The organism is Kitasatospora sp. NPDC086009, assembly GCF_044540385.1.
Lineage (GTDB): Bacteria > Actinomycetota > Actinomycetes > Streptomycetales > Streptomycetaceae > Kitasatospora.
The window spans coordinates 345592-400520 of record NZ_JBITSA010000007.1; the positions used below are offsets into that span (position 1 = coordinate 345592).

General features: G+C 74.0%; 55 protein-coding genes and 1 pseudogene (1 of these 56 running past the window's edge). 29 read left to right on the plus strand and 27 right to left on the minus strand.

Going from position 1 to position 54929, the window contains the following annotated elements; all coding sequences use genetic code 11:
- Positions 1-148: 148 nt before the first annotated feature.
- Positions 149-1483: a M64 family metallopeptidase gene (locus ACIF6L_RS20275; protein WP_396486235.1), complete on the minus strand. Its 1335-nt coding sequence runs from the start codon at positions 1481-1483 to the stop codon at positions 149-151.
- 190 nt (positions 1484-1673) lie between these two features.
- Here ACIF6L_RS20275 and ACIF6L_RS20280 point away from each other — a divergent pair, with 190 nt between their 5' ends.
- Positions 1674-3110, plus strand: a complete 1437-nt coding sequence (locus tag ACIF6L_RS20280; RefSeq protein ID WP_396486234.1) for a tetratricopeptide repeat protein — start codon at positions 1674-1676, stop codon at positions 3108-3110.
- 69 nt (positions 3111-3179) lie between these two features.
- Here ACIF6L_RS20280 and ACIF6L_RS20285 read toward each other — a convergent pair whose 3' ends face one another.
- A complete protein-coding gene (locus ACIF6L_RS20285) occupies positions 3180-3713 on the minus strand; it encodes a GNAT family N-acetyltransferase (RefSeq protein WP_396486233.1) in 534 nt (177 codons plus the stop codon).
- A gap of 276 nt (positions 3714-3989) precedes the next feature.
- On the opposite strand from ACIF6L_RS20285, the gene ACIF6L_RS20290 reads away from it, so the two are divergent.
- Entirely contained in the window at positions 3990-4370 is a 381-nt protein-coding gene (locus ACIF6L_RS20290) for a CU044_2847 family protein (RefSeq protein ID WP_329485840.1), read from the plus strand.
- 62 nt (positions 4371-4432) lie between these two features.
- Positions 4433-8962 (plus strand): trypsin-like peptidase domain-containing protein, encoded by a 4530-nt coding sequence (locus tag ACIF6L_RS20295; protein ID WP_396486232.1) that lies wholly within the window; start codon positions 4433-4435, stop codon positions 8960-8962.
- Positions 8963-8988: 26 nt separating this feature from the next.
- Here ACIF6L_RS20295 and ACIF6L_RS20300 read toward each other — a convergent pair whose 3' ends face one another.
- On the minus strand, positions 8989-9687 hold the full coding sequence (locus ACIF6L_RS20300; RefSeq protein WP_396486231.1) for an NUDIX domain-containing protein: 699 nt from the start codon (positions 9685-9687) through the stop codon (positions 8989-8991).
- Positions 9684-9938 (minus strand): hypothetical protein, encoded by a 255-nt coding sequence (locus ACIF6L_RS20305; protein ID WP_396486230.1) that lies wholly within the window; start codon positions 9936-9938, stop codon positions 9684-9686. The genes ACIF6L_RS20300 and ACIF6L_RS20305 overlap by 4 nt, the downstream gene beginning before the upstream one ends.
- Positions 9939-10063: 125 nt before the next feature.
- Between ACIF6L_RS20305 and ACIF6L_RS20310 the strand changes: the two genes are divergently transcribed.
- From ACIF6L_RS20310 to ACIF6L_RS20325, 4 genes are all read left to right on the plus strand, one after another.
- Entirely contained in the window at positions 10064-10894 is an 831-nt protein-coding gene (locus ACIF6L_RS20310) for a helix-turn-helix domain-containing protein (RefSeq protein WP_396486229.1), read from the plus strand.
- On the plus strand, positions 10891-11097 hold the full coding sequence (locus ACIF6L_RS20315) for a DUF397 domain-containing protein (protein WP_396486228.1): 207 nt from the start codon (positions 10891-10893) through the stop codon (positions 11095-11097). The genes ACIF6L_RS20310 and ACIF6L_RS20315 overlap by 4 nt, the downstream gene beginning before the upstream one ends.
- 124 nt (positions 11098-11221) lie before the next feature.
- Positions 11222-11662: an ester cyclase gene (locus ACIF6L_RS20320; RefSeq protein ID WP_329485833.1), complete on the plus strand. Its 441-nt coding sequence runs from the start codon at positions 11222-11224 to the stop codon at positions 11660-11662.
- Positions 11663-11685: 23 nt separating this feature from the next.
- Positions 11686-12723: a LuxR C-terminal-related transcriptional regulator gene (locus ACIF6L_RS20325; protein ID WP_396486227.1), complete on the plus strand. Its 1038-nt coding sequence runs from the start codon at positions 11686-11688 to the stop codon at positions 12721-12723.
- Here ACIF6L_RS20325 and ACIF6L_RS20330 read toward each other — a convergent pair.
- Positions 12720-13634, minus strand: a complete 915-nt coding sequence (locus ACIF6L_RS20330; RefSeq protein WP_396486226.1) for a LysR substrate-binding domain-containing protein — start codon at positions 13632-13634, stop codon at positions 12720-12722. The genes ACIF6L_RS20325 and ACIF6L_RS20330 overlap by 4 nt on opposite strands.
- 143 nt (positions 13635-13777) lie before the next feature.
- Between ACIF6L_RS20330 and ACIF6L_RS20335 the strand changes: the two genes are divergently transcribed.
- Both ACIF6L_RS20335 and ACIF6L_RS20340 read left to right on the plus strand, forming a co-directional pair.
- On the plus strand, positions 13778-14311 hold the full coding sequence (locus ACIF6L_RS20335) for a cupin domain-containing protein (protein ID WP_396486225.1): 534 nt from the start codon (positions 13778-13780) through the stop codon (positions 14309-14311).
- A gap of 77 nt (positions 14312-14388) precedes the next feature.
- Entirely contained in the window at positions 14389-14745 is a 357-nt protein-coding gene (locus tag ACIF6L_RS20340) for an MmcQ/YjbR family DNA-binding protein (protein WP_396486224.1), read from the plus strand.
- A gap of 85 nt (positions 14746-14830) precedes the next feature.
- Here the strand turns inward: ACIF6L_RS20340 and ACIF6L_RS20345 are convergent.
- From ACIF6L_RS20345 to ACIF6L_RS20355, 3 genes and pseudogenes are all read right to left on the minus strand, one after another.
- Positions 14831-14920: pseudogene (locus ACIF6L_RS20345) on the minus strand (peptidylprolyl isomerase); the annotation flags it as partial.
- Positions 14921-15130: 210 nt separating this feature from the next.
- Entirely contained in the window at positions 15131-15409 is a 279-nt protein-coding gene (locus ACIF6L_RS20350; RefSeq protein WP_396486223.1) for a hypothetical protein, read from the minus strand.
- A 134-nt stretch (positions 15410-15543) separates the two neighbouring features.
- The gene (locus tag ACIF6L_RS20355) at positions 15544-16386 is read right to left on the minus strand and encodes a DUF4389 domain-containing protein (RefSeq protein WP_396486222.1); all 843 of its coding nucleotides are present in this window, start codon (positions 16384-16386) and stop codon (positions 15544-15546) included.
- A 365-nt stretch (positions 16387-16751) separates the two neighbouring features.
- Here ACIF6L_RS20355 and ACIF6L_RS20360 point away from each other — a divergent pair, with 365 nt between their 5' ends.
- The 4 genes from ACIF6L_RS20360 to ACIF6L_RS20375 all read left to right on the plus strand — a co-directional run bounded on the left by ACIF6L_RS20360 (position 16752) and on the right by ACIF6L_RS20375 (position 20419).
- Complete coding sequence (locus tag ACIF6L_RS20360) at positions 16752-17243, plus strand: hypothetical protein (protein ID WP_396486221.1); 492 nt, start codon at positions 16752-16754, stop codon at positions 17241-17243.
- Positions 17240-19102, plus strand: a complete 1863-nt coding sequence (locus tag ACIF6L_RS20365) for a GMC family oxidoreductase (protein ID WP_396486220.1) — start codon at positions 17240-17242, stop codon at positions 19100-19102. Before ACIF6L_RS20360 ends, ACIF6L_RS20365 begins: the two co-directional genes overlap by 4 nt.
- Complete coding sequence (locus tag ACIF6L_RS20370; RefSeq protein ID WP_396486219.1) at positions 19099-19968, plus strand: hypothetical protein; 870 nt, start codon at positions 19099-19101, stop codon at positions 19966-19968. Before ACIF6L_RS20365 ends, ACIF6L_RS20370 begins: the two co-directional genes overlap by 4 nt.
- Before the next feature lie 304 nt (positions 19969-20272).
- Positions 20273-20419, plus strand: a complete 147-nt coding sequence (locus ACIF6L_RS20375; RefSeq protein WP_396486218.1) for a hypothetical protein — start codon at positions 20273-20275, stop codon at positions 20417-20419.
- 154 nt (positions 20420-20573) lie between these two features.
- On the opposite strand, the gene fabV is transcribed toward ACIF6L_RS20375, so the two are convergent.
- The 8 genes from fabV to ACIF6L_RS20415 all read right to left on the minus strand — a co-directional run bounded on the left by fabV (position 20574) and on the right by ACIF6L_RS20415 (position 28581).
- Positions 20574-21788 carry an enoyl-[acyl-carrier-protein] reductase FabV gene (fabV, locus tag ACIF6L_RS20380; RefSeq protein WP_396486217.1) on the minus strand — a complete coding sequence of 405 codons (1215 nt, stop codon included), beginning with the start codon at positions 21786-21788 and terminating at the stop codon, positions 20574-20576.
- Positions 21789-22056: 268 nt separating this feature from the next.
- Positions 22057-23097 (minus strand): bile acid:sodium symporter family protein, encoded by a 1041-nt coding sequence (locus ACIF6L_RS20385; protein WP_396486730.1) that lies wholly within the window; start codon positions 23095-23097, stop codon positions 22057-22059.
- Positions 23098-23324: 227 nt separating this feature from the next.
- Entirely contained in the window at positions 23325-23516 is a 192-nt protein-coding gene (locus tag ACIF6L_RS20390; protein ID WP_329485823.1) for a hypothetical protein, read from the minus strand.
- A gap of 332 nt (positions 23517-23848) precedes the next feature.
- Positions 23849-24733: an oxaloacetate decarboxylase gene (locus ACIF6L_RS20395; protein ID WP_396486216.1), complete on the minus strand. Its 885-nt coding sequence runs from the start codon at positions 24731-24733 to the stop codon at positions 23849-23851.
- Positions 24734-25061: 328 nt separating this feature from the next.
- Entirely contained in the window at positions 25062-25994 is a 933-nt protein-coding gene (locus ACIF6L_RS20400; RefSeq protein ID WP_396486215.1) for an acyltransferase domain-containing protein, read from the minus strand.
- Between the two features lie 119 nt (positions 25995-26113).
- Positions 26114-26737 (minus strand): hypothetical protein, encoded by a 624-nt coding sequence (locus tag ACIF6L_RS20405; protein ID WP_396486214.1) that lies wholly within the window; start codon positions 26735-26737, stop codon positions 26114-26116.
- A 207-nt stretch (positions 26738-26944) separates the two neighbouring features.
- Positions 26945-27871, minus strand: coding sequence for a class I SAM-dependent methyltransferase (locus ACIF6L_RS20410; RefSeq protein WP_396492551.1), 927 nt, complete (start codon positions 27869-27871; stop codon positions 26945-26947).
- A gap of 170 nt (positions 27872-28041) precedes the next feature.
- Complete coding sequence (locus tag ACIF6L_RS20415) at positions 28042-28581, minus strand: PadR family transcriptional regulator (RefSeq protein WP_380382868.1); 540 nt, start codon at positions 28579-28581, stop codon at positions 28042-28044.
- Between the two features lie 195 nt (positions 28582-28776).
- Between ACIF6L_RS20415 and ACIF6L_RS20420 the strand changes: the two genes are divergently transcribed.
- Positions 28777-30117, plus strand: a complete 1341-nt coding sequence (locus tag ACIF6L_RS20420) for an MATE family efflux transporter (RefSeq protein WP_396486212.1) — start codon at positions 28777-28779, stop codon at positions 30115-30117.
- Between the two features lie 165 nt (positions 30118-30282).
- Here the strand turns inward: ACIF6L_RS20420 and ACIF6L_RS20425 are convergent, their stop codons facing one another.
- Together ACIF6L_RS20425 and ACIF6L_RS20430 are read right to left on the minus strand one after the other, a co-directional pair.
- On the minus strand, positions 30283-31677 hold the full coding sequence (locus ACIF6L_RS20425; RefSeq protein ID WP_396486211.1) for an MFS transporter: 1395 nt from the start codon (positions 31675-31677) through the stop codon (positions 30283-30285).
- The gene (locus ACIF6L_RS20430; RefSeq protein ID WP_396486210.1) at positions 31674-32258 is read right to left on the minus strand and encodes a TetR/AcrR family transcriptional regulator; all 585 of its coding nucleotides are present in this window, start codon (positions 32256-32258) and stop codon (positions 31674-31676) included. The genes ACIF6L_RS20425 and ACIF6L_RS20430 overlap by 4 nt, the downstream gene beginning before the upstream one ends.
- A 74-nt stretch (positions 32259-32332) precedes the next feature.
- Between ACIF6L_RS20430 and ACIF6L_RS20435 the strand changes: the two genes are divergently transcribed.
- Positions 32333-32512, plus strand: a complete 180-nt coding sequence (locus ACIF6L_RS20435; protein ID WP_329485814.1) for a hypothetical protein — start codon at positions 32333-32335, stop codon at positions 32510-32512.
- 20 nt (positions 32513-32532) lie between these two features.
- Here ACIF6L_RS20435 and ACIF6L_RS20440 read toward each other — a convergent pair whose 3' ends face one another.
- The 3 genes from ACIF6L_RS20440 to ACIF6L_RS20450 all read right to left on the minus strand — a co-directional run bounded on the left by ACIF6L_RS20440 (position 32533) and on the right by ACIF6L_RS20450 (position 34907).
- On the minus strand, positions 32533-33906 hold the full coding sequence (locus ACIF6L_RS20440) for a cation:proton antiporter (RefSeq protein WP_396486209.1): 1374 nt from the start codon (positions 33904-33906) through the stop codon (positions 32533-32535).
- Between the two features lie 4 nt (positions 33907-33910).
- Positions 33911-34396: a TrkA C-terminal domain-containing protein gene (locus ACIF6L_RS20445; RefSeq protein ID WP_359811203.1), complete on the minus strand. Its 486-nt coding sequence runs from the start codon at positions 34394-34396 to the stop codon at positions 33911-33913.
- Between the two features lie 334 nt (positions 34397-34730).
- A complete protein-coding gene (locus ACIF6L_RS20450) occupies positions 34731-34907 on the minus strand; it encodes an antitoxin (RefSeq protein WP_396486208.1) in 177 nt (58 codons plus the stop codon).
- 228 nt (positions 34908-35135) lie between these two features.
- Here ACIF6L_RS20450 and ACIF6L_RS20455 point away from each other — a divergent pair, with 228 nt between their 5' ends.
- From ACIF6L_RS20455 to thrS, 5 genes are all read left to right on the plus strand, one after another.
- Positions 35136-36641 (plus strand): M28 family metallopeptidase, encoded by a 1506-nt coding sequence (locus ACIF6L_RS20455; protein ID WP_396486729.1) that lies wholly within the window; start codon positions 35136-35138, stop codon positions 36639-36641.
- Between the two features lie 237 nt (positions 36642-36878).
- The gene (gene lpdA / locus ACIF6L_RS20460) at positions 36879-38285 is read left to right on the plus strand and encodes a dihydrolipoyl dehydrogenase (protein ID WP_352296740.1); all 1407 of its coding nucleotides are present in this window, start codon (positions 36879-36881) and stop codon (positions 38283-38285) included.
- 141 nt (positions 38286-38426) lie between these two features.
- Positions 38427-39263, plus strand: a complete 837-nt coding sequence (locus ACIF6L_RS20465) for a PhzF family phenazine biosynthesis protein (protein WP_396486207.1) — start codon at positions 38427-38429, stop codon at positions 39261-39263.
- Between the two features lie 46 nt (positions 39264-39309).
- Positions 39310-40032 (plus strand): leucine-rich repeat domain-containing protein, encoded by a 723-nt coding sequence (locus ACIF6L_RS20470; protein WP_396486206.1) that lies wholly within the window; start codon positions 39310-39312, stop codon positions 40030-40032.
- Positions 40033-40296: 264 nt separating this feature from the next.
- Positions 40297-41544, plus strand: a complete 1248-nt coding sequence (thrS, locus tag ACIF6L_RS20475) for a threonine--tRNA ligase (RefSeq protein WP_396486205.1) — start codon at positions 40297-40299, stop codon at positions 41542-41544.
- Positions 41545-41565: 21 nt separating this feature from the next.
- On the opposite strand, the gene ACIF6L_RS20480 is transcribed toward thrS, so the two are convergent.
- Entirely contained in the window at positions 41566-41973 is a 408-nt protein-coding gene (locus ACIF6L_RS20480; protein ID WP_396486204.1) for a VOC family protein, read from the minus strand.
- An 88-nt stretch (positions 41974-42061) separates the two neighbouring features.
- Here ACIF6L_RS20480 and ACIF6L_RS20485 point away from each other — a divergent pair, with 88 nt between their 5' ends.
- Complete coding sequence (locus ACIF6L_RS20485) at positions 42062-42514, plus strand: MarR family winged helix-turn-helix transcriptional regulator (RefSeq protein ID WP_329485803.1); 453 nt, start codon at positions 42062-42064, stop codon at positions 42512-42514.
- A 36-nt stretch (positions 42515-42550) separates the two neighbouring features.
- Here the strand turns inward: ACIF6L_RS20485 and ACIF6L_RS20490 are convergent, their stop codons facing one another.
- Positions 42551-43150, minus strand: a complete 600-nt coding sequence (locus tag ACIF6L_RS20490; protein ID WP_396486203.1) for a C40 family peptidase — start codon at positions 43148-43150, stop codon at positions 42551-42553.
- A 196-nt stretch (positions 43151-43346) separates the two neighbouring features.
- On the opposite strand from ACIF6L_RS20490, the gene ACIF6L_RS20495 reads away from it, so the two are divergent.
- Complete coding sequence (locus tag ACIF6L_RS20495; protein ID WP_359809103.1) at positions 43347-43751, plus strand: RidA family protein; 405 nt, start codon at positions 43347-43349, stop codon at positions 43749-43751.
- Positions 43752-43786: 35 nt separating this feature from the next.
- Here ACIF6L_RS20495 and ACIF6L_RS20500 read toward each other — a convergent pair whose 3' ends face one another.
- The 3 genes from ACIF6L_RS20500 to ACIF6L_RS20510 form a co-directional block, all read right to left on the minus strand.
- Complete coding sequence (locus ACIF6L_RS20500) at positions 43787-44287, minus strand: SRPBCC family protein (RefSeq protein ID WP_396486202.1); 501 nt, start codon at positions 44285-44287, stop codon at positions 43787-43789.
- Positions 44284-44700, minus strand: coding sequence for an ArsR/SmtB family transcription factor (locus ACIF6L_RS20505; protein WP_396486201.1), 417 nt, complete (start codon positions 44698-44700; stop codon positions 44284-44286). The genes ACIF6L_RS20500 and ACIF6L_RS20505 overlap by 4 nt, the downstream gene beginning before the upstream one ends.
- Before the next feature lie 165 nt (positions 44701-44865).
- Complete coding sequence (locus tag ACIF6L_RS20510) at positions 44866-45423, minus strand: YceI family protein (protein WP_329485798.1); 558 nt, start codon at positions 45421-45423, stop codon at positions 44866-44868.
- Positions 45424-45877: 454 nt separating this feature from the next.
- Between ACIF6L_RS20510 and ACIF6L_RS20515 the strand changes: the two genes are divergently transcribed.
- From ACIF6L_RS20515 to ligA, 4 genes are all read left to right on the plus strand, one after another.
- On the plus strand, positions 45878-47383 hold the full coding sequence (locus ACIF6L_RS20515; RefSeq protein WP_396486200.1) for a tetratricopeptide repeat protein: 1506 nt from the start codon (positions 45878-45880) through the stop codon (positions 47381-47383).
- Between the two features lie 232 nt (positions 47384-47615).
- A complete protein-coding gene (locus ACIF6L_RS20520; protein WP_396486199.1) occupies positions 47616-48251 on the plus strand; it encodes a ScbR family autoregulator-binding transcription factor in 636 nt (211 codons plus the stop codon).
- Between the two features lie 451 nt (positions 48252-48702).
- Entirely contained in the window at positions 48703-49341 is a 639-nt protein-coding gene (locus ACIF6L_RS20525) for a ScbR family autoregulator-binding transcription factor (protein WP_396486198.1), read from the plus strand.
- 168 nt (positions 49342-49509) lie between these two features.
- Positions 49510-51591, plus strand: a complete 2082-nt coding sequence (gene ligA, locus ACIF6L_RS20530) for an NAD-dependent DNA ligase LigA (protein WP_396486197.1) — start codon at positions 49510-49512, stop codon at positions 51589-51591.
- Between the two features lie 132 nt (positions 51592-51723).
- On the opposite strand, the gene ACIF6L_RS20535 is transcribed toward ligA, so the two are convergent.
- Positions 51724-51849, minus strand: a complete 126-nt coding sequence (locus tag ACIF6L_RS20535; RefSeq protein WP_396486196.1) for a hypothetical protein — start codon at positions 51847-51849, stop codon at positions 51724-51726.
- 295 nt (positions 51850-52144) lie between these two features.
- Here ACIF6L_RS20535 and ACIF6L_RS20540 point away from each other — a divergent pair, with 295 nt between their 5' ends.
- The 3 genes from ACIF6L_RS20540 to ACIF6L_RS20550 form a co-directional block, all read left to right on the plus strand.
- A complete protein-coding gene (locus ACIF6L_RS20540; protein ID WP_396486195.1) occupies positions 52145-52900 on the plus strand; it encodes a putative protein N(5)-glutamine methyltransferase in 756 nt (251 codons plus the stop codon).
- 133 nt (positions 52901-53033) lie between these two features.
- A complete protein-coding gene (locus ACIF6L_RS20545; RefSeq protein ID WP_396486194.1) occupies positions 53034-53849 on the plus strand; it encodes a GNAT family N-acetyltransferase in 816 nt (271 codons plus the stop codon).
- A gap of 139 nt (positions 53850-53988) precedes the next feature.
- On the plus strand, positions 53989-54929 hold the 5' portion of the coding sequence (locus ACIF6L_RS20550) for an MFS transporter (RefSeq protein WP_396486193.1). The gene runs 640 nt beyond the window's last position; only the first 941 of its 1581 coding nucleotides appear in the window; the start codon lies at positions 53989-53991; the stop codon falls past the right edge of the window.

A 54929-nucleotide genomic window follows, 5' to 3' on the forward strand; every position in this document is an offset into this window, starting at 1 on the left:
CCCTAAATCAGGGTTCTGCCCATCTCCCCCCCGGACCCCCCCCACAGGCGGCGGGCCCGGCGGGGGGGGGGGCCGGGGGGGGCCCCCCCCCGGGGGGGGGGGGGGGCGGGGCCCCCGCCCCCCGCCCCACTCCACGGCGTACGGCGCGTCAGCGGTGGACGCCCCAGGAGAGGGTGTCGGTCAGGGTGGCCCGGAGCTTGGGGTCGATCACGGCCGTCGTCGGGTCGGTGGCGACGGCGGAGAGCCGGTGGCGCAGGCCCTTCGGGCCGAAGAGGGGCAGGTCGGCGAGGGTGACCGCGGTGCGGTCGCGCCAGGTGATCAGCTCGAAGCCGTCGAGGTACCAGCGCAGCCGGGTGCCGGGGGCGGGCAGCTCGACGGCGAGCCGGTCGGCGGGGGTGAGCGGGGTGGTGGTGGGGGTGGGGCTGCTGAGGGTGGTCGCGTAGCGGTAGAACCCGGCGATCATGGCCTCGCGGCCGGGGAGGTTGAACTCGCGGCCGAGCGATCGCATGATCGAGTTGTCGGTGGGCCGGTAGAGGCCGGTCGGGTAGTAGCCGCCGCCCTCGTACGCGCCGACGGTGCCGCCGTCGGGGGAGGTCCGGCCGAGCCAGCGGTACCACTTGGCGCGGGTGCGGCGCAGCTGGTCGTCGGTCAGCGTGGTGATGTTGGCCTCGGTGGGTTCGTCGCCCTCGTAGCTGCCCTGGCCCTCGTAGGAGTACTCGTCGGCGAGGAGGCCCAGGGAGTGGCCGGTCTCGTGCACGGCCACCTGCCCGGAGCGGTCGTTGCCGCCCGAGACCGTGGCGATGCCGGAGTACCCGAGCGGGGAGACCACGTCGTTGTAGCCGGCGCCGCCGTACTTGGCGCTGTTGGCGACCACGAGGACGAGGTCCGCCTTCGGCGCCTTGGCGGCGTAGCGGTCGACTGCGGCCGTGTCGACGCAGAGCAGGCGTTCGACGTCCTCGCACCAGAAGTAGGAGCCGAGGGCGGTCTGCCGCACGGTGGCCCGGTCCGGGTCGCCCGTGATGCCGGACTCGGTGGAGACGGCCTGCACGGCCCAGACGTTGAAGAGTGAGCGGTAGGTCGTGTAGGGCTCGACGCCGGTGATCTCCTGCCACTTGGTGGCGGCGTCGGCGAGGAACTTCTGCTGTTCGGCGGCCGTGTAGCCGTCACCGATCACCACCACGTCGAGCTTGCTGTCGGTGCTGCCGTTGCTGACCAGCGGGGTGACGGTGCCGTCGCCCGCCGGGGGCCCGGCCAGCGACTGCGGGGCGACGAACGGCGAGGCGGCGGGCACCCGGGCGCGGCTGATGCTGCCGTCCTCGGCGAACGCCTCGACCTGGTGGGCGCCGGTTCGCGCGCCGGTCACGGGCGCGCCGGTCGCCGGCGGGGTGGCCGGGGCGGCGGTGGCCGGGACGGCCCAGGAGCAGAGGGCTGCCAGGGCCGTGACGCCGGCCAGGGCGGTGGTGGCGAGCCTGCGGTGACGCACGGGGACCTCCGGGAGGGGCGGGGGTGGGCGGGGCGGGGGCGGTGCTGGGGCAGGGTGCGGCGGAACGCCGGCGGGGGTGCTTAAGTGTCGAGATAATCGGACTGAAACAGGGAGTTAATCTAAGCCACTGTCACGTCCACGACAATAGAGCGGGACGAGAACGGGCCGACACCCGACGGAAGGGGCGCACATGACCTCGGAACAGGACCCGGCCGACATCGGCCGCCGCGTCCGACAACTGCGCAGGGAAAGGCACTTGACGCAGCGCATGCTCGCCGAGCCCGCCTACACCGCCGCCTACGTCTCCACCGTCGAGGCCGGCCGGGTACACCCCTCGGAGGCGGCGCTGCGCCACCTGGCCGAGCGCCTCGGCGTCACCTTCGACGAACTCGCCACCGGCCGGCCGGCCCACCTGGCCACCGAGCTGGGCATCGCCCTGGCGGACGCCCAGAGCGCCCTGGCCGACGGCGACACCGCCGAGGCGGCCCGCCGCTTCACCGCCGTCCAGGACCGCGCCGACCACTACGGCGTCGAGTCCGTCCGCCCCGCCGCCCTGCTCGGCCTCGGCGACTGCGCACTGGAGGCCGGCCGCCTCGACGACGCCCGGGAACATTTCGAGCAGGCCGAGCGCCTCCTGGCCGACGAGCCGCTGCCGCGCCGTGCCGCCGCGATCCGCGGCCGAGCCGTCGCCCACCTGCTGGCCGGCGAACTGCGGTACGCCTGCTACCTGCTGGAGACCGCCATCGACCGGCTCAACGCCGGCGGCCTGCACGACCCCGACGCGCTGCTCCTGCTGTACTCGGCCGCCATCGGCCCCTACATGGACATGGGCGCCCACGCCCGCGCCGCCCAGGCCGCCGAACTCGCCCTCGCGCTGGCCCCCGACGCCACCGACCCCGCACTGGTCGCGGGGCTGCACCGCAGCGTGGCCCGCACCCTGATCGCCGACGGCCGGGCGGCCGAGGCCGACGCCTCCCTCGCCAAGGCGCAGGCGCTCTACCAACGCCTGCGCCTCACCTCCGACCTGGCCAAGTGCCACTGGATGCGCGGCTACGTGCACGCCCAGGCCGGCGACCTGGCCCGCGCGGAGGACGAACTGCGCACCGCCCGCACCATGCTGGCCTCCCGGCAGGCGGAGCTGTTCACGCACCAGGTGGACGTCGAACTCGCCGACGTCCTGCGCCGCCGCGGCCGGCACGAGCAGGCCGACGACCTGCTGCGCAGCCTCCTCGACCGGATCGGCCCGGACCGCGGCACCGTCCACGCCGCCGGGGCGCGCCGGCTGCTCGGTCTCATCGCCGAGGACCGGGACGACCCGGGCACCGCCGAGCGGCACTACGTCGATGCCCTCGCCCTGCTCGAACGAGCGGGCGCGGCGGGCGACCTCGCCGACCTGTGCCGCCTCCTGGGCGACCTGCTGCGCCGCACCGGCCGGGTGGAGCGCGCCCTGGACGTCTACCGGACCGGCCTCGGCCACCGCGCCGCCCCGGGCACCACGACCCTCGGCCCGGCCCCGGCCGCGCCGCCGATCCCGACGACGCCCGGTCCGGCCACGCCCGGTCCGGCCACGGCGGGCCCGGCTACGACGGGCCCGGCTACGACGGGCCCGGCTACGACGGGCGGGTAGGCGGCCGAGGGGGCGGACGGGTAGGCAGACGGGCAGGCGGGCGATCCTCCGGGCGTCGGGTGCGCCCCGTCAGTCGTGGAAGTCGCTCGGGCGGACGCGGTAGACCTGGAGGTTCAGGCCGTAGTACTTACCGGTCTCGCCGACCCACTCCATGCCGAGCCGCTTCGCCATCGCGATGGCGCGGGTGTTGTTCGGCCGGGCGACGGCGAACAGTTCCTCGGCCTCCTGGGTGAACGCCCACGCGATCAGGGCGCGGCCGGCCTCGGTGGCGTAGCCCTTGCCCCAGGCGTCGGGGGCCAGCTGCCAGCTCATCTCCAGGTCGTCCTCGAACGGCGGCAGCAGCCGGATGCCGAGGCCGCCGACGACGGCCCCGTCCTCCTTGCGCTGCACGGCCCACCGGCCCCGAGGGGGCGGCAGGTTCGGCTGCGCCTCCTGCCAGGCCTGCAGCACCGACCGCATCGCCGCCACATCGGCGACGCGGTCCATCGCCGGGGTCAGCCAGTGGGCGACGTCCGGCGAGCCGTAGATCGCCAGAGCGGCCTCGGCGTCGTCCGGCGACCAGTCCCGGATGATCAGCCGGTCGGTGGTCAGCGAGATGTCCATGGGCCGGAACCTCCTCGCGCTTCCTGAAGCACATCATCCCCCCGCCCGCCGGTGTGTGCGCGAGGAGCCCGCGGTGGCCGGGACGAGGAGCCCGCGGCAGGGGTGCGGCGCCGGGTGAACCGCCCACCCGTGCCGTGCCGGGTGCCCGTGCCCGGACCCCCCGGACCGGTGCGGTTCGGGCGGATTTGGTGGATGCCGGGTCAGCGGGAGCGGGGCGGGGTAGACCGGGTGGGGGACAGCCACGCGTGGGGGCCGCCGAGGTCCCGAGGGGGAGACATGGCATATCTCGTCGAGCTGCCGGTCGGTGCGGCGGACGGCCGGTCGGACATCGTGAAGGTCGAGATCGAGCAGGCCGCGGAGGGCCTGGTGCAGGTCGCCCGGCCGGGGCAGGTGGTGGCCCGTGCCACCCGGTCCCTGGGTGAGCTGCTGGCCGGGGTGCGGCCGGTGGCGCAGGACTTCGTCGACGGGTTCCGGGGCATGGTCCACGCGCCGGACGAGATCGGCATCGAGTTCGGACTGTCGTTGTCCGCCGAGGCGGACGTGATCATCTCCAGTACCTCGGCCCAGGCCAATTTCAAGGTCTCGCTGACCTGGCACCGGTCCCCGGTCGACGAACCGGGCGGGGGTGTCGAGCCGGCGGCGGAGCCCGCGCCGTGACCGGGCCGGGCCCCGGACCGGGCACCGGCCCCGTCGGAGGAACGGGGCCGGGAACGGGACCGGTGCCGGGAACGGGAACGGGGAGCGGGGCGAAGGCGCTGGACGCGGCGGTGCTGCGGGTGCACGACGCGCTGGCCCGACCGGTCGGTGCGGGCTTCCTGGTCACCCCCGAGCTGGCGCTCACCTGCGCGCACGTGGTCTCGGCGGCGCTCGCCGGTCAGGGCGTGGAGGCGGGCGTCGGGTCCTGGGTCTTCGTGGACCTGCCGCTGCTGCCCAGGTCACCGGCGAGGCCCGCGCCGGACGGGTCGCACAGGGTGGACGGCTCGCCCGGGTCGCCCGGCCCGGACGGTTCCCCCGGCCCGGAGGGCCCCGACGGGCCCGCCGTGGCGGGAGCGATGGCGGTCGTCGTGCACTGGGTGCCGCGCGCCTCGGACGGTAGCGGGGACGTCGCGCTGCTGCGCCTGGCCGCCCCGTTGGCCGGCGCCCGTCCGGTCCGGCCGGTGGAGACCAGGTCCGAGGACGTCTGGGGCAACCCGGTGCGGGTGTTCGGGTTCCCGGTCGGGCGGTCGGACGGGGTCTGGCACTCGGGCGTGCTGCGGGACCGGCAGGGCGGCGGGTTGATGCAGGTCGACCTCGCCGCGGGCGGCTACCGGGTCTCCGGAGGGTTCAGCGGGAGCCCGGTGTGGGACGACCGGCTCGGCGGAGTGGTCGGCATGGTGGTGGTGGCCGAGGCGGGGGACCCCGCGGCGAGCTACCTGATCCCCACCGACGGCCTGATCGCGGCCTGGCCGGAACTGCGGGCCGTCGCGCTGGCGCCGTCGCCGTTCCGCAGCCTGACCTCGTTCAGGGAGTCGGACGCGCACGTGTTCCACGGCCGGCGGGCCGAGAGCGAGGAGGTGGCCCTCCTGTCGGCCCGCGAGCGCTGGGTCACCGTGGTCGGCCCGTCCGGCTCCGGGAAGTCGTCGCTGGCCATGGCCGGGGTGGTGCCCCGTCGTCGTGCCTCCGGCGCGCTGGCGGTGATCCTGCGGCCGGACTCCGGCAGCACCCCGCTGACGGCGCTCGCCGCCGCGCTGCTGCCGCTGCTGGAGCCGGAGCTGTCGGAGACGGAGCGTCTGCTGCGGATCCCCGACCTGGCCGCCGTGCTGGCCCGGCCCCAGGGCATCGCCGATCTCGCGCCCCGGCTCCTGGAACGGCACGGCGCCCGCCAACTGCTGCTGGTGCTCGACCAGTTCGAGGAACTGCTGGCGTTCGACCGGGCCGCCGTCGACGAACTGGCCGCAGCGCTGTTCACCGACACCCTGCCGGGCACCGTCCGGATCCTGACGACCCTGCGGGCCGACTTCCTGGAGGCGGCCCTCGCCCATCCGCGGCTCGGCCCGGTGATCAGCCGGCAGGTCTACGCACTGGGGCCGATGAGCCGCGAGCAGCTGTCCGAGGTCGTCACCGCCCCGGTCGAGGCCGTCGCGGGGGTCGGCTACGCGCCGAACCTGGCCGAGCGTCTGCTCGACGACACCGGAGCCGAGCCGGGCGCCCTCCCGCTGCTGGGCTTCACCCTGGACCTGCTCTGGCGCGACCAGAGCGCCGGCCTGCTGACCCACGAGGCGTACGAGGGGCTCGGCGGGGTGAAGGGCGCCCTGGGCGTCTACGCCGCCGGCGTCCTCCGGCGGGAGGTGCCGGCGGAGGACGAGCAGGTGGCCCGCCGCCTGTTCACCCAGCTCGTCCGGGTGCCGATGGGCGCGCTGTCGGCCACCCGGCGGACCGCGCTGCGCACCGACCTCGGCGAGGACGAGTGGCGCATCGCCCAGGCCCTCGCCGCCGACCGCCTGCTGGTCACCGGCCGCAGCGCCGAGGGCGTCGAGACGGTGGAACTCGCGCACGAGGCGTTGATCAACGCCTGGGACAAGCTCCGGGGCTGGGTCGAGGAGGACCGGGCCTTCCTCGCCTGGCGGGAGGTCCTGCGGCACGACCGGGACCGCTGGGAGCGCAGCGGGCGGCCCCGCGACCTGCTGCCGACCACGACGGCACTGGCGGGCGCCCAGCCCTGGCTGCGCGGCCGGCCCGGGTACCTGAACGAGGCCGAACGGGACTACCTGGAACGCGGGCGGGTCCACCGGCGGTCGCGCAAACGGCGGTGGCGGTGGACGGCCGCGCTGCTGTGCGTCCTGCTGGTGGCCGCCACGGCCGGGGGAGTGCTGGCCGAGCGGCAGTCGGACGCCGCCGCCCGGCAGGCCGCGATCGTCCATTCCAAGGGCCTGGCAGCACGCGCGCAGACGCTCGGCAGCACCGATCCCGGGCTGGCCGCCCAGCTCGCGGTCGCCGCCTACCGCGCCTCCCCCACCCCGGAGGCCTCCGCCCAGCTGTTCGACCTGAGCAGCACCCTGCTGAACAGCGTCGTCGGCGAGGCCGGGGGCCCGGTCCTCATCCTGGCGACCGCCCTGCACGGGACGCTGGCCGCCGCGCTGAACGAGGACGGAGCGGTGCGGATCTGGGACCTCGCCGATCCGTCCGCCCCGGCCGTCCGGTCGACCGTCGACACCGGCATGGTGGGCATCGCCCTCACCCCGGACGGGTCCCACCTGGCGGGCGGCTGCGGCGGCGAGGGCCTGTGCCTGTGGAGCCTCGCGGACCTCGGCAAGCCCGTGATCGCGGCCCGGCTGCCCAGGCTGTTCGACCCGTCGGACCAGCGGGTGACCGTCCCGGCCATGGCCACCAGCGCGGACGGCACTCTGCTGGCGGCGGCCGGCGGGAACGGCGACACCCTGCTCTGGTCGATCGCCGACCGCTCCGCCCCCAAGGGGCTCACCCGGCTGCGCAATCCCACCGAGGAGGGGCCGACCGCCCTCGCGGCCGTCGCCTTCGCACCGCAGGGCAACCTGCTCGCCTCCACCGTCCAGGGCGGCAAGACCCAGGTCTGGGGCCTCGCGGACCCGGCGGACCCGGTCGGCCTCTCCGCCCTGGAGACCGGGTACAAGTCGATCGCGTTCAGCCCCGACGGCACCCTGCTGGCCGCCGGCAGCCAGCGGGAGGTCGGTCTCTGGCGAGTAAAGGATCCGAGCGCTCCCGATCCGATCAGGGTCGGTATGGACGGCTCCGCGAACGTCAGCGGGGTGGCCTTCGGCCGGGACAGCGACCTCCTCGCCTACGGCGGGACGGACGTCAAGGATCCCAAGGGGGACCTCTGCTTCGCCTCCCTGTCCCCGCAGGACACGGACCTGGGTTCCACGAAGTCGAGTTGTACCAAGACCGCCTTCGGCGTCTACGCCATGGCCACCGGCGGGGCGGGCGGGCTGCTGACCGCCGGCGCCGACGGTGTGGTGCGCCGGTGGCGTTCACCGGGGCGGCAGGTCGACCAGGCCCGGCAGCCCGGCGGCCCCGCCTCCTGGTCGTTCAGTCCGGACGGACACCTGATGGCCGCGCCCCAGCAGCCCCCGATGCAGATGCCGCCCCTGCAGACGCAGTCCGTCGGGATCTGGGACATCTCCGAACCCGAGGGCCCCGTCCTCGTCGCGACCCTGCCGGTCTCGGTGCGGGGCACCGCGTTCATCCGTGAGCGCGGACTGTTGACCATCGGGTGGGAGGGCGAGGTCCAGCTCTGGAACGTGAGCGATCCGCACCATCCGGTCAAGGCCGGCTCCCTGGGTCCCGCCGAATTCCCCGCCACCTCCTTGGGAACGATCCTGACGGTCGGAGTCACCTGGTCCGCCCCGGGCGCCGTCATGGCGGTGATCGGCGGCGGGACACTCCACCTGTGGCGGGTCGGGGACGCGCTCGACGCGGTGGAGGTCGGTTCGATCCCCGCCCCCGACTCCGGGAGTTACGACGCCGGCGTCCTGGACCACGGACGCACGGCCTACCTGGCGAGCAAGAGCGGGTTCGAATGGTGGGACATCGGCGACCCGGCGAAGCCGAGGCGCGCCGGCTCCTCGACGATCAAGCCGCCGGACGCCGCGGGCGACTCCGGCGACGGGTGGAACATGGGTTCCGCGGTGTCCCGGGGCACCGCGGCCGGGGCGGTCATGGCCGTCACGAGCACCCCGGACCTCACCTGCAAGTGCTCGTCCCTGGAACTGTTCCGGTTCACCGGGGGAGGTGAACCGGCCTCACGGGTCACCCTGCCCGGGGCCTTCGGCAACGCGCTCGGCCTGAGCAGGGACAGCCGGTTGCTCGCCGCTGCGGGGAACAGCGGCAGCACGGTCACCCTCTGGGACATCACCGATCCGCAGCACCCTCGACCCCGGACCTCCGTCCAGACGCTGCAGGACGTCGAGGGCATCGAGTTCGCCGAGAACGGCGAGCTCATGACCGTCTGGAACAGCACGGCCCTCGAACTCTGGGACGTCCGAGACCCCACCGCTCCCGTCCTGACGGCTCCCGTCGCCAACCCGAGCGGCGGATCGATCCGCGCGGTCGCGCTGGTGGCGGCCGGCCCGACGCTCCTGGTCGCCTCCAACCAGCGCGTCTCGCTGCTCGACACCGACCCCGCCCACCTCGCCGCCCGACTGTGCTCCTACAGCACGGGTGCCATCAGCCGCTCGCAGTGGGAGAAGTACGTACCCGAAGTCGCCTACCGGGAGCCGTGCTCCGGTCGCTAGTCGCCGAGGCCTGACTCGGCGGGCTGCTATTCGGCGGGGATGCCGCGGAGGAGGAAGGGGAGGTGGGCGCCGCGGGTGAGGGCGTCGAGGGCTTGGGTGACGTGGTGGTGCTGGTCGGGGTCCATGGTGTCGGCGAGGTGGTCGGGGTGGATGAAGTGGAGGCCGGTGATGTGGTGCGGGGGGCGGTGGTGGGTGGTGGTGGCTTGTTGGGCGCGGGTGAGGCGGCCGCCCCAGTAGACGAAGTCGATGGCTTCGGGGAGGAGTCGGGCGTCGGTGTAGTCGGTGGCGAGGATGCTGCGCAGGGGGAGGACGAGGCCGGTTTCGGTCTCGGTGTGGCGGCGGGCGGCGAGGTGGGGGAGTTCGTTGCGTTCGGCGCTGCCGCCGGGGAGGGTGAGGCCGTTCTGGTAGGTGGTGGCGACGAGGAGGACGGCGCCGTCGGGGTCGAGGGCGAGGGTCTGGTGGCCGAGGCGTCGGCGGGGCGGGTTGGTGAGGATGTCGGGCAGGGGGTAGAGCACGGCTTGCTCCTGGGGTGGAGGGGGTGGGAGTCGCCAGGTGTGGGCGGTGGGGAGTCCGGCGACGACGCCGGTGGTGAGGATGAGGCCGAAGACGAGGAGTCGGGGTGTGAGCGGCCCGTCGCGGATCGGCCGGCAGGCGAGGGCGGCCGCTCCGGCGCTGAGTGCGGGGATCGTGAGGGTGATCGCGAGGAGCCTGGCCGCCGGGCTCACGCCGCGCTGTTCGCGCGGGGCGGGCTCGGGTGCTGGACGGGGATGTGGCGGGGATGGTCGAGCCGCTGGAGGTCCTCGGGCCGGGTGGTCCACTCGCAGCCGCCGGCTTCGGGTCGGAGGTAGGCGGCGCCGCCGAGGGTGTCCATGTAGACGCCTTCGGCGGGCTGCCCGTCGGGGGAGCGGTGGGCCCGGTCGCGGACGACTTCGCCGACCTTCGGCTGGTAGGCGGGCGTGCGGGGGCGGCTGGGCATGCGGGCTCCATTGGTTGCTGTGAGTCCCCGAGTTGTTGCGGGGTGTAGCCATGGTGGCCCGAGTGGCTCTACGATTGCCAGGGTCTAACCTTGACTGTTCCGTCTGGTTACGGGGGGCAACGCTCATGCAGAGCAACGAGATTGACGCAGCGGCATCGCCACTTGCACGCTTCGGCGCAGAGCTCCGCAGGTCGAGGCGGGCCATGCGATGGTCCCAGACCGAGCTGGGGCTGCGCATGGGCTACTCGAATGCGATGGTCTCGTACGTCGAACGAGCGAAGAAGTCCGTAACTTCTAACTTTGCGGTTAGAGCTGACGAGGTATTCGAGACCGGAGGTACCTTCTATGAACTCTGGTGCCGATACTCCAAGGCAAGCCTGCTGGAGGGCTTCCCCGAGTTCGCCGACGCCGAGGCGCGGTGCCGCCGTCTGCGGGAGTTTGCCCTCACCATCGTCACTGGACTGTTTCAAGTGGCCGAGTACGCCGAGGCGCTGGCCTTCGCGGCCGTACAGCGAGGTGCGATCACCCAGTCTGCGGCGGAACAGCGGGTCGAGTTCCTGGCCACTCGTCAACGGGTACTCGATCGGAAGACTCCGCCGAGGATCCATGCCGTGCTGGACGAGAGCTGTCTGACCCGACTGATCGGTGGTCCGGCCGTCATGGTCAAACAGCTGGACCACATCGCGGAACTGGCAACCCGTCCGAACGTCACCATCCAGATGGCGCCGTTCGATCTAGGGGAGCACCTGCCGTTCAAGATGCCGGTGACCCTGCTGGATCTTCCGGATGGCTCGGTCGTGGGCTATGCCGAGTCACATGCTCGTGGTCATCTCGAACGAACCCGTGAAACGGTCTCGACATGGGAGAGAGAGTACGATCAGCTGGTGGTGGAAGCGCTGCCCAAGGCGGCGTCCCTGGCACTGATTCACAAGGCTCGGAAGGAGCTAGCCCCATGAACCCCGACCTCTCCGGCGCGTCCTGGGCCAAGTCGTCGTACTCCGACAACGGCGGTCAGTGTCTGGAGGTCTCGGCGGACTTCCCGGGTGCTGTCCCTGTGCGTGACTCCAAGGACCCCGAGGGTCCCGCGCTCGTCTTCCCCGCCGATGCTTGGCAGTCGTTCATCGCCGGTGTTCGGACGGGTGAGTTCGGCGCCGTCTGAGCTTGCCTGCGTGTGAGGGCCCCGACCGGCGACCCGGTCGGGGCCCTCTCCACCGGGTGTCCCGGGTGCGAAACCCCAAGTTGTTGGGGTACCGGGGGTCCGGGCGGCGTCCAAGACTGTGGCTATGGACACCATCGAGCAGACCCGAACCACAGACAACCGGGAGATCGTGCGTGCCTTCATCGACGCACTGTTCACCCAGGGCGACCTCGCGGCCGTCGACGAGTACCTCGCCGAGGACTTCCTCAACCACGACCCGCCGGTCGGCACCGACACCAGCCGTGAGGGCATGCGCGCGGCCGCCGTGCTGTTCCGCGGCGCGTTCCCCGACTGGCACGCCATGCCCGACTTCCTCGTCGCCGAGGGTGACATGGTCGTGGAGCACTTCAGCGCCAGTGGTACCCAGCGTGGCGAGATCTTCGGCGCGCCGCCTACCGGCCGTACCGTCACGCTGCGGGGGATCAACATCTTCCGGCTCCGGGAGGGCCGCATCGTCGAGCGCTGGGGCCGGCTCGACGAGCTGGGGCTGCTGCGCCAGCTCGGACTCGTCCCGGGCCCGGGGTAGTCGGGCGGCGTACGCTGATGTACGTGGTGGCAGGCGCGGTCGTGGAACGCCGACTCGCCGACATCGAGCGACGGTGCCGCAGCGGGCTGGACACCGCCGCGCTGGGCACGGAGATCGTCGGCCGTCTGCGCCGGCTGGTGCCGGCGGAGGCGGCCTTCTCCGCGACCGTCGATCCGGTGACGCTGCTGTTCACCTCGGCGACCGCCGAGGACCCGCTCGGCCCCGCGACGGCGCTGTTCCTCGACAACGAGTTCGGGCAGGCGGACGTCAACAAGTTCGCGGGCCTCGCCGGGGCGGCGGATCCGGTCGGGTCGCTGGACCGGGCCACCGAGGGCAGCCGGACGGACAGCGCCCGCTACCGGGAGATCATGGCCCCGCTGGGGCTCGGCGACGAACTGCGCGCCGCTCTGGTCACCGGGCACCGCTGCTGGGGAGTGCTCTGCCTGCACCGGGAGGCCTCCTCCCCGGGCTTCACCGATGAGGAGACCGCCCTGGTCCGACGCGTCGCTCCGGTTCTGGCGGCCGGTCTGCGCACGGCGGTGACCGCGCTACCGCCTCCGAACGCCACCACCGGCCCGGACGGGGTGGGCCTCATCCTGCTCGACTCCGCGCTCAGGACGGTGTCCATGAGCCCCGAGGCCGAGCAGTGGCTGACCGACTTCCCCGACGGCGACCGGCAGGACGCGGGTCTGCTCCCGGTCAGCGTGCTCGCGGCCGCCGCCGGGCCGGTGCCCTCGACCGTCCGCGTCCGAGGGCGCTCCGGCCGGTGGCTCGCCCTGCACACCAGTCGCCTGGGCGCGCAGATCGGCGTGGTGGTGGAACCGGCCCGACCGGCGGAACTCGGCGCGGTCCTGCTCAGCGCCCACGGACTCACCGACGCTCAGACCCGGGTCGCCGCCCTGGTCATCCGGGGGCGGTCCACCCGCCAGCTGGTCGACGAACTCCACATCTCCGCCAACACCGTGCAGGAGCACCTGACCGCCGTCTTCGACAAGTTCGGTGTGCGCAGTCGCCGCGAGCTGGTGGCCGTGGTGCTGGCGGACCTGTCCGGGTTCGCCTAACGACCGGTCCTCGTGGCGGGTGACGGCTTCGTCGGGGCCGAACTGCGGTCGACCGCCTCAAGGAGCCGGCGCAGTGCCGGGGGAGGCGGGCCGCTGCGCACCGCGAGCGACGTGGTGACGGTGAGGCCCGCGAGTGGGCGGTAGGCGATCCGGGGGACCGGGGGCAGGCCGGACACCCGGTAGAGGACCGTCCACGAGGGCGCGTCGTCGGCGATCTCGGTGAGCGTCTCGCGCAGCGTGGTGAACGGCGGCCCGGTGACCGGTGTGCCGAGGTCGGCCGCCTGCCAGGCGGCGGTGATCAGGTCGTGGAAGGGCGGGTTCCGCGCGCGCGGGGCCAGGCGCAGCGGCAGGTCGCGCAGGTCGGCCGGGCGGAGCGGATCGAGCGCGGCCGCCGGGTGGTCGGCCGGCAGGGCGGCGTACAGCGGGTCGCTCCAGAGCGGGAGCAGCTCCAGCCCGGGGACGGCGGCCGGGCCGCGTACGAAGGCGGCGTCCAGCGTGCCCGAGCGGACTTGGGCGAGCCGTTCCGGCGGCGCGGCCCGGGTGAGCCGGACGCGGAGCTGCGGCGCGAGGTCCGACAGCGCGGACAGGACGTCGTAGAGCCGGTCGCCGGGCCCGTGGACGGCGCCGAGCCGGAGTACGCCCTCGGCCCCGGCGGCGATCTCGGCCGCCACCCGGCGGGTGCGGTCGGCCGCCGCGAGGACGGCGCGGGCCTCCGGCAGCAGGCGCTCACCGGCGGCGGTCGGCCGGACGCGCCGGGTCGAACGGTCGAAGAGGATCACCCCCAGCTCGCGCTCCAGCCGCATGACCTGCTGGCTGACGGCCGACTGCACGATGCCCAGTCGATCGGCGGCGCGCCCGAACCCGCCCTCGTCGGCCACCGCCACCGCGTAGGCCAGTTGCCGGAGTTCCATGCTCCCCGTCCGTCGTCGTCTTCCGCCGCGTCCCCGACCGATCGCGATCACTGATCGGTGTCATCGCCAACTGCTCCTGGTTCGCCCGCTATTCCCGCGTTCGAATGGATCCGATCAGTCGCTTACCCACGAAGGACGTACCGATGCCGACCCCGTACCCCACCACCCCCGAAGCGATCCGCGAGCCGCTGCTCGTCCGGGCGGGCGACGCCGAGCGCGTCGCCCTGTCCGCGGGCAGCGCCTTCCACCTGCTGGCCGACGGCGGCGGCAGTGGTGCCGACGCGCCGGGCGGCGGAGCGTTCGGCGTCAACCGCCTCGTCCTGGCGGAGGGGGCGGACGGCGCCCGGCCGCACTACCACGCGCGGTCCTCCGAGCTGTTCTACGTGCTCGGCGGCGTCGCGGACTTCCTGCTGGGTGACCGGTCCAGGACCGCCGCCGTGGGCGACCTGGTGGTCGTCCCGCCCGGGCTGCCGCACGCCTTCGGCGCGGCACCCGGCCGGACCGCCGTCCTGCTCGTGGTGATGACACCCGCGGTGGAGCGCTTCGGGTACTTCCGCCATCTCGGCCGGGTCGCCGCCGGGCTGGACACCTTCGACCGGCTCCTCCCCGAACAGGACCGCTATGACGTGCACTTCACGGATCCCGCGCTCTGGCAGCAGGCCCGGTCCCGCGCCTGAACCGGACACCTGGGCCGGCGTGTGGTCTCGGCGGTGTGGTCCCGGCCGCTGTCAGTGCGGCGTGAGAGGCTCGCCGCATGGCGATCACGGTCGAAGAGGTGCGCACCCTGGCCCGGTCCCTGCCGCGTACCGAGGAGGCGCTGGTCAGGGACCGGGTCAAGTTCCGGGTCCGGGGGATCGTCTACCTGGCGTTCTCGCGGGACGAGACGGTCATGGGCTTCGCCTTCCCCAAGGAGGAGCGGGCGGCCCTGGTCGCGGCCGAGCCGCACAAGTTCCTGATGCCGGAGCCGGCGGACGAGCGGTTCAACTGGGTGCAGGTCCGCACGGACGCCGTCGACGCGGCCGAGATGCGTGAACTGGTCGTCGAGGCCTGGCGGATGGTCGTCCCGAAGAAGGTCGTGGCCGAGTACCTGGGGGAGAGCGGCGCGTCGTAGCGCTCAGGCCCGTGCCGCGGGCCGGTGGGTCCAGAGCCAGTGGCCGGAGGCGCCGGTGGCCAGCAGGCCGGGCCCGCCCTGCCCGCCTTGCTGTCTTCGGGGCGTGGTTCGGTAGCAGCCGGATCACGATGTCGCCCTTGTTGGTCGTCAGCGCCGCATACAGCTCTTGCGCCATGACGAAACTTCGATGTAGGGCCCTGTCTGACCGGGCCAGTCCTTCGGTGGTCCGGCGAATCCCCGGGCGATGACACGGAACGCGGGCCGACCTGGACCGAGAGCCGACGCCTTTCGGTCCACACCACTGGCGACCCGTGCTCCGGTGCGCCTCCACCGCGGCCCGCCACTCCTCGATCGCGCACCCGGCCCGAAACCGCCGGGCGGGGTGCTATCCCGGGATGAAGCCGTCGTCGGAGAGCATCGCCCTCACTTCGTCGATCGAGGCGTCGGAAGCGGGGAGAATCAGCTCCGACGGCTCCAGGGCATCGTCCGCCAACGGTGTGCCAAGCCTTCGTACAGCGTCCAGCAGTTCGCCGAGCGCGCGCCGGAATCCCTCGTCGTCCCCGCTCTCGATCTCGTTGAGAAGCTCATCGTCCAGCCGGTTCAGCTCGGTGAAGACGCTGTCCGCCAGCTTCACCTGGCCCTCGCCCTGGATCCTCGCGATCATCGGTGTCTCCCATGTTTTCCGTCGATCTCCGTGGACCGTCCCGCCCCCACTGCCACCGCGTGTCGTGCCGGCCCCTGGTCGTGCCCCCCGTGTGCCGGCCGCTCCTCCGTACGTGGCCGGCGGCGTGGGCCGGGTCAGGGAAGGAGCCGGGCGTGGTGGACGGCGGGGGAGCCGGGTCCGGGTGCGAGTGGGCCCGGCACCGGGGGGCCGGTGACGCTCTTGGTGTCATCGTCGTCGTCCGTGAACGTCGACGTGATCGAGCCCGCGGCCGAGGAGAGCAGGCCGATCACGAGGAACGCCACCAGCAGGCCGCGCCCGCCGCTGCTCAGCACCAGGGGGTGGGTCCCCGACACCGGCCCGCTCGGCGCGGTGGTCGGCTCGTCGCCGAACAGCCGCTTCGGATAGGCGGAGGTGAGCATCAGCAGATACGCCAGGTACCGCATTCGGTAGCGCAGGATCGCCGCGGTGGCCTCGAACAGGGCCTGCGGCATCCGGCCCAGGATCAGGACCACCAGCCAGCTGATGAAGGCGACCGTCCACCAGCCGCTGTACAGCACGGCCTGGATGATCATCGCGGGGATGGCCAGGATGATCCGGAAGAACACCGCGAGCCGGTTGAGCTCACCGGGCCGCAGTTCGACCTGTACCGGGTAGCCCGGGGTCCGGAACGCGAAGGGCGGGTAGCGGTCGTGGGTGAGCAGCAGGTACGCGTTCACCCGGGTCTCGTAGGGGACGTACCCCGACAGGTAGTCGGCGGCGAAGCCCGGTAGCCGACCGAGGAACAGCGCACCGAACCAGCCGATCACGGTGACGAAGAACGCCACCACCGACAGCGCCCAGACCACGATGAACTGCGGGATCAGCAACAGGATCCGCACCAGCACGGTGAGCCGGTTCTGCGGGCCCGGCGGGGACATGTCCAGCACCGGCAGCCACTCGCTGTCCGAGGGAGCGGGCGCGGGGGGAGCCTGCCACATCCGGGCCTCCAGGTCTCGACACCAGGCACGGCGGTACACCGCCGTGTGCTCCGAAGATCGCAGCCGCCCGGCGCCTTCGCGCGCTGCGCTGGGCCGCCCGGGCGACCGCCGTGCGGCGCGGAACGCTGTCGCCCGGGCCGGCCCGCGCCCTCGGGTGCCCCGCCGGGCGCGGCTGATTCGTACACTTCCGATGGTTTGGATGATCGAAATCGCGCTTTGAATGGTCTCATGTCGATCAGGGTCGATCAGTTTCTGGCATCGAGCCTCTCGCCCCGGTGTCGGGAGGAATGATCGCAACGGCGGTCGGCCGTGCCGCTGCTGTGTCATGTCTCGGCCATGCAGTGCTCATGTGTGGGGGTACCCGGTTGCCAGCCATCGACGACCACGACGACCACGACGACCGCTTCTGGGGCCGTGACGGGCAGGACGGCCATCACCGACGTGCCGACCGTTTCGACTTCGACGACCACGCGGACCGTCGCCATGCGGACCGTGTGCACGCGGGCCGCGACCGCGAGGACCGTGAGGACGACGACGGTGCCGAGCACGACGCCCTCGCGGACTTCGACGAGTTCCTCCGGATCTCCGCTGGCCTCACCGGCTTCGACGAGGGGGAACTGCGCGCCACCGGCATGGCCCACGAGCACCACCGCACCCTGCTGGCCCGCCGGGTCCGTGACGAACACGCCCTCGTCCACCTCTGGTACGTCGGCGCCTGGCCCGGCGAACAGCCCTCCTCGCCCCGCGCCTACGACCGGGGCCTGATGTGGCGCACCTTCCAGGGCGCCGCCCCCGGCACCGCCGCGCCCGGACACGGCAGCTGGGCCGAGGCGCCGCAGTACGGCGGCGGCCGATGAGCGCGCGCTGGGACGCCGTCGTGGTCGGCGCGGGCTTCGCCGGCTCGCTGGTCGCCGAGCGGCTCGGAGCGCAGGGCTGGCGCGTCCTCGTCCTGGAGGCCGGGCACCCCGCGCGTCCCGCCGCCGCCACCGCGACGGCCTACCGTGCGGCCGGCGGCGGGACGCCCACCTCCCCGTACCCGCTCAGCGAGGACGCGCCGTCCCCCGACGTGGGCGACCTCGCCGGGCGGCCGGACGGCGGCTTCGACGCGACCGGCTACCTGGTCCAGCACGGACCCCTGCCGTACGCCAGCGGCTACCTGCGGGTCAACGGCGGCACCGGGCTGCTCTGGACCGGACTCGCCCCGCGCATGCACCCCGAGGACTTCCGCACCGGCGACCTCGGTCACGGCCGCAACTGGCCGATCGGCTACCACGACCTCGAACCGTACTACCGCCTGGCCGAGCGGGAGCTGGGCGTGGCCGCCGACGCCGACCAGCAGCGCGAGGCCGTCGGCCTGCCCATCCCGGACGGTTACGCCTTCCCGACCCGCGCCATCCCCGCCAGCTACCTCGACCGGCGGCTGGCCCGCGCGCTGGACGGCCGCACCGTCCGCGACCCCGCCGCCCCCGAGGCGGCGAGCCTCTCCGTCGTCCCCACCCCGCACGCCCGCCACGGCCTGCCGAACCCTCGTGCCGGGGACGTGCCGCACGAACCGGGCTCGCCCTGCGCGGGCAGCGCCAGCTGCGTCCCGATCTGCCCGAGCGGCGCCAAGTACACGCCGCTGCGCACCCAGGCCCGCTGGGCACCGACCGTCGAACTGCGGACCGACGCCGTGGCCGCCCGCGTGCTCGCCGACGGCACCGGCCGGATCACCGGGGTCGACTACCTCTCCGGGGGAGCCACCCACCGGGTCGAGGCCGACCTGGTCGTCCTCGCCGCCCACGCGATCGAGAACGCCCGGCTGCTGCTCCTCTCCGGCCTGGCGAACCGCAGCGACCAGGTCGGCCGGAACCTGATGGACCACCCGGCCCTGCTCACCTGGGGGCTCATGCCGGACCCCGTCGGCCCCTACCGCGGCCCGGGGTCGACCAGCGGGCTGGAGGCGTTCCGCTTCGGGGGCGGCCGCACCCGCCGCGCGCCGTTCCGGGTCGAGATCGGCAACTGGGGCTGGTCCTGGGCCGCCGGTCCGCCGCAGGTCGAGGTGGCCGAGCTGCTGGCCGCCGGAGTACGCGGGAAGGAGCTGAGGGAGCGGCTGGGCGACCGGCTCGGCCGGCAGTTCGCCCTCCAGTTCGAGCTGGAGCAGCCCGCCGACCCGGCCAACCGCGTCACCCTCGACCCGGACCGCCGGGACCGGCTGGGGCTGCCGCGCCCCGCCCTGCACTACGACCTCTCGCCGTACGTGCGGCGTGGCATGGCCTCGGCCCGCGCCGTCTCCGACCAGCTGTTCGCGCTGCTCGGCGCCGAGGACCACACCCGTTACGAGGCCGGGCCGCGCTGGCCCGGCCGGCTCGAACACGAGGGCCGCCCGTACGCCTACCGGGGGGCGGGCCACGCCGGCGGCACGCACCTCATGGGTGATTCGCCGACCGACTCCGTCGTCGACCAGTGGCAGCGCTGCTGGGACCACCCCAACCTCTACGCCGTCGGCTGCGGATCGATGCCCTCGCTCGGCACCTCCAACCCCTCGCTCACCATGGCCGCGCTCGCGCTGCGCAGCGCCGACCGGATCCACCGCGACCTGCTGGCGCTGCACGGACCGGTGACGATCGCCGAACCAGCCGCACCGACGGCGCCTGCCGACCTGCCCGCGCCGGCCGACCTGCCCGTGCCCGCCGACCTGCCCGTGCCCGCCCGACGACCGACGGAGTCCCGATGACCGCACTCCCGCTCCCGCCCGTCCCCGAGCCCTACCACCTGCCGTTCCACTACGGCGCGCTGCACAACATCGGGGTGGACTACCTGGTCGCCCCGGGCCCGTGCCGCGACCTGCTCGCCAAGCGCCACCCCGGCCTGGCCGTCGCCCTCTTCGACGGCATGGCCTGCGTCTCGCTGAACTACCAGCTCTACTTCGCGCAGTACCCGGGCGGCGGCGGGATCACCCAGGAGGTGGAGATCAACGTCATCGCCCACCCCGCGTTCGCCGAGGACCGCCTCCCCGAGCTGAACTACGGCCAGTACGTCCGCGGTTACGACCAGACCAAGCTGCTCGGGATCGCCCGGATGCACGTCCTCTGCGACAACCCGCTCGCCATCGACGCGGGCCGCAGGCTCTACGCCGAGCCGAAGCGGCCGGGCTGGTTCGAGGCGGAGCTGCCCTCGCTCAACGCCGCGTCCGTGCGCGAGCGCTGGTCGGTCTCCTGCCGCCGCGCCGCGCTCGGTCCGGACGGGCTGAGCCGCGAGGACGGCGAACTGTTCGCCGTCGAGGCCGACCTGGTGGGCCTCACGCCCGAGGCGGTCAACAACACGCCGATCACCGGCTACGGCACCGACGAGGAGGGCCGGCTGCTGGCCGGGCCGCTCGACGTCCATGACACCTACCGGTTCTACGCGCTGGACGACCGCACCGCGGAGCGGGTCCGGCTCACCCTCGGCGAGCGGCCGGTAGGCGCTGGCGGGTCCGAGTCGGCCGACGAGGCGGTCGCCGACCTCGACCGCCTGATCGGGACGGCGCCCGCCGCCGGCGTCTGGACCTACCAGTCCCCGCCGGTCGCCGCGCACAACCGGCCCTACTACGTCCGCTGAGCCGCGCCCACGGCCCGCACCTCGCCCCGGAGGCCGGGCGGGCGAACCTGACCGGCTGACTCACCGTCCGGCCACCCCGCCCGCCCCCGGAGCCGCTGTCAGACTCCCTGGATGACGGTCATCTCGGAACAGCAGCCGCGCAGCTTGTCTTGAACGTCCGGCTCGAACGGGCGGGCCCGGTGATCATTCGTCCGGTGTACTTGGGACGGCGGCACGGGTACCGCGTTGAACTGACACCGGATCGTTGCCGCGATCCGGCTCTCACCAGCAAGAACGCCCTCAGGCTCTACATACGATCACCCCTGTGAATGAAACGCATGGCATAGCCCAATGGATGATCCACCTGCTCTGGGAAGACACGGTCAAGAAGCTCGGGGTTGTTGCTCTCATCGTTGTCGGGATCGGCTCCCTCGCCCGGATCGAGCGGGCACGACGAGCAGCGGGGCGCTGATCCGTCCAGGGCGCGACCTCCCGGGCGGAAGTGTGTGGACGGCGATGCCGCGGCACGTCGTCGGCGACGCCGGCCCGGCACCACCCCCCTCCCGCGCGCACCACCCCGGCGGGCCCCTGAGGCAACCGGCCCGTCCCGGCCGGGGCGGCCTTCCTCAGGAGGTGTGGTCGGGCCAGGGGATGTCGGTGGCGACCGGGGCGGTGTAGTCGATGCCGGGCACCGAGAAGCCGTAGAGGCGGCGGACCTCGGCGCGGAACCAGTCGAGGTCGGCCAGGTCGGCGATGGTCGCCGTGGTGGCGCTCTCCCAGCGGGCCGCGACGGAGGCCTGGACGTCGTCGGTCAGTTCGAAGGTGTCCAGGCGGACCCGGCCCTCGTCGTCCAGTGCGAGCGGGGCGGTGCCGGTGAGCTGGTCCCACAGGGCGGCGAGCTGGTGGATCGGCGGGACGAGGCCGCCCCCGAGGACGCCGCGCAGCAGGCCGGTGTAGAGGGCGATGCCGGGGATCGCGGTGGAGGACTGGGTGACGGCGGCGCCGTTGACGGAGGTCACGGCCCGCCCGCCCACCGTCCTGCCGAGCCGCGCGTCGAGGGTGCGGGCGGTGGCCTCCAGGTGGGCCTTGGCCGCGCCGATGGTGCCCTGCCGGTAGATCGCCGCCGTCAGCGACGAGCCGATGTAGGAGAGCGCGGCGGTGCTGAACCCCTCGGCGAGCAGCCCCCGCCCGGCGAGGTGGTCGATCCAGCGTTCCCAGTCGGCGCCGCCCATCACGGCCACGGTCTGTGCCACGTCGTCGCCCTCGGCCGGCCCGGTCTCGACCTCGCGGACCTCGGGCACGCCGTCCTCGTCGAAGACCAGGGTCTTGGTGCGGTTCACCCCGCCGATCGGCTTGAGGACCGAGGCGTAGATGGTGCCGGTCTCCGGGTCGGTACGCCGGGGCGCGGCCACCGAGTAGATCAGGTGGTCCAGTCGGCCGCCGAACCGCTGCTCCACGAGATCGGCGACCTGCTCCTTCATCGCGTCGGAGAACGCGTCACCGTTGAGGAAGACCATCTCCCGCCCGGCGGCGCGGGCCAGGTCGGCGGTGGCGGCGGTGCGGTACCAGCCGGCCGTCGCGGTGCGGCGTGCGGTGGGGGCCTTCTCGAAGGACACACCGATACCGCGGATACCCGCCCGCTTGAGACCGGCGAGCGTGGCCGCCAGACCGTACCCGGCGGAGGAACCGATGACCAGCGCCACCGGCCCGTCGCCCTCCGGCGGAGCGGCCGGGGCGGGGCACGCCTGCCACATGTCGGCCACCAACTGCCCGCACCCGGCCGGGTGGGAGTCGAGAAAGAGGAAACCCCGGTTGCGGGGAGTGAGAACACGCTCGTTCACGATGGCAGTCCTTGGGTCGGCCGTGACAGGAGCGCGGCGGCCGACCGGGCCACCGCGCCCTGCCAGTCTGTTCCAGGTCGCATGCGGGCCGTGGGCCCTGCCAGGAACAATGATCGCGAGACGATCTTGGAGTGTTTCCACCATGTACAGCCGGGCGAGGAGCGGCCCCGACCTGCTGGCCAGGGCCGCCCGGGGGGAGTTCCGCGCTCGCGCCCGGTGGTCCCGGCGGGACCGGGTGGACGTTCTCGGGCAGCGCTCGGTGGACCGGTCAGTCCTGCGACCGGCCGACCGGGAGCGGCTCCTCGCCACCGGACACCGCGGCCTCCGACTCCCACTCGGCGTGGACGCCGCTCTCCCCGCCGGCGGCGGCCGGCTCCTCCTCGGAAGGGTCCGGAGCCCGTGACCAGCGGCCGGCGAGGAGCGTGCCGGCGATCAGCTGGAGCTGGTGGTACACCATCAACGGCATCACCAGCAGCCCGGCCTGCGGTCCGAACAGGACGGTCGCCATCGGCAGGCCGTTCGCCAGGCTCTTCTGTGAGCCGCAGAGGACGGCCGCGATGCCGGACGCCCGGTCGAGCCCCAGCAGGCGGGCGCCGAGCCCGGTGAGGGCGAGGGTGGTGGCGAGCAGGGCGAGCAGCACCGCCAGCAGGCCGAGCAGGGCGGTGGGGGTGGTCGTGCTCCAGATGCCCTGGGCCACCGCCGCGCTGAAGGCGGTGTAGACGACGAGCAGGATCGACCCCCGGTCCACCGGGGTGAGGAGGCGTTTGTGCCTGGTGAGGAACCCGCCGATCCTCGGGCGCAGCGCCTGCCCGAGGAGGAACGGCGCGAGCAGCTGCGCACCGATCCGCAGCAGGCCGTCGGCGGACAGGGCGGTGCGGGCGCCCAGCAACCAGGCGGCCAGCAGCGGCGTGAGGAGCAGGCCGGCGAGGCTGGAGTAGGTGCCCGCGCAGATGGCAGCCGGGACGTTGCCGCGAGCGGCGCCGGTGAGCGCCACCGAGGACTGCACCGTCGACGGGACGAGGCAGAGGAACAGCACGCCGGTCTGCAGCTGCTCGGTGAGTGGACGGGGTGTCAGGGCGGCGGTGGCGAGCCCGAGCAGGGGGAAGAGGACGAAGGTGCAGGCCAGGACCAGGCCGTGCAGCCGGAGGTGGCGCAGCCCGGCCAGCGTCTCGCGGGCGGAGAGCCGGGCCCCGTACAGGAAGAAGAGCAACCCGACCGCGAGGTCGCAGGCCAGCTCGGCCCCCCGGGCGGCCCGACCGGTGGCGGGCAGCAAGGTGGCAAGCAGGACGGTACCCGCCAGCGCCGCCATGTACGGGTCGAGCCCGCGCAGCCGGAGCCCGCGTCGAGCCGGAGCGGGCCCGGGCGGCGCGGCCGCGCCGCCCGGCCCCGCACTCGGGCCCGCTGCCACGGCCTCCGGGCCGTCCGGCCCCGCAGCAGCCCGATCCGGCGGGCCGGGCGGGCCCGACGAACCTGGCTGATCCGGCGTACCCGGCGGGCCGGCACCGGGCCCATGAGCCCGGTGCCGGAGCCCGCCGCTCATTCGTCGCTCCCTGCCGACGAGTCGACCGCGGTGACCGGCGCGATCCCCAGCACCGTGCCCACCAGGGCATTGGCCGGCCCCTGGTCACTGCCCGCCGTGCCCTGTCCGGACTGCAGGTTGCCCGACTTGTCGATCTCCAGGAGCGAGTCGGTGCTCACCAGCGAGTCCGAGTGGGAGTTGTCGATCACGGTGATCAGGCTGCCGCCCGCCACCGCGGGCGAAGCGGCCCCACCGAGCAGAACGCAGGCGCCGAACAGAGCGGCGGCGGCCGAGCGCCACAGGGCCGGAGGCCACAGGGTCCGACGCCTCGGAGATACCTCCCCGGCCGACACCGGTGCGCGATTCGGTGCCGGCCCGCGCGGGACCGAACGGCCCCGCCGCGAGTCGCCCGACGCCGAGCCCCCCGACACCGAGCCGTCCGCCGCCGGGCCGTCCGACGCCGAGCCCCCCGACACCGAGCCGTCCGCCGCCGGGCCGTCCGACGCCGGGCCCGGCCGCGCCCCGCCGCGCGATGCGGACGTCACGCTCCTACCGCCTCGCGCCGGCGCGGGCGGGCGATGTTCCGCTCCAGTAGCTCGGTGGACTCCCGGACCCCGATCTGGGGGCTGTCCTCGGCGGCGGCCGGGAGTCGGCCGTCGGCCACCTTCAGCCCGGCCAGCGCCTCGTCCATCGCGCGGTGCGCCGCGAACAGGCAGGGGGTGCTGTAGATGGCGACGTCGACGCCGAGCTCGCCCAGCTCGGAGAGCGAGAGCCGGGGGGACTTGCCACCGGCGATCTGGTTGAACAGCAGCGGCTTGTCCCCCACGACCTGCCGGATCCGGCGGATCCACTCCTCGCTGCGCACTCCGTCCACCAGGACGATGTCGGCGTCGGTGGCCGCGAGCGCCTCGGCCCGCAGCAGGATGTCACTCTCCTCGGTGGCATCCGTCCGGGCCACCACCACGAGGTCGGTGCGGGCGGCGAGGACCTGGTCGAGCTTCTCCAGGTACTCCTCCAGCGGCAGGACCTGCTTGCCGTCGGCGTGGCCGCAGCGGCGCGGGCGCTTCTGGTCCTCCAGGATGACGCCGGAGGCGCCGATCCGCTCCAGCCTGCGCACCACGTGGCAGGCCACCTCCGGATCGACGTAGCCGTCGTCGATGTCGACCAGGAGGTGGTGCTGCGGGAACGCGCCGCGCAGCCGCTCGACGAAGGCCACCATGTCGGGCCAGGCGATGAACCCGATGTCCGGCAGGCCGTAGTAGGACGCCGCGAAGCCGAAGCCCGAGACGAACATGCCGTTGTAGTGCTCGGCCGCGATCGAGGCCGAGTACATGTCGTAGACGCCGATGAGCGGGGTCGTCCCCTGGGCCGCGACGTCCTCGCGGAGGCGCTGCCCGTAGCCCGGCGCCGTGTCTTCGTGAAGCATTGCCTTCTCCTCACCTGCCGAGGTGGGGCGCGGCGCGGCGGGCGGCGGGACCGGCTGACAGCCGGCTACCGCCCGGGCGCGACGCGCACCGGACTTTGCCTGAACTTGGCCATCACTAGGGCCAAATGAGGCACTCTCACTATGCGGCCTTTAATGTTCCGTGGGCAAATCTTTAAATGAAGTTCCCCCGTGTGAGTGATGCGCAGTCATATCAATCGGAATGGCGTAGGAGAATCCGCCGTGGGCGCGCAGGGCACGCCGGGGCCCGGCCTCCGGATCCCTCCGGGCCGCTCCACGCCCCTGGGGCCGTGTCGGTCCTGACCGCCGGTCAGGCGTCGTCCTCGCCGAGCACGTCGTCCTCGCCGAGCCTCAGCCACCCGCCGACGACGTACCAGTGGCCGCCCGCGCGCAGGTGGTCCACCAGGGCCCGCTGGAGCGGGGTGTCCCGGGGCAGCGACTCCAGCGGCCGGCCGCTGTCGCCGAAGACGTAGCGGAGCGGGTTGTCGTCCGCCGGCTCGCCCGGCGGACGCAGCGGGGTGAACCGTTTCTGGAACCGGACGATGTTGGAGTCCTCCGGCAGGTGGCGGCGGAGCTGAGGGTCCAGCAGCCAGGAGGAGATGAACGCCGTCGCGTACGGCTCGGTGGGGAAGTGCCGGGCGAAGAAGTCGCGGGCCCGGGCCAGCGCACGGTCGCAGGCCTCGGCGGAGAGCGGTCCGCTGTGGTCGGGGATGTGCAACTGCAGGCTCCACGGGCCGAACCCGGCCGCGGCCGCCGATTCGGCGTCCGCCCCGGTGAGCCGCTTGCGCTGGAACTGGAGCCGGCCGAGCTGGTACAGCTCGCCCCGGAAGTGCAGGGTCAGCCAGGAGGGGTTGCCCAGCCCGCCGGGGTGGCCCCGCCAACGGCTCACCACCAGCTGCCGGCCGAGGTCGGCCAGGGTGTTCCTGGTCACCGCCGGGCCGATCCCGAGGGCACGGTGGTACGCCCGGGCGTGCGGGGCGAGGGCGACGAAGAGCAGGGTCAGGAGGTGTCCGTCCGCCTCGAACCCCGCCGGCCGGCTGCCATGGAGACCGGACGGCCGGCCGAGCGTCCCGACCGCCGCCACCTGCTCGCGCAGGGCCTCGTCGAACGCGGCCCGCAGCCCGCCGTCCCGGGCCAGCCGGGTGCGCGCGGCCAGGACGGCGTTCACCTCCTCGAACGGGACGGCGAGTTCGAGCAGCGCCTCGGGCAGCTGCTCCGCGTCCGGCAGCGTGACCGGCTCCAACGCGACCTCCTCAGGGCCCGACGGCGACCCGCCGACCCTATCGGTGCGGTGCGGTGCGGCCGCCGAGTCCGGGGAGGGGCCAAGCGCGGGCCCGGGGCGGGCCGAGGGAGGGCCGGGGCTCAGCGCAGCAGCGCGAACACCACGGCGCAGACACCGCCGAGCGCCGTCCCGGCGAGCACCTGCGCGGTCGTGTGGGCCTTCAGCACCAGCCGCGACCAGCCCACCGCCACCGGCGCGGCCGCCGCGACCGGCAGCGCCGCCGGGCCGAACGCCAGCACCAGGATCATCGCGGTGCCCCCGGCCACGGCGTTGTGCAGGGATATCTGCCACCAGACCGTGACGGCGAGCGCCGACACCAGGCCGGCCAGCATCGCCACGACCAGGGCGGCGACCTCCGCCGGGGCGTCCAGCGCGTACAGCAGGGCCACGCCCGCCACCACCGACAGCAGGCTGGCGGCCATCGGGACGACGCGCTGGCGGCGGACCCGGATGTGTTTGTCGGTCAGCGCGCCGCGCCGCACCCCGAGGGCGATGATGCCGAGCGGCACCGCGCCGCAGAACAGCGCGGCCAGCAGGCCCCAGCCGGCCCCGGACCAGCCCTCGGTGCTGTGCGCGCCGACGAGCAGCAGCAGGGCGATGACCAGATGGGCGGGCGCCAGCGATTCGGTGAGGATCCGCGCGACCCGTTCGCGTGGTGAGGCGGTGGCGAAGGCCGGCGGCTCGGGAGGCAGGAAGACGCTCATCCGGGCAGCTCGGAGGGGGTCGGCGTGGTGGTGGTCCGGTGCATCGCGACAGCCTACCGAGCGGGATCGATGCCATCCGCCCGGCCCCGGCGGGAGGGGCGGCCGGCCCTGCCCGTCCCGGCCGGGGGCCGCCCGTCCCTCCCCGCGAACGCCGGCGCGGGACCAGCCGGTACGGGATCAGCCGGCGCGGGACCAGCCGGTACGGGATCAGCCGGTACGGACCACCGGCCGGCCCGCGCGGCGATCGCGCAGCGCCTGGAGCAGCCGCCTGGTCGCGCGGGTGGCGACCGGGGGCAGCAGGTCCAGCGCCAGGCGCCGCGGGGCCGAGCGGTGCGCCTGGGCCGCGCCCGGCTTGACCGCGTACTTCAGCCGCACCACCCGCGCACCGGCGATGGCGTCCTCGTCCACCGTGTAGCCGCCGGCCCGCCAGTCCCGGCCGAGCAGCACCCGCTGGAGTTCCTCGGCGTCCCCCCAAGTCCCGTAGAACTTCATGGGGGTGAGCAGCACGGGCCGCAGCCCGCCGGTGAACACCGCCTGCCAGACCGCCGCCGAGACGCCCGGGGTGTGCTCCGAGCGGTAGTCGTCGAGCGCGACCAGCCCGTTCTCGCCCAGTGCCGCCCGGGCGACCTCGATGTCCCCGGCCACGTGCTCGTAGAGGTGCGAGGCGTCGATGTGGACGAAGCGGCAACTGCCGTCCGGGATCCGGCGGTCGGCCAGTACCGAGGTGGGGGCCTGCACGATGACCGGCAACCGCGGGTGGAACGTGAGGTAGTTGGCCTCGAAGGCGCTCCTGGTCAGGGTCTTGCGGTAGGACATCGTCATCTCGGCGGCGTTGTCGGCGTCGCCCGCTTCGGAGTCGAACAGGTCGCAGACGGTCAGCTGCTCGCCGGGCCGGAGGTGGTCCCCGAGCAGGACGGCGCTCCGGCCGAGGTAGGTGCCCAGTTCGAGGATGTCGCCGGTGTGCCCGGCCGCGCTCTGTTCGGTGAGGAAGTGGGCGAAGGCCTCCTGGTCGACCTTGAAGAACCAGCCGGGGATGCCGTCGCGCGTCAGCTGCTGCGGGCGGGCGGTTCCGGTGTCGGCAGTGGGCACGGCGGCCTCCAGGGGTGCGGGCAGGGCCCGGCGCGTACGGTTCACCCCGCGGCGGCGCCATGGTGTGAGGCGGATCATCATAGCGACGACACGCCCCAGTTGCGCCAGGCCCGGTACAGGAATCGGCGGACCGTTTCGCACCCTTGTCCGGGGGCCCGAGCACGCCCCGGGCGCCCGCGGGCGGCGGCCCTTCCGAGCCCCTCCCACCGCCCGCCTCAGGACGCCCGGCCGCCCTCCAGGTCGGCGATCGTCCCGGCCAGCCAGGCCCGCTCGGCGGCGCCGGACGCGCGGGCGACCAGCAGCATGCCGCGCCGGAACGGGCTGGACTCCTGCTCGGCCGCGACCGGCCGGCCCTGCGCGTCGTAGAAGAAGCTGCTCGGTGCCTCCAGGAACGCCAGCCGGCGCCGCAGGACCGCGGCCTGCGCGACCGGGTCGGTGAGGCGGTCGAGGAAGGCGGCCACGGTGAAGAAGCGGATCTGGTCGGAGATCTCGGCCTCGGCCGGGTCGGCCAGCCGGCGCTCGAGTTCGGCCCGGCCCGCCGCGGTGAGCTCCAGGACCTGCCGCGGCGCGGCACCGCTGCCGGGCTCGCTGCGGCGCTCCAGCAGTCCGGCCTTCTCCAGACGGGCGATGGCGGGGTAGAGGGCGCCGTCGCTGACCGGCCGGGCGTGGCCGGTCAGGCCGGTGATCCGTGACTTCAACTCGTACCCGTGCAGCGGCTCGTCGTACAGGAAGCCGAGGATCGCGAGGGTGAGCACCGGTGAAGCCCTTCCGTCGTCGCACGCGCCGTTCGGGCGTCATGGTACCTCTTGCCGATATGCCTCTAAACGATGTATCTCTGTTCGAGACACCAAGAGACACCAAGAGACACCAAGAGACACCAAGAGGGCGGCCGAGCGCTGCCGACGGAACCGGGGGGCGACGTGCGAGGACATCTGCCGAGGCTGATCGGATTGGCAGGGCCGGTCTACGCCGGACTCCTGTCCGGGGTGATCGCCTCGGTCATCAGCACGTACTGGGTCGGCGGGCTCGGCGCGCCCGCCGTCGCCGCCGTCACCCTCGCGGGCACCGTAGAGAACCTGCTGCTGGGCCTGGTCCTGGTGGTCGCCTCCGGCACCACCGTCCGGATCTCGCACGCCGTCGGCGCCGGGGACCGCGCGGCGGCCGGCCGGACCGCGCGGGCGGCCTGGCGGCTCTGCGCCCTCGGCAGCCTGCTGCTCGCCGTCCCCGGCTTCCTGCTGCGCCACCCGATCGCGGACGCCTTCCTGGACGGCCCCGCCGCCGGACTCGCCGCGGACTACTTCGCGATCGCCTTCCCCGCCGCCGGACTCTTCTTCGGCCAGCGGGTGGCCGACGAGCTCTTCAAGGGCACCGGCGACACCCGGACGCCGATGCGGCTCGCCCTGCTGACCAACGCCCTGCTGCTCCTCCTCGACCCGCTGCTGATCCTCGGACCCGGACCGTTCCCGGCCCTCGGCGTGAGGGGCGCGGCGCTCGCCCTGACCACCGCGCGCGCCCTCACCTTCGCCGTCACGCTGCTGCTCCGGCGCCGGCGCCGCCGGACCGCGCCCCCGGCGGGCGGGCTCCTGCCGGAGGCCTGCCGGATCGTCTCCGCCGGAGCCTCGTTCGGCCTCGACTTCACCGCCCGGATGGGCGTCGGCACGGTGCAGCTCGCCCTGGTCGCGTCCTTCGGCGTACCGGCGGTCGCCGGCTACGGCGTGGGCTACCGCGTGATGCTGGTCGTGACCATGGCCTTCTACGCCGTACGGCAGGCCGCCGCCATCGAGGCGGCCCGGCTGACCGGCGCGGGCGACACGGCGGGGCTGCGCACCCTGGGCCGTGACACCGCCCGGCTGGCCGGCGCCCTCGGCGCGGGCGCCGCCGTCCTCTGCGCGGCGCTCGCGGTGCCGGTGACCGCGCTCTTCACCCGGGACGACGCGGTCGCCGCCCAGGCCGTCGGCTACCTGCGGATGGCCGGGCTCTACGTACTGCCCTACGCCCTGGTGGTGACCCTCGGCGGCGTGCTCCAGGCCACCGGCGCGGGCCGCCGCCTGGTGACGGCCAGCCTGCTCGGACTCGGCGTCCAACTCGCCGCCGGTGTGGCCCTGTCGGTGCCGCTCGGGGTGAACGGCCTCTGGACCGGCATGGCGGTGGGCGCGCTGACCCAGCTGATCCTGATGCGCCTGCCGGCCCCGAACCGCCGCCGAACCCCCGGCCCGGTGGGCGAGCCCGCCGCGCCGGTCGGCGCGGCCGAGCCCACCGGGCAGACCCCGCTTCGGGCCCCGGTGGAGTGACGCCCACCCCGATGCGCGGGCGAGCAACCGGTCTCCATGGCGCGACGCCGTCCATCGGGTACGTGGAGACCGCCGAAGTCGTCGACAACTCGACGGCGTGAAGCGATCGACGGGCCCGAGGGCACCGACCGGGACGACGTACGCCCTTGCGGGGGAGTGACCGGTTCAGTGCCCCGGCCGCGTCGCCTCCACCACCCCCGCCGCCCGGGCCCGGGTCGGGAGGCGGGTGGCGAGTAGGACGCCGACCGCCGCTGTGGCCGCGAGGACCAGCAGGGCCGGGCCCATGGCGGTCACGAGCGGACGGCCGGCGGTGAGGGTGGTCGCGGCGGCGGTCCCCAGGGCCGGGCCGATGTTCATCACGGTCTGCTGGAGCCCGCCGGCGACGCCCGCGTCCGCCACCGAGGCGTCGCGGACGAGGGCGGCCGTCGCGGTGACCATCACCGCCCCGAACCCGCTGCCCAGCAGGAGGAAGCTGCCGCCGATCGCGACGGCCCCGGAGGACTCGTCGAACCGGGCCGCGAGCAGGGTGCCGAGCGTGAGCAGCAGCATCCCGGCCCCGGCGGTGGCCCGGGCCCCGTGGCGGCGCATCAGCACCGCGGCGGCCGGGGCGGCGGCGACCATCGTGACGGCCAGCGGCAACGCCCGGACGCCGGACTGGAACGGGTCCAGCCCGAGCACGTCCTGGAGGAAGTAGGTGGCCAGGAACAGCGTCCCGAAGAGCGCCGCGGACGCGGTCAGCAGCACCCCGAGCGAGGACGCGACGGTGGGCGAGGCGAACACCCGCGGCGGCAGCAACGGGTGTGCCGCGCGCCGCTGTTGGTGGACGAAGGCGGTGCCGAGCAGGGCCGCGGCGAGCAGGCCGAACACGGTGGCGGCCGGCCGGCCGTCCTCGGGCACCCCGACGAGCGTGTGCACCAGGCAGACCAGCGCCGCCGCGAGCAGGGCGGCGCCCGGCAGGTCGAGCGCGCGCAGGGCGCCGGCGGACCGGTCGGTGGGTGGCTGCGGAATCCGCACGGCCAGCGCGGCGAGCCCGGCCGCGACGGCGGGGAGGACGGTGAGGAAGAAGACCGCCCGCCAGCCCAGTTGGGCGGTCAGCGCCCCGCCGACGACCGGTCCGGCGGCGGCCGCCAGGCCGATCGCGCTGGTGCGCAGGGCGATCGGCATCGCGAGCCGGTCGGCCGGGTAGGCCGCGCGCAGCATGCCCAGGGTGGCGGGCTGCAGCAGCGCGCCCGCCACGCCCTGGGCGACGCGCAGGCCGATCACCCAGCCGATGCCGGGCGCCAGGCCGATCCCGGCCGAGGCGGCGGCGAAGCCCAGCACGCCCACGGCGAAGACGCGTTGGTGGCCGTAGCGGTCACCCAGCCGGCCGGCGAAGACCAGCAGGCTCGCCACCGCGATCAGGTAGGCGGTGCTGGTCCACTGGACGGCGGTGAAGGAGGCGTTGAGGTCGTGCTGCATGGCGGGCCGGGCGACGGTGAGGACGGTGCCGTCCAGGGCCACGATCGAGGCGCCGGTGATGCTCCCGGCGAGGGTGAGGCGCCGGCGCGCGGGCGATTTCACCGTGCCTCCGGGCCCAGGTGGGCGGCCAGGGCGGCGTGCAGCAGTGGCTCGATGTCGTCGCTGCCGGTGGCGAGTTGGAGGCTGCCCCAGGCGCGGAGCTGGGCGAGCCCGTGCAGGTTGGCCCAGAGTGCGGCGGCCGCCGCCGCGGGCTCCGCGCCGCTCGGTGGCCGCACCTCGGCGACCAGGGCGGTGAAGGTCCGGAAGAGCGGGAGGCTGGTCTGCCGCAGGCCGATGCCGCTGCCCTCCAGCAGGTCGTGGCGGAACATCAGCTCGAACATGCCGGGCTGGGCGGCGGCGAAGCCGAGGTAGCCGCGGGCGAGTGCGGCGAGCCGCTCGCGCGGGCCCGGGCCCGCGCCGGCCGTCGCCCGGGTGAGGCCGGCGGCCAGCTCGTCGAAGCCGTGCCGGGCGATGGCGGACAGCAGCTCGACGTGGGTGGCGAAGTAGCGGCGCGGCGCGCCGTGCGAGACGCCGGCCTGGCGGGCGATCTCGCGCAGCGAGAGCGCGTGGACCCCCTGAGCCGTCACCAGTTCGACGCCGGCCGCCACCAGCCGGGCGCGCAGGCCCGAACCCTGATCAGTCATAGACACTGTCTACCAGGAGCGAGTAGACAGTGTCTACTCGCCGTCGCGGGGGTGAGCCGGGCAGAATCGGCGGTATGGACGAAGGCGGCGAATCGGCGTGCTGGCTGGACCGGGTCTGCCCGGAGTGCGGCCGGCTGCGCGAGCGGGCCGGGCGGCAGCCCTGCGAGAACTGCGGTGCGGTGCCGGACCCCGAGCCCGGCCGCCGGCCCGGGTCGGGCCGGGAGCCCGGCCCCGGGGCGGACCGGTCCGACTGATCCGCCCCGGGGCCCCGGCCTCAGCGCGGCAGCCCGTTGGCCGGCTGCTCCTGCGCGAACCCGTCCTGCGCGAACTCGTCCTGCGCGAACCCGTCCTGCGCGAACCCGTCCTGAACGAGCTCCGCCGGCTCCGGCCCCTCGAACGTGATCGCCTCCGGCACCGTGGCGGCGTCGCTCGCCCCGGCGTCGGGCAGCCGTTCGGCGCCCGGCGAGACCCGGGCCGCCGGAGCCCAGCGCCCGCGCAGCGTCCCGAGGCGCTCCACCGCGGGCTGGGTGTACCGGGCCGCGAGCGGGCCGGTGACCACCAGGATCAGCACGTACGCGGTGGCGAACGGCCCGAGTTCGGGCTCGATGCCCGCGGTGACGGCCAGACCGGCGATGACGATGGAGAACTCCCCGCGCGAGACCAGCGCGCCGCCGGCCCGCCAGCGGCCGCGTTCGCCGATCCCGGCCCGGCGGGCGGCCCAGTACCCCGTCGCCACCTTGGTGAGCGCGGTGACCACGGCCAGCAGCAGCGCGGGCAGCAGGACGGGCGGGATGCTCGTCGGATCCGTGCTGAGCCCGAAGAAGACGAAGAAGACCGCCGCGAAGAGGTCCCGCAACGGGCTGAGCAGGGTGTGCGCGCCCTCGGCGGCCTCGCCGGAGAGGGCGATGCCGACCAGGAACGCCCCGACCGCGGCGGACACCTGGAGCTGCTGCGCGAGGCCGGCCACCAGCAGGGTCAGTCCGAGGACGACCAGCAGCAGCTTCTCCGGGTCGTCGTGCGAGACGAACTTCGAGATCACCCGGCCGTAGCGGAGCGCGACGAAGAGCACGGCGCCCGCGGTGGCGAGCGCGATGGCCAGGGTGAGCGAGCCGGCGAGCAGGCCGGCGCCGGCCAGCAGCGCGGTCAGGATCGGCAGGTAGACGGCCATCGCGAGGTCCTCCAGCACCAGGATGCTGAGGATCACCGGGGTCTCCCGGTTGCCGAGCCGGCCGAGGTCGCCGAGCACCTTGGCGATCACCCCGGAGGAGGAGATCCAGGTGACGCCGGCCAGCACCACGGCGGCGACCGGGCCCCAGCCGAGGAGCAGGGCGGCGGCCGCGCCGGGCAGTGCGTTGAGCACGAAGTCGACGGCACCGGCCGGGTACTGGGCCTTGAGGTTGGTCACCAGGTCGGCGGCGGTGTACTCCAGACCCAGCATCAGCAGCAGCAGGACGACGCCGATCTCGGCGCCGGTGGCCACGAACTCCTCACTGGCGCTGAGCGGCAGCAGGCCGCCCTTGCCGAAGGCCAGTCCGCCGAGCAGGTAGAGCGGGATGGGCGAGAACCCGTACCGGCCGGCTATTCGGCCGAGCAGGCCGAGGACCAGGATGACCGAGCCGAGTTCGATGAAGACGCTTGCGGTGTGCATCCGATCACTCCCTGCCCAGGATCGCGGCGGCGGCGTCCACGCCCTCACGGGTGCCGATCACGATCAGGATGTCCCCGCCGGCCAGCCGGAAGTCGGGGGTCGGGGAGGGCACGGCGCCGGTGCGGCGCAGCACGGCGACGATCGAGGCGCCGGTCTCGGTGCGCATCCGGGTCTCGCCGAGCACCCGGCCGTTCCAGTGCGAGGCGCCCTCGACGGGGAGGCGTTCGGCGACCAGGCCCAGGTCGGTGGTGTGCAGCAGGCCCGGGTTGTGGTGAGCGGGCGTCAGGGCGTCGACCAGGGCGGTGGACTCCTCGGCCGTCAGCCGGAACGCCTGGGCGCAGGCGTCGGGGTCGTCCGAGCGGTAGACGTTGAGGCTGCGTGAGCCGTCCCGGTGGGCGATGACGGACAGGTGCCGTTGTTCTCGGGTGGTGAGGTCGTACTGGACGCCGACGCCGGGCAGGGGAGTGGTCCGGACACGGGGGATCGACACGACGGCTGTCCTCTCGTCAGGGCTTCCCGCTGGCGTGCGCGACGTCCGCCGGAACAGGGCCGGCCGTCCGCCGGAACTGGGCCGGCCCGGCGGGGCGGCCGCTCACCCGGACGGGTGAACGGCGCCGCGCCGTGTGCGACACGCGGAAGCGCTACCGTGCCAATGGTAATGACTGTGTAAAGCCCTCCTGGTGGGAGGGTCCCCGCGGGCGCCCGTACGGTCCGAGGGGAGCGCCCGTCCGGCCGTGGACGCGCGGTACCCCGGCCGGGTGCGCGCGTGGTCGCGCTCACCCGGCCGGGGTACCGGACCCGTGTGTCCGGACTGCGTCGGCGGGCTACTGGGGAGGCTGGTCGCGGAACTGGTCCTTGACCTTGTCCTGGGCCGTGTCGACGTGGCCGCTGTACTTGCTCTGGGTCCGTTGGTCGACGGTGTCACCGGCCTTGTCGACGGCCTTGTCCGCCTGGTCCTCGTGGCCCTTCAGCATCTGCTTGATCTTGTCGATCATGGACATTCGGTCACCCTCCTGGATGAGACGGCCCCTCCCCTCCAGGATCACCGCGCCGCCGGATGTCCGCATCCGGTCAGCTTTCGCGGCAGGGTTGGCAAGGTGGCCCGGAGCATGTCAAATCGGGATCTCCATGGACTCTCGGAAGGACCTGCCGTGAATGCTCGGACCCGCCGCCCGACCGTCTCACCCCGCCCGGGCGCTGCCCGGACCACCCGGGTCGCGAGCTCCGCGCTGGCGGTCGCGGCCCTGGTGACCCCGCTGCTGCTGGTCGGCGCCGGGAGCGCCGCGGCCGCACCGGACCCGGGCCGCAAGGGAGCCAAGCTGGCCGCCCGGCTCGTCGAGGAGAGCAGCGCCGGCAGCGCCCGCCGGACGCTGGCCGCGCTGCAGCGGATCGCGGACCGCAACGGCGGCAACCGGGTGGCGGGCTCCCGCGGCCACGACGAGTCGGCGCGCTACGTCTACGAGCAGGCCCGCCAGGCCGGTCTGAAGGTGTCGAAGCAGGAATTCGAGTACACCTTCTTCCAGGCCCTCGCGCAGAAACTGACGGTGGTGTCCCCCCAGGCCGAGGATGTACCGGTGATCGCCATGACGTACTCCGTCGGCGGCCCGGCGGCCGGTCTGACCGCCCCGCTCGCGGTCGTCCCGGCGGACGACACCACCGGCTGCGAGGCGGGGGACTACGCGGCCGGCGCGTTCGCCGGCCGGATCGCGCTGATAAAGCGCGGCGGCTGCAGCTTCGCCGTCAAGGCGGCCGCGGCGGCGGACGCCGGTGCGACCGGCGTCCTCGTCTACAACAACACCGACGGCGACCTCAACGGCACCCTCGGGGAGCCGACCGCCGGCCGCGTTCCGACCGGCGGGATCAGCAGAGCGGCGGGCGAGGCGCTGGTCGCCAAGGCCGCCGCCGGGCCGGTCACCGTGGGCCTGGACATCCGTACCCTCATGGAGAAGCGCAAGACCTGGAACGTCATCGCCGAGACCCGCGGCGGCGATCCGGCGAACACCGTCGTCATCGGCTCCCACCTGGACTCCGTGGTGGCGGGCCCGGGCATCAACGACAACGGCTCCGGCTCGGCGGGCGTCCTGGAGGTGGCGAAGAACCTCGGCGACCGACCGGTCAGGAACAAGGTCAGGTTCGCCTGGTGGTCGGCCGAGGAGTTCGGCCTCAAGGGCTCCGAGGCCTACGTGGCGTCACTCTCCGAGGCCGAGCAGAAGAAGATCAAGCTCTATCTGAACTTCGACATGATCGCCTCGCCCAACTCCGCCCAGTTCGTCTACGACGGCGACGACTCCGACCACGTCGGCTCCGGCCCCGGCCCGGACGGCTCGGCGCAACTGGAGCGGCGCATCACCGACTACCTGGACCGCCGGGGCCTGCCGCACGAGGGCACCGACTTCACCGGCCGCTCCGACTACGGCCCGTTCATCGACGCGGGGATCCCGGCGGGCGGCACCGACACCGGCGCCGAGGTGATCAAGTCCGCGGCGCAGGCGGCGCGTTACGGCGGCACGGCCGGGGTGGCGTTCGACACGTGCTACCACAAGGCCTGCGACAACCTGGGCAACCTCGACCTGTTGGCCTTCGACGTCAACATCGACGTGATCGCCGACGCCGTCGGCACCTACGCCTGGGACCTCTCCTCGCTGCACGCGCCGGTGGCGCCGCAGCACACCGAGGGCCAGGCCGGCAGCGGTGGCGGCCTCCACGAGGGCCACACCCACGAGGTCTCGGCCTGACCGCCCGGGGCCCCGCCACCGGGCGGGGCCCCGGCGCCGCCCCGTTCCCCGCCGTTCCCCGCTGCGCCGCGCCCTTTCCCCGCCGTTCCCCGCTGCGCCGCGCCCTTTCCCCGTCGCGCTCCCGGGCCGCACCCGGACGGCGGCCGATCGGCCGGGGCCGATGAGTGCGCCGCCCGGGCTGCTGACACCATGGCACCGAGATCACGTCACCGTGACACCTTCGGAGGAGTCAGCATCATGAGCACGCACTACGACGTCGTCGTCCTCGGCGCGGGTCCCGGCGGCTACACCGCCGCCGTCCGCGCCGCCCAGCTGGGCCTGCGGACCGCCGTCATCGAGGCCAAGTACTGGGGCGGGGTCTGTCTCAACGTCGGCTGCATCCCCTCCAAGGCCCTGCTGCGCAACGCCGAGCTGGCGCACATCTTCACCAAGGAGGCCAAGACCTTCGGCATCAAGGTCGAGGGCACGGTGAGCTTCGACTTCGGCGAGGCGTTCCGCCGCAGCCGGACCGTCGCCGACGGCCGGGTCAAGGGCGTCCACTACCTGATGAAGAAGAACGGCATCACCGAGTACGACGGCCGGGGCACCTTCGTCGACGATCGGACCCTCCAGGTCGCGCTGAGCGGCGGCGGCTTCGAGGTCGTCACCTTCGACCACTGCATCATCGCGGCCGGCGCCACCACCCGGCTGCTCCCCGGCACCAGCCTCAGCGAGCGCGTGGTCACCTACGAGGAGCAGATCCTCACCGAGGAGCTGCCGGGCAGCATCATCATCGCGGGCGCCGGCGCGATCGGCGTCGAGTTCGCGTACGTGCTGCACAACTACGGCGTGAAGGTCACCATCGTCGAGTTCCTCGACCGGATGGTGCCGCTGGAGGACGCCGAGGTCTCCGCCGAGCTCGGCAAGCAGTACCGCAAGCTCGGCATCGAGGTGCTCACCTCGACCCGGGTGGAGTCGATCGACGACAGCGACCCGGCCGCCAAGGTCAGGGTCACCGTCACCCGCGACGGTCAGCAGCAGGTGCTGGAGGCCGACAAGGTGCTCCAGGCGATCGGCTTCGCGCCCCGGGTGAACGGCTACGGCCTGGAGAACACCGGGGTGAAGCTCACCGACCGCGGCGCGATCGACGTCGACGGCCGGGGCCGCACCAGCGTCGACCACATCTTCGCGATCGGTGACGTGACGGCCAAGCTGATGCTGGCCCACGCGGCCGAGTCGATGGGCGTGATCGCCGCCGAGACCATCGGCGGGGCCGAGACCATGGAGCTCGACTTCGTGATGATCCCGCGCGCCACCTACTGCCAGCCGCAGATCGCCAGCTTCGGGTACACCGAGGCGCAGGCCCGCGAGCAGGGGTACGACGTCAAGGTCGCCAAGTTCCCGTTCACCGCTAACGGCAAGGCGCACGGGCTCGGCCACCCGATCGGCTTCGTCAAGGTGATCAGCGACGGCAAGCACGGCGAGCTGCTGGGCGCCCACCTGATCGGCCCCGAGGTCACCGAGCTGCTGCCGGAGCTGACGCTGGCCCAGCAGTGGGACCTCACCGTGCACGAGGTGGCCCGCAACGTGCACGCCCACCCGACGCTCGGCGAGGCGGTCAAGGAGGCCGTCCACGGCCTGGCCGGGCACATGATCAACATGTGACACGGGCCCGCCCGGGACCACGGTCAGGACCGCGGTCAGGGGTGCCGGGCGGGCGGCGCGACCGCCCGCCCGCCCGGCACCAGGCCAATCACCTCCGATTGGCCATGGCGACCCGCCGGGGCCACCGCTATCGTCCCCGCCATGCGCATTCACGTGGTCGACGCCTTCACCGACCGTCCGTTCGCCGGCAATCCGGCCGGCGTGTGCCTGCTGCCCGCCGGGGAGTGGCCGGACGACACCTGGATGCGGCAGGTGGCCGCCGAGCTGAACCACTCCGAGACGGCGTTCGCCCTCCCGCTGCCCGGCGGCGCCGAAGCCGACTGGGCGATCCGGTGGTTCACCCCCACCGTCGAGGCCACCCTGTGCGGGCACGCCACCCTGGCCACGGCGCACACGCTCCGCACCGAGCGGGGGATCCTCGGCACGGTGCGGTTCCGCAGCCGGTACCACGGGGTCCTCGTCACCCACACCGACGAGGCCGGCGGCGTCACCCTGGACTTTCCGGCCGCACCCGGCACCGAGGTCCCCGTCCCCGAGGGGCTGGCCGAGGCGCTGACCGTCGAGCCCGAGTCGGCCTGGCACACCGGCAGGCTCGGCGACCTGCTGGCCGTCCTGCCGGACGAGGCCGCCGTGCGCGACCTGACGCCCCGGCTGGACGCGCTGGCCGCCCTGACGCTCCGCGACGACCTGCGCGGCGTCATCGTCACGGCGCCCGCGGCCCGCGGCGACGCCGGGTACGACTTCGTCTCCCGCTTCTTCGCCCCGGCCCGAGGGATCCCGGAGGACCCGGTCACCGGCAGCGCCCACACCGCGCTCGCCCCGTACTGGACGGCCCGGCTGGGCCGTGACCGGCTCGCCGGCCTCCAGGTCTCCGCTCGCACCGGCCTGGTCCGGACGGCCCTCCATGGCGACCGCGTCCACCTCTCCGGCACCGCCGTCACCGTCCTCGACGGGACCCTCCACCTCCCGGGCGCGTAGCGGCCCCGGGCTTCGCCGGGGCGTCGCACCGGCGGAGAATGCCCGGGTGACAGACCTGACCCTCAACCTCTGGCGGCAGCCGCTCGGTGCGGTGCCGGAATCCGTCTGGGACCGCACCGACCTGACCGTCCTCATCCTGGCCGAGACCGGCTTGACCGAACTGCCGCCCGCCATCGGACGGTTGCGCCGTCTCCGGACTCTCGACCTCGGGCACAACGCGCTCACCGCCGTGCCGGAGGAACTCGGTGAACTCACCGCACTGCGCGACTTCCTCTACCTGCACGACAACGCGCTCACCCGGCTGCCGGACGCCCTCGGCCGGCTCGGCGCCCTGCGCTACCTCAACGTCGGCGAGAACCGGATCGGCGAACTGCCGGACGCCCTCGGTGGGATGACCGACCTCGTGGAGCTCCGGGCCCAGCACAACCGGCTCACCCGACTGCCGGACACCCTCGGCCGGCTCGGCGCCCTGCGCGAACTGTGGCTGCGCGGCAACGCGTTGACCGCTCTGCCGCCGTCCGCCGCCGGACTCGCCGCGCTGCGCGAGCTCGACCTGCGGGACAACGCCTTCACCGAGATCCCTCCGGTGCTCGCCGGGCTCCCGCTGCTGCGCCGGGTGGACCTGCGGAGCAATCGCATCACCGAACTGCCGCACTGGCTGGCCGGATTGCCGGCCCTGGAGAAGCTCGACCTGCGGTGGAACGACGTCACACCGCCGCCCCGGCTGCTCGCCGCCCTCGGCGAGCGGGGCTGCGCGGTGCTGTACTGAGGACGCCCGCTCCCGATCGGCTCCGGGGCGCGGGCGAGCACCGGAAACGGATCGCCGGGAGCGCCGCCGCCCTGTTACCGTGGGAGGCATGAAGCGCGCTGCAGCCGTCCTGACGACGACGCCGGAGAGAGTCCCGGTGCGCTGACTGCTGACCTAGTCCGAAGCCCCGGGGCCGAGTGCCCCGGGGCTTCGTCGTTCCCGCCCACTCGGCCCAGGAGCGCCGCCTGCGGAGAGCCCCCCGCAGGTGCCACCCCGCAGACCCGAGTGGAGACCGCCACCATGCACGACCACCGCCGCCTCGGCCGTGAACTCGACCTCTTCGACACCGACCCGCTGATGGGCGCCGGCCTGCCGTACTGGCTGCCCGGCGGCGCCGCCGTCCGGCACACCCTGGAGGAGTTCGTCCGGGGGTGCGAACAGCGGGCCGGCTACCGCCACGTGTACTCGCCGGTGCTCGGCAAACGCGAGCTGTACGAGATCTCCGGCCACTGGTCGCACTACCGCGACGACATGTTCCCGCCGATGGACCTGGGCGCCGAGCAGATCGTGCTGCGCCCGAGCCTCTGCCCGCACCACGCCCTCATCTACCGCTCCCGGGCGCGCAGTTACCGCGAGCTCCCGCTGCGGATGGCCGAACTGGGCGGGATGTACCGGTCCGAACCGTCCGGCGTGCTGGGCGGGCTCACCCGGGTCCGGGCGATCCAGCTGAACGACGCCCACATCTTCTGCACCCCCGAGCAGGCGGCCGACGAGGCGGTGGCCGCGCTGGAGCTGATCCGCGAGGCGCACCGCGCGCTCGGGATCCGCCCCGTCCGCTACCGGCTCTCGCTGCCCGGCGAGGGCGGGAAGTACGTGGCCGACCCGGCGCTCTGGGAGCGGGCCACCGCGCTGCTGACCGAGGTGCTGGAGCGGTCCGGCGTGCCCTTCGAGGCGGTCGAGGGGGAGGCGGCGTTCTACGGACCGAAGGTCGACGTCCAGATCGCCGACGGCGCCGGTCGCGAATCCACCCTCTCCACCGTGCAGATCGACTTCCACCAGCCGGAGCGGTTCGGCCTGCACTACATCGGCGCCGACGGGGCCAGGCACCGCCCGGTGATGGTGCACCGCAGTGTCATCGGCAGCGTCGAGCGGGTCGTCGCCCATCTGATCGAGCTGTACGGCGGCGCGTTCCCGGCCTGGCTGGCACCCACCCAGCTGGTCCTGCTGCCGGTGTCCGAGGGGGAGGCCGACCAGGCCGGGCGACTGCGGCAGCGCTGCCTCGACCAGGGGCTGCGGGCCGAGGTCGCCGGGCCCGAGCACGGCACCCTGGGCGCCCGGATCCGGGAGGCCCGGCTGGTCCCGTACCAGGCGGTGATCGGGCCGAGGGAGGCGGCCGACGGCCTGGTGGCCCTGCGCCTGCGCGACGGCCGCCGGCTCGCCCCGATCCCCGCCGACGAGGCCCTGGCCCGGATCCGGTCCCTGGTCGGGGCGGGCAGCCCCGACCTGTGGGAGCCCGCCCCGGCCGGGGAGTAGCCGGCCGGCCGGGGGCGGCGGTCAGTAGGACTGCAGCTCGATCAGGTGGCCGTCCGGGTCACGGAGGTGGGCGGTGCGCAGGGTCGGGCCCCACGCGGGGCGGTCGGTGGCTTCGGCCGCCACGCGGGCGCCGTGGCGGAGGCAGAGGGCGAGCGCCTCGTCCACGTCGGTGACGCGGACGGCCAGCATCGCGGAGTCCTGGGCGGCCGGCGGGCGGGGCGGGAGCCGCTCGGTGCCCAGGACGGCGGCCATCATCGCGCGGTCGTACAGCGCGAGCACGGTCCGGCCGTCGGCCTCCCAGTTGGCGTACGGGCCCGCCGCGTCGCCCTTGCCCAGGGCGGCGCCGGTGAGCGGGGGCAGGACGGCGCGGTAGAAGGCGAAGCACTCGGCGAAGCGGGAGACGAGCAGGCGGGTGTACAGGGCATCCACGTCGGGACTCCTGGGCTCGGGGCGGCGGGCGGCCCACCGCAATTAGTAGGTGCTGACCCACTATAGGGCCGGACCCTAGACTGATGGGGTGACCCCCGAGAGCTCCACCCCGCCCACCCTGCTGGACCTCAGTACCTACCTGCTCTCCCGGACCGGCAGGGCCGCACGGAGCCGGCTGGCCGAGCGGCTGGCCGGGCGCGGCCTGCGGCTCTGGGACATGGCGGTGCTCGCCGCACTGGCCGACTTCGGGCCGCACGCCCAGCGCGACCTGGTCCGGCGGCTCGGCGTGGACCCCAGCGACATGGCCAAGGTCGCCGACCGGCTGGCCGCCGCCGACTGCGTCGAGCGCATCCGTGACACGGCGGACCGCCGGCGCGTCTCGGTGAGCATCACCGGGACGGGCCGGGCGGTCCTGGCCGAACTGGAGGCCGAGGCCCGCGCGGTGCAGGACGAGATCCTCGCCCCGCTCGACCCGCGGGAGCGCCGCACCCTGCACGACCTGCTGCGCCGGGTCCACCACGACCTGCCGGGGGCGCTCTGAGAGCGGGCGGGCCGGCTCCCGGTCGCTTCCGCTCGCTCAGCCGAGCGGCAGCGGGCGCCGGGCGCCGGCGAACTCGGCCGCCCAGCGCGGGTCTTCGAGGACATCGGGCAGACGGGTGACCAGGGTGCCGGTGCGTTCGGCGTGGATCATCGCGCCGTCGCCCGCGTGGACGCCGACGTGGTGCAGCGGCGCGTCCGCGCGCGAGAAGAACAGCAGGTCGCCGGGGAGCAGGTCGGCCCGGGCGACCGGCTCGGAGCGGTGGTACTGCGCGACGGTGTAGTGGGCGAGGTCGACGGCGCCCCCGCTGGCCCGGTACCAGCTGTAGAGGGACAGCCCGCTGCAGTCGAAGCCGACGGTGTGCTCGCCGAGGCACTGGCCGTCGAGGTAGCCGTTCTCCTCGTCGCAGAACCCGATGCCCGCGCCCAGCCGGTCGCCGCCGCCCCAGGCGTACGGCACGCCGATCTGCGCGGCCGCCACCTCGGCGACCCGGCGGCCCAGGGCGGCCGGTGGCAGCGGCGCCGCGGCCGGTGCCGCCCGGGCCGCGACGGTCGCGAGGACGGGTACGGCGCTCGCGCCCAGGGCCAGCCCCAGGATCCGGCGGCGGCCGACACCGCGGCCGGGCAGTCGAAGCACCATCGCGGAACCCCTTCGTTCGGTGGGGCACCAGGATCGCCGTCCGGCGGGGCGACCCGCCATCACCCGCACCGGTGAACCGGGAGTGCGGGGGCGCGGGGGCGCGGCGGGAGGAGCGGGCGGCGGTTAATGGTTTGACCGGTGATCAGGCGGCTGTCGAGGATGGGGAGCAGACATCCGTTCGACCTTCGGAGCCCCCATGAGCGGTACGGTCCGGCTGATCCGCAACCACCGGCTCACCCAGGCGGTGGACTACGCCTACGCCGCCTCCGTGGACGCGCCGGTGCGCTCGCTCTGGCTGGCGGGCGCCTGTCCGCTCGACGCGGAGGGGCGGACGGTCGCGGTGGGCGACTTCGGGGCCCAGGCCCACCAGGTCATGCGCAACCTGATCACCGTGCTGGAGGACGAGGGCGCCGCCCTGACCGACCTCGTCCGGACCACCGTGTACGTGGCCTCCTCCCGGCAGGAGGACCTCGTGACGGCGTGGGAGGTCTACCGCTCCTACCTGGGGAGCCACGACGTGCCCAGCACCCTGCTCGGCGTCACCGTCCTGGGCTACACCGACCAGCTCGTCGAGGTCGAGGCGGTCGCCGTGCTGTCCTGAGCGACCGCCCCCGTGGCGGCGGCGGCGCGCCGGGGTCAGCCGGCGGCGAGGAGCTCGTCCAACTGCTCGTAGCCCTCGATCACGCCGCGGTCCATCCCGCTCGCCATGATCGCGTCGCGGGTGGCCAGGCTGTCGACGAGGGAGAGCGAGCTGACCCGGGTGCGGCCTTCGCCGACCGGCTCGAAGACCACGGTCTCCAGTGAGACGCCGTCCGGTACGCCCTCGAAGGTGAAGGTCTGGACGAGCCGGCTGTCCCGGCGGACTTCGTGGAACGAGCCGTAGAAGGAGGCGATCACCTGACTCGCCGGCCCGTCCCCGGCCAGTGCGGAGTAGCGGTAGCTGCCGCCGGTGCGGGCGTCCCAGGTGTCGATCTTCATGACCTGGTCCCTGGGGCCGAGCCACCGCGCCACCAGCTCGGGCTCGGTCCAGGCGCGGAACACCCGGGCCGGTGGGGCGTCGAACTCGCGGACGATGCGGATGACGGGGAGTGCCGGGTCCGCCTCGATCGTGGTCCGGCGGTCGTCGCTGGAGGTCATGACGCTGCTCCTTCGTGCTCTTCGTGCTCTTCGTGCTCTTCGTGCACTTCGGGGGATTCCGGGGCCGGGACGGCCGCTCCGGGCTCGTCGCCGTCCTCCATGGCGGCGAGGACGGCGTCCAGCCGACCGAACCGCTCCTCGGCCTGCCGGCGGTACCGCTCGATCCAGACCGTCATCAGATCGAGCACCTGGGGCTCCAGGTGGCACGGCCGGCGCTGGGCGTCGCGACTTCGGCTCACCAGCCCCGCCTCCTCCAGCACCTTGAGGTGCTTGGAGACGGCCTGCATCGACATGGCGTAGGACTCCGCGAGTTCGCCGACCCCGGCGTCGCGGACGGAGAGCCGGGCGACGATGTCGCGCCGGGTCGGGTCGGCCAGGGCGACGAACGCCCTGGACAGCGGATCGGCGGCCATCAGCGCACCTCTGCTTCTCTTCGCAACCGTTTGGTTGAATACGAGGCTACTCCGTGCCGCGCGCTTGTTCAACCAGTGGGTTGAGTAACCGCGAGGCGCGCCCCGGAACGCGCCGAGGGCCTGTGGCGGTCTCCGCCACAGGCCCTCGGGTACACCCGGGCCGGGTCACTCCTGCTTGATCGCCGAGATGTCGAACTCCAGCACCACCTTGTCGCCGACCAGGACGCCGCCGCCTTCGAGGGCGGCGTTCCAGGTGATGCCGTAGTCCTTGCGGCTGATGGCGACCGATCCCTCCAGGCCGACCCGGAGGTTGCCGTACGGGTCCCGGGCGTTGCCGGTGTACTCGAAGTCGATGGTGATCGGGCGGGTGGTCTCCTTGATGGTCAGCTCACCGCTGACCCGGTACTCGGCGCTGTTCAGCTGCTCGACGCCCGTCGAGGTGAAGGTGATCCTCGGGTGATTCGGGGCGTCGAGGAAGTCGTTGGTGCGCAGGTGCCCGTCGCGCTGCTCGTTGCCGGTGTCGATGCTCTCGGCGCTGATCGACACCCGGGCGGTGGAGCGGCTCGGGTCGGTGCCGTCGAGGTGGGCGCTGCCTTCGAAGGTCTGGAACGCGCCGCGCACCTTCGTCACCATGGCGTGGCGTGCCACGAAGCCGATCCGGGTGTGCGCCGGGTCCAGGACGTAGTCGCCGGTGAGATCGGCCAGCGGGGTCGTCGTGGTCACGGGGATCTCCTGAGGGGAACGGGGGCGGAGCCGGAGGGTCGGAGCCCCGCGGTGCCGGTCGCGCCCGTCCGGGGAGGGCGGCGGGCCGGGCGGGGTGCCCTGGGCCACGCTAGGCGTTCCGCCCCGGTGCCGCATGCGCTGTTCACCCGGACGGGCGGACCGGCCCGGAGGGTCCGGCGGTGCCCGATGCCGAACTCCGGGCCGGTGCGACCGTGCACTACGGGTGGGTCCGGCGGCTCACTCCGAAGCGGTCCGACGGCTCCCGGAGGTCGCGCGGGGGAGCAGGGTGCCGTGTCCTGCCGTGCACCGTCAGATTGGCCAGAACGCGTGTCTCGCACCGTGGTTGACGCGGGTAGCATCCCTGCACCGGCGCTGTCGACCGGTCCGTCCGGCCCCGTCGCCGGCCGGTGGCACCGGCGACGCCGTCCGGACGCGCAGCGAGTGGGGTGACCTCTTGGACGAGGCCGCGGAGCACCGCGCGGACAGCGCCGCGCGGTCCGTGCCGGGCGTCGCCGGGCCGGATGCGCGGGACGTGCCGGACGTGGCGGACGCTGCCCCGCCGGACATGCCGGGCGTGGTCCGCAATGAACTCTCCGTCGGGACGGCGGTGTCGATGTCGGTGGTCCAGGCCGGCCTCGTCATGGGCGGGGTCCACTACCACGTGACGTTCCCGGGTGGCCCCTCCATCGCGCCGCGACTGCCGCCGCCGCCCGACCCGTTCGCCCTGCCGGAAGGGCTGCTCACCGAGGAGCAGGCCCGGGAGGCCTACGAAGCAGCCTGCCTCCTGGAGTTGGAGTGGAGCGGCGGGGACGGGACGCAGAACCTGCCGAGGATCGAGCAGCTCCACCGGCTGGCCGCCGGGGCCGGGAACGCCGACGCGATGGCCCGGTTGGGGCTGATCGTCGAGGGCCGGATGCGGGCCAGGCTGCGCGGGGAGCTGCCGGAGGAGCCGTCGGCCGCCGACGCCGAGCTGGCCATGCACTGGTACCGGAGGTCCGCGCAGCTCGGCAGCGCGTTCGGCGCGCTCTTCCTGGGGACCCTCTACGAGGAGTGGCTCGGCAACCCGAGCGAAGCGCTGCGCTGGTACGAGAAGGCGGCCGACGCCGGTCACCAGATCGCCCGGTCCCGGTACGACGGCCTGCAGAAGCGACTCACGCTCGGGCTCGGCGCGCTGGCCGGCCGCAGGCGTTTCGACGACGGGGAACCGCGGAGCACCGATCGACAGGACCGAGAGGGAGGGCAGCCGGTGAACAACGGGTCGGCTTTCGAGCAGTGGCTGGAGCGGGAGTGGCGGGGCAGCGAGGCGATGGCCGTCGCGGCCTGCCTGTCCGCGCTCGCGGACGCGTGCGGCGGCCCGCACGGTGAGTGGGGAACGCTGGACGAGCAGGAACAGGGCGTCGTGCTGGCGCACTTCAGTACCCTGCAGCCCACCCGGGTCACCCTCCCGGCCGTCGCCCGTGAGTACCAGGGGAACATCGGGGACGGGAACCTCAGGGCACTGGCCACCCTCCTGCGCAGGAATCCGCGCTCGGCCCCGTCCGCCCGGGAGCTGGCCCCGATCTGGTGTCAGAAGGTGCGTGAGAACCGGGTGGAGACAAGGGAGTTCACCTATCTCGTCGAGCTGGACTACCACGACTTCGACCGGATGAAGGCGCTGCTCGACCTGCTCGCCGAGCGGCTGCGGGCGGCCCCGCCCGAGGGGGACCGGCTCGCCGAGTACCTGCTCGACCTCCGGATGATCTCGGACGAACTGGCCCAGGCGCGCAACCGTGCCGTCCCGGCCTACAGCGGGCCCGACCGTTGGGAGTTCTCGGTCATCCTCACCCCGGAGTACCTGGAGGTGCTGAAGGCGCACTCCGCCCAGTACGCCGCCGACCGGGCGGCTCCCGCGGACTTCCGGGCCTTCTGGAAGCGGGTCGACGACGCCCTGAACGCGGCTCCCGCCACGCCGTTCCCGTAAATCCGGCGGGATCCCGACGCCTCGCGGTGGGCCAGGGGCGCGCCGCAGACCTCCCGATATAGCGGCTCTCGATATACCGCACGGTCGGTTTCCTGACCCCCGAAGCGACCGCTGGCCCGGAGAAAACCGCAGGTTCGGTACGGGATTGCCTGCCGGTTAAGATACGGGCTGTCTGGTTTTGTTCGATCGGTGCGGTGGGCGGGGTGGTCGTGTGGTGCGGCAGGAGCGGGCGGTGCGGACGCGCCGGCTGATTCTGGAGGCGGCGGCATCGGTCTTCGACGAGTGCGGGTACGAGGCGGCGACGATCGGTGAGGTGGTGGCCCGCGCCGGCGTCACCCGGGGAGCGGTCTACTTCCACTTCGCGTCCAAGCGGGACCTCGCCCAGGGGGTGGTGGAGGAGCAGTTCGCCCACGACTCCGTGCCCGAACGCGCCTGCAGACTGCAGGAGTTCGTCGACACCGGTATGGTGGTGGCCCATCTGCTGCCGCGTGACACGGTGCTGAGCGCGGGCGCTCGGCTGTCGCTGGGCCAGGACGGCCTCGGGGACCTGGGCGGGGGCGCCGTCCCCAGGTGGATCGCCCGGTTCGAGGCGCTGCTGACGGCGGCGGGGGAGCGCGGCGAACTGCTCCCGCACGTGGTGCCGGCCGACACCGCCTGGCTGGTGACGGCGGCCTGGGCGGGTGTGCAGGTCCAGTCGCAGAAGCTCGCCGGCCGCGCGGACCTGGAGCGACGCGTCGCGGGCCTCTTCCAGCACCTGCTGCCGAGCGTGGCCGTGCCCGGGGTGCTGGCCTCCCTGGAGATGGATGCCGACCGGGGCGCCAGGGTGGTCGCCGAGGTCGCCGCCGCCCGCGCGGCCGCGGCCTGCTGAAGACCCGTCCGCCGGGGCCCTGGCCGTGTCACACCGAACCGTACAGCGCGTCCGGTTTGGCGGCTGACAAACCGCTCGTCCCGTTTCTTGCGCTCCGATGCGGGGTCGACGCCTGTCCGGCGCGGGGCCGGACGCGGGGCCGCCACGGCCGTGCCCACCCTCCGGCGGCCGGCCGCCCGGCCGCCCGGGCAAACCAATGTGCCAAGGATGCGTCGGCAGATCACCGGAGGGGTTACCCGGTGACCATCAGTCACGGCATCGTCGACGCGCGGGAGTTCGGGCGACCGCTGGCGGTCGGCCGGGGTGTCGCGGTGGGGCGGGGACGTCCCACCGGCGGCGCGACGACGGTCCGGCGCGGACCTGGCCGGCTCCCGCGGAACGGGTGACGGACGGCGGCTGTCGCCGGGTCGGTCCCGGCGTGGTGCGGGCGGGCGGAATGGAGGGCCGGTTGGTGCAGGAGAGATCGGAGCGGACGCGCGGGCGTCTGGTCGCGGCGGGAGCGGAGCTGTTCGACCGGTCCGGCTACGCGGGCGCGACGCTCGCGGACATCGCCTCGGCGGCGGGGGTGACGAAGGGCGCGCTCTACTTCCACTTCAGCTCGAAGGAGGAGCTGGCGCGGGCCGTGGTGGAGCACGCCGAGCGGGCGCTGCGGGAGGCCTGCTGCGCGCTGCGGACGGAATCCACGTCCGTCCAGGCACTGATCGACGCGGGCTACTGGCTGGTGGCCTCGCTGGAGTCGGATCCGGTGGTCCGGGCGGCGTTCCGGCTGGGCCGCGAGGACGGGGCCTGGCAGGGCGAGGACGGGCCGGTCGCCGGGGTCCGCGGCTTCCAGGGCGTCTGGGCGGGCGCCGTCCGGGAGCTGCTGGCGGGCGCGCGCCGGGCGGGTGAGCTGCGCGAACGCGCGGGCGGGGTCGGTCCGGAGTCCCTGCTGGTGGCCGCCGCGTGCGGACTGGAGGTGCTGGGCGGCGCGGCGCGCGGCCGGGAGGAGCTGGCCGGCCGGCTGCAGGCGTTCTGGGACTGGCTGCTGCCCTGCCTCGTCCTCCCGGAGGCGGTTGACTCCTACCGGACCGCGGCGCCGGCGGCCGGCTGACCCCGGTCGCGGCGGACGCCGTCCCGACCCCGGTCGCCGGGGACGGAAAGCCCGACGGTCCGCGGGCCGGTGGGGCGGCCTGCCCGCCCCGGCCGTCCGGAGACACCCGCGCCCGGCGGTCGAACGGCCCTGCGGTCGCATGTCAGTGCCGGGAGCCATGATGGCGGTATGAAGGACGCAGCCACCACGGCCTCTCCCGCTGCCCTGGCCTCCCCGGACGCCTACGCCGACGCCGTCTCCACGGCGGTGCGGGCCGCTGCCGCGTACTACGCCGACGGCGCCACCCCGCTCGGCGACGACGAGTACGACGCCCTGGTGCGAGCCATCGAGGCGTACGAGCGCGAGCACCCGCAGGAGGTGCTCCCCGACTCCCCGACCGGCAAGGTGGCCGGCGGCGCGGTCGTCGGGGACGTCCCGCACTCGGTGCCGATGCTCTCGCTCGACAACGTGTTCTCCGCCGAGGAGCTGGCCTCCTGGGCCGAGGGTCTGGAGCGCAGGCTGGGCCGGCCGGTGGCCGGCTGGTGCGTCGAGCCGAAGCTGGACGGCCTGGCGATCGCGGCCCGCTACCGGGCAGGTCGCCTCGCCCAGGTGCTGACCCGCGGCGACGGCCTCGCGGGCGAGGACATCACCCACGCCGCCGACGCGGTGCTCGGCCTGCCCGCCCGGCTCGGCGAACCCCTGGACATCGAGCTGCGCGGCGAAGTCCTGCTCACCCAGGAGCAGTTCGACCACGCCAACGCCGTCCGCACCGAGCACGGCGCCACCCCGTTCGCGCACCCCCGCAGCGGCGCGGCCGGCACCCTGCGGGCCAAGGACCGCGCCTACCGCGTCGAGCTCACCTTCTTCGCCTACGGCGCCATCGGGCTGCCCGACCTCGGGCACGGCGAGCTGCTGGAGCGCCTCGCCGCTCTCGGCGCCAACACCGCCGCCAGCACGGCGGCCCACCCGCAGCGCTGTGCCACGATCGAGGAGGTCGGGCAGCGCGTGGACGAGATCGCCGCGCTGCGCGCCGCCCTGCCGTTCGGCATCGACGGCGTCGTGGTCAAGGCGGACTCCGCCGCCGACCAGGAGCAGGCCGGCTCCGGCTCGCGCGCCCCGCGCTGGGCGGTGGCCCGCAAGCTGCAGGCCCAGCACAAGGTCACCCGGCTGCTGGGGGTGGAGTGGAACGTCGGCCGGACGGGCATCATCGCGCCGCGCGCCGTCCTGGAGCCGGTGGTCATCGACGGTGTCACCGTCACCTACGCCACCCTGCACAACCCGGCCGACATCGAGCGCCGGGGCCTGATGATCGGCGACCAGGTGTTCGTCTACCGGGCGGGCGACGTCATCCCGCGCGTCGAGGCCCCCCTGGTGGACCAGCGCACCGGCGCCGAGCAGCCGATCGCCTTCCCCGAGACCTGCCCGCGCTGCGGTGACGCCATCGACACCACCGAGCAGCGCTGGCGCTGCGTGCGCGGCCGGGCCTGCCAGGCCGTCGCCTCGATCATCTACGCCGCCGGGCGCGACCAGCTCGACGTGGAGGGCCTCGGCGGCACCCGCGCCGTCCAGCTCGTCGAGGCGGGGCTGGTCGCCGATCTCGCCGACCTCTTCACGCTCACCAAGGAGCAACTGCTCACCCTGGAGCGGATGGGCGACACCAGCGCCGACAACCTGCTCGCCGCCATCGAGACCGCCCGCACCCAGCCGCTCAACCGGGTGTTCTGCGCGCTCGGGATCCGCGGCACGGGCCGGACGATGTCGCGCCGGATCGCCGCACACTTCGGCAGTATGGCGGCGATCCGCGCCGCCGACGCCGAGGCGCTGGCCGGGGTGGACGGCATCGGCGCCGAGAAGGCCGCCGTCATCGTCACCGAACTCGCCGGGGTGGCACCGCTGTTGGACCGGCTGGCCGCCCTGGGGGTGGGCACCGCCGTCACCACCCCGACCGCGCCCGTCGCGTCCGCCGACGGCGCGGAGGGGGAGGCGGCGGCCGGTGCGGTGGCCGGCGGTGCGGTGGCCGGCCCGCTGACCGGTGAGAGCGTCGTCGTCACCGGAGCCATGACCGGTCCGCTGGCCGAGCTCTCGCGCAACGCGGTCAACGAGCTGATCGAGCGGGCCGGCGGCAAGGCCTCCTCGTCCGTCTCCAAGCGGACCACCCTGCTGGTCGCGGGGGAGAAGGCCGGTTCCAAGCGGGCCAAGGCGGAGGAGCTCGGCATCCGGATCATCACCCCGGAGGAGTTCGCCACCCTGGTCGCCGACCACCTCGCCTGAGGCCCGGTCACCCCGCCCGAGGCCCGAGGCCCGCGCCCCGGCCGACGGTCCACCGGCCCGGGGCGCGCGGGCCGTCGAACAGCGGGGCGAGCGCCCGGCGCAGGTCCTCGGGCTCGCGGTGGAGCAGCCCCGTCATCCCCAGCCCGGCGGCGTGTCGAGTCGGGTCACCTCGTGCTGGTCGAAGAAGCGGACCACGCCGTCGATGTCGCACAGCACGGCGTCGAACGGCGGCTTGTCGGGTGTGGCGGAGGAGCGCATCGGACCTGGATGCCACCGGGGGGCCCTCGCCACGATGCCTTCCGGGTGCGGAGCGTGCGGTAGGGTGGCGGCGCCGAACAGAACCACGACCTCGGGAGGTGAGACCCATTACCGGTATGACGGAGCGGGTGCTCCCCGGGAACGGCTGTGAAGACGTGGCACCGAGCGCGTAGTGGCGCTCTGCCGGTTCGGCGGCGGTCCCTCTCGGGGAGTCCTGGCGGATTGATCTTTCGCCTGTGTCTTTGATGGGGTTCTTCTGTTGTCTGTCTTCTCTTCCGCACTGTTGCGTTCCTCGGTGACCTCCCGCCTCCGGGCGGCCGGCTGTGTCTTCGCCGAGGACGAGGCGCGCATCCTGCTCGACGCCGCCGCCACTCCCGCCGAACTCGCGGCGATGGTCCGCTCCCGCGCCCAGGGCCGCCCGCTGGAGCACGTGGTCGGCTGGGCGGAGTTCGGGGGTCTGCGGATCGCCGTCGACGCGGGCGTCTTCGTGCCCCGGCGCCGCAGCGAGTTCCTGGTCGAGACGGCGCTCGGGCTGACGCCCGCGCACGCCCTGGTGGTGGACCTCTGCTGCGGGAGCGGCGCGCTGGCCGCCGCCCTCGCGGCGGCGGCCGCCCACCCGGTCGAGGTGTACGCGGCGGACGTCGACGCGGCCGCCGTCCGGTGCGCCCGCCGCAACCTGGCGGGCGCCGGCGGCCGGGTGTTCGAGGGTGACCTGTTCGATCCGCTGCCCGTCGAACTACGCGGCCGGGTCGACGTGTTGCTGGCGAACGTGCCCTACGTACCGACCGCCGACATCGCGCTGCTCCCCGCCGAGGCCCGGGTGCACGAGGCGCGCCCGGCCCTGGACGGCGGCGCGGACGGGCTGGACGTGCTGCGCCGGGTGGCGGGGGAGGCGCCGCACTGGCTGGCCCCGGGCGGGGCGCTGTTCTTCGAGACCAGTGAGCGCCAGGTGCCCGCGGCCCTCGCCGTGGTCGGCGCGGCCGGGCTGGACGGCGCGGTCGCCTCGTGTGAGGACCGCGACGCGACCGTGGTGACCGCGACCCGGCGCTGACCGCGACCCGGCGCTGACCGAGGGCGGCCGGGCGGCCGGGGCGAGGAGAGCCGACCCCGGCCGTCCACCGGCCACCGGCCACCCACCGGAATTCCGATTGCCCCGCAGCTCACCGGGATGATGGAGTGCCCGGATGACTACCGATCACGACACCTTGCTGGCCCTCGTCGACTCCCGGATGCGCCGAGGCATCTCGCGCGAGACCCCGGCCGCGCGCATCGAGCGGTCCCCGGGAATCGTGCGCCAGAGCGGTCCCGAGAGCGTCTGGAACGGCATCGTCTGGTCCGACCTCGATCCCACCGGCGCCGACGCCGTGATCGCCGAGCAGGTCCGCCACTACGCCGGTCTCGGCCAGGACTTCGAGTGGACCGTGTACGGCCACGACCGCCCGGCCGACCTCGGCGAGCGCCTCACCGCCGCCGGCTTCACCCCGGAGGAGCCGGAGACCCTGATGGTCGCCGAGCTCGGCGACCTCACCCGCCGGATGGCGGACACGGCGGAGCCGGCCGGCATCGAGCTGCGCGAGGTCACCGACGAGGCGGGCGTGGCCCAGGTGGTCGCCGTCCACGAGGAGGCCTTCGGCACCGACGGTACCCGGCTCGGCCGCCGCATCCTGGCCCAGCTCACCGAGAGCCCGGACACCTTGAAGGTGCACCTCGCGATCGCCCACCACGAGGGCCGGGAGGTTCCGGTGTGCGCGTCCCGGATGGAGCTGTACCCCGGAACGGGCTTCGCGGGGCTCTGGGGCGGCGGGACGCTGGCGGCCTGGCGCGGCCGCGGCGTCTACCGCGCGCTGGTGGCGCACCGGGCCCGGATCGCCGCCGGTCTCGGCTACGAGTACCTGCGGGTCGACGCCTCCGACCAGAGCCGCCCGATCCTGGAGCGGCTCGGCTTCGCCGTCCTGACCACCATGACGCCCTACCAGTACGAGCACCGGGCCCGGGGCTGACCGCGCACCTCAGGGCCGGGCCATGGTGACGGGGCCGTTCAGGGGATGCGCGGCGTGTGCCACCGGCCCGGTGCCGGGCGGGCCCGGATAGTGGGCAGGTCCGTTCGGCACGGGGCCGGGCGCAGGAGGGAGCGGACCCATGGCCGGAACGTCCGGGGAGCCGGACGGCGGGTACTCCCCGCAGCGGTGGACCGCGATGACCGGGATGTGCGTCGCGGCCGGCATGGTCTGGCTGTCGTTCGCCGACTTCGGGGTCGCGGTGCCGACGATCTCGGACGAACTGTCGGTCTCGCTGCCCGCCCTGCAGTGGGCCAACAACGCCTTCAGCCTCTCCACCGGTGCGCTGGTGCTCGCGGCCGGGAAGCTGGGCGACGTGTTCGGGCGCAAGCGCATGCTGGAGGCCGGCCTGGTGCTGCTGGGCGTGGTCTCCTTGCTGACGGCGTTCACGCCGGGGGTGACCGGGATGATCGCCGGGCGGGGCGCGATGGGCTTCGGCGCCGCGCTGATCCTGCCCGCGACGCTGGCGCTGATCCCGCCGATGTTCCCGGTGAGCGAGCAGCCCCGGGCGTTCGGGGCCTGGATGGCGGTGGCCTGGGTCGGCCAGGCCGCCGGGCCGGCCGTCGGCGGCGTGCTGACCGGCCTGGCCGGCTGGCGGTCGACCTTCTGGATCAACGCCCCGCTGGCGGTGATCGCCTGGTGGCTGGTGCGCCGGTCTGCCGTGGAGTCCACGGACCCGAACGCCACCCGGCACATCGACTTCACCGGCCTGGTGATCAGCGCCGCGGCCGCGTTCTGCCTGCTCTACGGGTGCACGGCCGGTCAGGAGGACGGCTTCACCGACCCGGTGATCATCACTTTGCTGGTCGCGTCGGTCCTGCTCGCGGCGCTGTTCGTGCTGGTGGAGCGGCGGGTCCGGGACCCGCTGCTCGACCTGCGGCTGTTCGCCTCCCGGCCGTTCGGCGGGGCGCTCGCGGCGAACTCCGTGATGAACATCGTCTTCGCCGGGGTGAGCTTCCTGCTCACGCTCTACCTCCAGGAGGTCCGCGGCTACGGTCCGGTCGCGGCCGGGCTGCTGTTGCT

What these genes read in the sequence shown, in the direction of transcription:
- ACIF6L_RS20535 (WP_396486196.1), bottom strand. Translation starts at nt 51,849, where the DNA reads ATGCGCTCCTCCGCCACACCCGACAAGCCGCCGTTCGACGCCGTGCTG.
- ACIF6L_RS20465 (WP_396486207.1), top strand. Translation starts at nt 38,427, where the DNA reads ATGCGCATTCACGTGGTCGACGCCTTCACCGACCGTCCGTTCGCCGGC.
- ACIF6L_RS20505 (WP_396486201.1), bottom strand. Translation starts at nt 44,700, where the DNA reads ATGGCCGCCGATCCGCTGTCCAGGGCGTTCGTCGCCCTGGCCGACCCG.
- ACIF6L_RS20450 (WP_396486208.1), bottom strand. Translation starts at nt 34,907, where the DNA reads ATGTCCATGATCGACAAGATCAAGCAGATGCTGAAGGGCCACGAGGAC.
- ligA (WP_396486197.1), top strand. Translation starts at nt 49,510, where the DNA reads ATGAAGGACGCAGCCACCACGGCCTCTCCCGCTGCCCTGGCCTCCCCG.
- ACIF6L_RS20290 (WP_329485840.1), top strand. Translation starts at nt 3,990, where the DNA reads ATGGCATATCTCGTCGAGCTGCCGGTCGGTGCGGCGGACGGCCGGTCG.
- ACIF6L_RS20435 (WP_329485814.1), top strand. Translation starts at nt 32,333, where the DNA reads ATGGACGAAGGCGGCGAATCGGCGTGCTGGCTGGACCGGGTCTGCCCG.
- ACIF6L_RS20280 (WP_396486234.1), top strand. Translation starts at nt 1,674, where the DNA reads ATGACCTCGGAACAGGACCCGGCCGACATCGGCCGCCGCGTCCGACAA.
- ACIF6L_RS20350 (WP_396486223.1), bottom strand. Translation starts at nt 15,409, where the DNA reads ATGATCGCGAGGATCCAGGGCGAGGGCCAGGTGAAGCTGGCGGACAGC.
- ACIF6L_RS20320 (WP_329485833.1), top strand. Translation starts at nt 11,222, where the DNA reads ATGGACACCATCGAGCAGACCCGAACCACAGACAACCGGGAGATCGTG.
- ACIF6L_RS20355 (WP_396486222.1), bottom strand. Translation starts at nt 16,386, where the DNA reads ATGTGGCAGGCTCCCCCCGCGCCCGCTCCCTCGGACAGCGAGTGGCTG.
- ACIF6L_RS20335 (WP_396486225.1), top strand. Translation starts at nt 13,778, where the DNA reads ATGCCGACCCCGTACCCCACCACCCCCGAAGCGATCCGCGAGCCGCTG.
- ACIF6L_RS20440 (WP_396486209.1), bottom strand. Translation starts at nt 33,906, where the DNA reads ATGCACACCGCAAGCGTCTTCATCGAACTCGGCTCGGTCATCCTGGTC.
- ACIF6L_RS20315 (WP_396486228.1), top strand. Translation starts at nt 10,891, where the DNA reads ATGAACCCCGACCTCTCCGGCGCGTCCTGGGCCAAGTCGTCGTACTCC.
- ACIF6L_RS20495 (WP_359809103.1), top strand. Translation starts at nt 43,347, where the DNA reads ATGAGCGGTACGGTCCGGCTGATCCGCAACCACCGGCTCACCCAGGCG.
- ACIF6L_RS20365 (WP_396486220.1), top strand. Translation starts at nt 17,240, where the DNA reads ATGAGCGCGCGCTGGGACGCCGTCGTGGTCGGCGCGGGCTTCGCCGGC.
- ACIF6L_RS20490 (WP_396486203.1), bottom strand. Translation starts at nt 43,150, where the DNA reads ATGGTGCTTCGACTGCCCGGCCGCGGTGTCGGCCGCCGCCGGATCCTG.
- ACIF6L_RS20500 (WP_396486202.1), bottom strand. Translation starts at nt 44,287, where the DNA reads ATGACCTCCAGCGACGACCGCCGGACCACGATCGAGGCGGACCCGGCA.
- ACIF6L_RS20545 (WP_396486194.1), top strand. Translation starts at nt 53,034, where the DNA reads ATGACTACCGATCACGACACCTTGCTGGCCCTCGTCGACTCCCGGATG.
- ACIF6L_RS20285 (WP_396486233.1), bottom strand. Translation starts at nt 3,713, where the DNA reads ATGGACATCTCGCTGACCACCGACCGGCTGATCATCCGGGACTGGTCG.
- ACIF6L_RS20385 (WP_396486730.1), bottom strand. Translation starts at nt 23,097, where the DNA reads ATGGCGGCGCTGGCGGGTACCGTCCTGCTTGCCACCTTGCTGCCCGCC.
- ACIF6L_RS20430 (WP_396486210.1), bottom strand. Translation starts at nt 32,258, where the DNA reads ATGACTGATCAGGGTTCGGGCCTGCGCGCCCGGCTGGTGGCGGCCGGC.
- lpdA (WP_352296740.1), top strand. Translation starts at nt 36,879, where the DNA reads ATGAGCACGCACTACGACGTCGTCGTCCTCGGCGCGGGTCCCGGCGGC.
- ACIF6L_RS20340 (WP_396486224.1), top strand. Translation starts at nt 14,389, where the DNA reads ATGGCGATCACGGTCGAAGAGGTGCGCACCCTGGCCCGGTCCCTGCCG.
- ACIF6L_RS20370 (WP_396486219.1), top strand. Translation starts at nt 19,099, where the DNA reads ATGACCGCACTCCCGCTCCCGCCCGTCCCCGAGCCCTACCACCTGCCG.
- ACIF6L_RS20395 (WP_396486216.1), bottom strand. Translation starts at nt 24,733, where the DNA reads ATGCTTCACGAAGACACGGCGCCGGGCTACGGGCAGCGCCTCCGCGAG.
- ACIF6L_RS20405 (WP_396486214.1), bottom strand. Translation starts at nt 26,737, where the DNA reads ATGAGCGTCTTCCTGCCTCCCGAGCCGCCGGCCTTCGCCACCGCCTCA.
- ACIF6L_RS20330 (WP_396486226.1), bottom strand. Translation starts at nt 13,634, where the DNA reads ATGGAACTCCGGCAACTGGCCTACGCGGTGGCGGTGGCCGACGAGGGC.
- ACIF6L_RS20310 (WP_396486229.1), top strand. Translation starts at nt 10,064, where the DNA reads ATGCAGAGCAACGAGATTGACGCAGCGGCATCGCCACTTGCACGCTTC.
- ACIF6L_RS20305 (WP_396486230.1), bottom strand. Translation starts at nt 9,938, where the DNA reads ATGCCCAGCCGCCCCCGCACGCCCGCCTACCAGCCGAAGGTCGGCGAA.